Source organism: Pseudomonas sp. ADAK7 (assembly GCF_012935675.1).
Lineage (GTDB): Bacteria > Pseudomonadota > Gammaproteobacteria > Pseudomonadales > Pseudomonadaceae > Aquipseudomonas.
In genome coordinates this window covers 2,845,140-2,900,520 of record NZ_CP052861.1, presented here as the reverse complement: position 1 = coordinate 2,900,520, position 55,381 = coordinate 2,845,140, and the positions used below count along the sequence as shown (strand labels likewise).

Sequence of the window (55,381 nt, the reverse complement as noted above, 5' to 3'; positions counted from 1 at the left end):
TTCGCCCCACGACTGCGCCAAAGGCATCGCCCTGTGCGCGACTAACGGCGGGCAGATCCGCGACTACGAAGGCGTCGATCAATCCGAGAAGCCACAACTGCCGCTGATCGCCATCAACACCACCGCCGGCACCGCCAGTGAAATGACCCGCTTCTGCATCATTACCGATGAATCACGCCACGTGAAAATGGCCATCGTCGATCGCAACGTCACGCCGCTGCTGTCGGTCAACGACCCGGCGCTGATGGTCGCCATGCCCAAGAGCCTGACCGCCGCCACCGGCATGGACGCACTGACCCACGCCATCGAAGCCTATGTCTCCACTGCCGCCAACCCGATCACCGACGCCTGTGCGCTGAAGGCCATCACCCTGATCAGCAACAACCTGCGCCTGGCCGTGCGTGATGGCAGCGACATGGCCGCCCGGGAAAACATGGCGTATGCGCAGTTCCTCGCCGGCATGGCGTTCAACAACGCGTCCCTCGGTTATGTGCACGCGATGGCCCACCAGTTGGGCGGTTTCTACGACTTGCCCCACGGCGTGTGCAACGCGGTGTTGTTGCCCCACGTGCAAAGTTTCAACGCACTGGTGTGCGCCGATCGCCTGACCGACGTGGCCCTCGCCATGGGCGCCGACATTCGCGGCTTCAGCCCGGAAGAGGGCGCGCAAGCCGCCATCGCCGCGATTCGCAGCCTGGCCAAAGACGTGGAGATCCCCGGCGGTCTGCGCGACCTCGGCGCCAAGCTCAACGACATCCCGATCCTCGCCGTCAATGCGTTGAAAGATGCCTGTGGCTTGACCAACCCGCGCGCGGCGGATCAGCGGCAGATCGAGGAGATTTTCCGCAGCGCGTTCTAAGCCGTCTTGCGGCCCGGCGCGAACCTCACGCAGAGCATCGCGCTAAGGGCCAGCAACACGCACAACAAGGACAACGGCCAGGCCTGCTGACTGGCGATCAGGCTGGCAATGCCGCCAATCACGGCGGCCATCATCTGGTGAATAAAACCGCTCAACGCCATCGCATAAGCACCGCTGACCGGCGAACCCTCATTGGCCAGCGACAGGCTGATCGGATAATTCAACGACTGGCCGAATACCGCAAAGCAGTAGGGCAGCCAGAACAGCAACGCCACCGAAGTCCCCGCCACACTCCCCAGCAACATCACCCCACTGCCGGCCAGCACCAGGCCGACACCCAGCGTCATCAGCCAATGCTGGCCGGTGCGCAGCACAAAGCGATTGACCCCCAGCGCCCCAAGAAAATACGCCGCACTGATCGGCCATCCCAACAGCCCATATTCCACGGCCGACCAGTTGAACGGTCCCTGCAGAATCAAGGGCGCCGCCGTATTGAACGCGATGATCACCCCGTAACCCAGACCTCCTGCGAGGGCCGGCAGCAGAAACGCTCGATGACGCAGGATGCGCCAGTAGCTTGGCCAACTGGAGGACGGGCGGAGTTCGTCAGTCAGTACCGGGAACGCGACCCGCGCCACGATCACGGCCATCAGCAGACTTACACCACCCAGCAGGTAAAAGATCGCCGGCCAGCCCAGCGCCACCTGAATGATCGACCCCAGGTATTGGCCGATGCCCAACGCCACTACAAAGGAAATCGAAATCCACGACAGCGCCTTGGCCAGCAGGTCACCGCGAAAGCTGTCGCGGATCAGCACCCGCGCCATCACCGAAATCCCGCTGGCACCAATGCCCTGGAGCAAGCGGAAGAACAGAAACGATTCCAGCGTCTGGCCCAGGGGCAGGGCGAGATTGCCCAACCCATAGATGCCAAGCGCCGCGAGCAACACCGGTTTACGTCCGATGCGCTGGCCCAGGCTGCCCCAGAACAGCATCGGCAGCGCCATGCCAATCAGGTACACCGCCAACCCCCACGACACCTGCGACGCATCGGCCGAGAGATACCGGGCAATCTCCGGCAATGCCGGCAGGTAAATGCTCATGCCCAATTGCGCGAGGAAAACCGTGCTGCAGGTGACGAGGAGGGTGGTGCTGTTCTTCATGGAGTCTTCCCTGGGTTTTAACTGCCGACATCCCGGCCGTGAGTACGCAACAGTTCGCTGATGAGTTCACAAAAGTGGCGGATCAACCCGGGCTCCATGTCGGCCCGCAAGGTAATCCGGATGGCCGCCTGACCTTGCGCGACCACCGGAAAAAACACCGCCGAGGTGAAGAAACCGAGGTTGGCCAACTCCGTCGCCAAGCTGTTGGCCAGCGCCGCTTCGCCGCAACGGATCAGGCGAATCGCCATGTTACTGCCGTGTTGTTCGGTGCTGATCAAGCTGTCAAAGAGCTGGATATTAACCTGAAGTTTTTCCTGCAATGCGGCGAATTCCGCGGTGCGGTGCAGCTTGATCGAGGCACGGCCTGCACCGATGGCCGCACTGTTCAGGCTTTGCGACCAGTTGCTCGGCCCGCCGTAACGCTGGACAAGCTTCTGCTGCCGTTCACTGCCGAGCATCACCAGGCCACCGCTGGCGCCAAACGATTTGGCCAGGGAGGCGACGATCAGGCAGTCATCTTCCAGGGCCTGCAATCTGGGGCGTACCAGGCCGGCGCCGCCTGTGCCGACGGCGGAGAGGGCATGGGAATCGTCCAGGTACAGAAACAGCCCATAGCGCTCTTTCAGGTACAACAGACTCGCCATGTCCGCGACCCCGCCCATGCTGTAGGCGCCGTCGGCGATATACGCGACCGTGCCGTTCTGCTGACACTGCTGTTCGAGGAAATCCATGTCGTTATGCGGACAGGTCACCACTTTGGTTTCGTCCGCGCACGCGGCTTTGAGGTGGTTCATCGAGTAATGCGCCAAGCGGTCGAACACCATCACCGGCGGGCGGTTTTCGGTGAACACGCCGCTGGCCAGTAACGGCAGGATCCCGGCACTCGCCGCGCTGCACGACAAGGTGCTGAGGCATCGGGCGCCGAACAAGTCGGACAATTCGCTTTCGTACTGCTCCAGGATCGCCAGTTTGCAGCGGTTTTTCGAATTGGCGACGCGCAGGGTGCCGGTTTCCCACAAGGTGCTCATGGCGCCTTTGAGCAGGTCGGGGTGGTGATCCAGGCCCAGGTAAGAGGTGGTGCAGAAGTGATGAAAGGCCCGTCCGTATTGATCGACCATGCGGTTGGCGCTGCGGATATCGACGTTGAGCCCCGCGACTTTCCCGGCTTCGGCGGTTTCCCAGTCGTGATCGGCCAGGGCGATCAGTTTTCGATAGTTGGTGAAGGTGTTTGCGGTCTGGTCCATACAGGTGTGTCTCTCCTTGAGTGGGTGTCGCTGTCCTTGTGTATCGAGATTTTACGGAGTGTGGCGCAGGCGTTGAATCGGCCGATTCCTGCATGTTTGAGTGTTACAAGAGATTTATGTGTAGGACGGTGTCTTGTGATGCTGTGGGCCAAAACCGGGCTATCCTGCCGACTCAGCCGAACTTGCCATCGAGCCCACCATGCTGCAAAAAAGCCTGATCCGCCGCCTCGACTTGATCACCCTCCAGCTGTTCGTCGCTGTCCACGAAGAGGGCACGCTGACCCGTGCTGCCACGCGAGAAGCGATCGCGGTGTCGGCGGCCAGCAAGCGCTTGATGGAGCTGGAGGAAGCGTTCGGGATTAGTCTGTTTGTGCGCCAGGCCAAGGGCATGACCCTGACGCCGGCCGGGGAAACCCTGTTGCACCATGCCCGGCAGATGCTGTTCAACGTCGAGAAAATGGGGCTGGAACTGGGGGAGCACAGCCATGGGATTCGCGGCTACGTGCGGATGCTGGCCAATCTGTCGGCGATCATTCAGTTCCTGCCCGAAGACCTGCGCGACTTTTCCGAGCGTCATCCCCAGGTCAAGACTGACCTCGAAGAACGGCCCAGCAGTGGGGTGATTCAAGGCGTGCTGGATGGCGTGGCGGACCTTGGAATCTGTTCCAGCGACAGCGACGTCAAAGGCCTGCACAGCGTGCTCTATCGCCAGGACAAACTGGTGGTGTTGATGCCGCCGGATCATCCCTTGGCCAGCCGCGAAACCCTGGCGTTCGCCGATACCCTGGGCAGCGATTACGTCGGCCTGCATGCCGCCAGTTCGATCAACATGCGCACCCACGCCGCCGCGCGCAAGGCCGGCAAAGTGTTGCGGCTGCGGATTCATGTGCCGGGGTTCGATGCGATGTGCCGGATGGTCCAGGCCAACATGGGCATCGGCATCCTGCCGCAAAAAGCCTATGAACTGTTTGGCCGGGCGCTGGGGTTGCATGCGGTGCCGTTGACCGATGACTGGTCGGATCGGGCGCTGATTCTGGTGGTGCGCGATGAAGCGGGGTTGTCGCCGGTGAGCCGGATGTTGTTTGAGCAGTTGCGCGGGCATGCCTGATAGATCTTTGTTGGATGGGCCGGCCTCTTCGCGGGCAAGCCTCGCTCCTACAAGGACAGCGACAATCTCCCTGACCGTTCGCGTTTCACGAACGCCCGTTGCCAACTGAAGGTTGGATTCCTGTCCCCTCGGTCCTCTAGCCTTGGCTCATATTCCAAGAACAACAGAGGTACCCCGCGATGACTGCCCCCCTGAGTGCAATCAAGGTAATCGAGATCGGCACGCTGATCGCCGCGCCGTTTGCCGCGCGCATGCTCGCCGAGTTCGGCGCCGAGGTGATCAAGATCGAAGCCATGGGCCAGGGCGATCCCCTGCGCAAATGGCGAAAACTGCACGAGGGCACCTCGCTGTGGTGGTACCTGCAATCGCGCAACAAGAAGTCCCTGGCGCTCAATCTCAAATCCCCTGAAGGCATTGAACTGGTCAAGCAACTGGCGACCAGCGCCGACGTGCTGATCGAAAACCTGCGCCCCGGTGCCCTGGAAAAACTCGGCCTGGGCTGGGACGTGCTGCACGCCCTCAACCCGAACCTGACCCTGGTGCGCATCTCCGGTTATGGCCAGACCGGCCCGTACCGTGACCGTCCGGGTTTCGGCGCCATCGGCGAGGCCATGGGCGGGATTCGCTACACCACCGGCACCCCCGGTTCACCACCGGCACGGGTCGGGGTCAGCCTCGGCGATTCCCTGGCGTCGTTGCACGCGGTGATCGGCGCGCTGATGTCGTTGCTGCGGGTCAAGACCGGGCAGGGCGGCGGGCAAGTGGTCGATGTATCCCTGGCCGAAAGCGTGTTCAACGTGATGGAAAGCCTGGTGCCGGAATACGACATGCAGGGCCATATCCGCGAACGCAGCGGCGGCGCTCTACCGGGCATTGCACCGTCCAACACCTACCTGACCGCCGATGGCGCTTATGTCGTGATCGCCGGCAACAGCGACCCGATCTACAAGCGCTTGATGAGCGTGATTGGTCGCAGTGATCTCGCCGAGGCACCGGAATTCGCTCACAACGACGGTCGCGCCTTGAAAAGCAATGTGCTCGACGCCGCGATTACTCACTGGACCAGCAGCCTGCCCATCGATGACGTGCTGGCCGCACTGGAAGCCGCCGAAGTCCCGGCCGGGCGCATCTATTCGGTGGCCGACATCGTCGCCGATCCGCACTATCAGGCGCGGGACATGCTGCTCAACGCCGAACTGCCCGGCGGCGCCACGGTGAAGATGCCGGGCATCGTGCCGAAACTCTCCGAAACCCCCGGTGGCGTGAACTGGTCCGGGCCGCAACTGGGCCAGCACACCGACGGCATTCTTGCCGGGCTGGGCCTGACCGGTTCCGACATTGAACGGCTGAAAGCCGAAGGGGTGGTGCAATGATCACTGACTTTTCCCAGACGCTGATCGTGCAGGAAGTCTCGCCTCGGGACGGTTTGCAGATCGAGCCGACCTGGGTCGAAACCGTCGACAAGATTGCGCTGATCGATCAGCTTTCGATGGCCGGATTCAGCCGCATCGAGGCCGGCTCGTTTGTCTCGCCGAAAGCCATTCCAGCGTTGCGCGACGGTGAGTTGGTGTTCAAGGGCATCACCCGGCAGCCTTATGTGATTTACGTCGCGTTGATCCCTAACCTCAAAGGCGCGCAACGTGCATTGGCGACGAGGGCTGATGAGCTGAACCTGGTGATGTCCGCCAGCCAGACCCACAACCTGGCGAACATGCGCATGCGGTGTGAAGACTCATTGGCCGCATTCGGCGAGATCGTGCACTACGTCGGCGGCACCCAGGTGCGGCTCAACGGCAGCATCGCCACCACGTTTGGCTGCCCGTTCGAAGGCAAGATCGATGAGGACCGGGTGCTGCAAATCGTCGAGGCCTATCAGGAACTCGGCATTCAGGGCATCACCCTGGCCGACACCACCGGCATGGCCAATCCACGACAGGTGGATCGACTGGTTCGCCGGGTGTTGCAGCGAGTTTCGCCCGCGGACCTGACCCTGCATTTCCACAACACCCGTGGCCTCGGTTTGTGCAACGTGCTGGCCGCCTACGAGGCCGGTGCCCGACGCTTCGACGCCGCACTCGGCGGGCTCGGTGGTTGCCCGTTTGCCCCGGGCGCCTCGGGCAATATCTGCACCGAAGACCTGGTCAATCTGTGCGATGAAATCGGCATCCACACCGGCATCGATCTGCCGCTGCTGCTGAAACTGTCCCGAAGCTTGCCGGCACTGCTGGGCCACGAAGTGCCCGGCCAACTGGCCAAGGCCGGACGCAATTGCGATCTGCACCCGAGCCCGTCCTGACACACCCCGCTCCCACAGTAAAAAAAGCATTTCAAGCACCTCACCCAGACAACAAAAACAATCGGACACCCACGGGCAGTCCGCCTGGAGAAACCCCATGAGCCTCAACGTACTGGAGGCGGGCGCGAGCCCGTCCGTTAGCCACGATGTCGAAAAAGCCCTGGTCAGCAAGGTCGCCTGGCGTCTGATGCCGCTGATCATGGTTTGCTACCTGTTCGCGTTTTTCGACCGCATCAACATCAGCTTCGCCAAGTTCCAGCTGCAGACCGACCTGAGCCTGAGCGACACCGCCTATGGCCTCGGTGCCGGGTTGTTCGTGGTCGGTTACGTGCTGTTCGAAGTGCCGAGCAACATGATGCTGTACAAGGTCGGCGCACGGCGCTGGATCGCCCGGATCATGATGTCCTGGGGCGTCGCCACCGCCGCCATGGTCTTCGTCAACAGCGAATGGCAGTTCTACGCATTGCGCTTTGTCATCGGCGCGATGGAGGCCGGTTTCGCCCCGGGCGTCCTGTATTACCTGACGCTGTGGTTCCCGCAGCACTATCGCGGGCGCATCACTTCGATGCTGTTTCTGTCGTCGGCGTTTGCCGGTCTGGTTGGCGCACCGTTCTCCGGTCTGGTGCTGCAACACCTCGACGGCGTGATGGACATGCGCGGCTGGCACTGGCTGTTCCTGCTCGGCGGCGTGCCCTGCATCGTTCTCGGCTTTCTGGTGCTGAAGTTGCTCAAGGACCGCATCGAAGACGCCCATTGGCTGACCGCTTCGGAGAAGACGTTGTTGGCCAGTCGCATCGCTCATCACGAACCGCACAAGGGTGGCGGCTCGCTGCTCGCGGCGTTGAAGATTCCGGGGTTTCTGACCTTGGGCCTGATCTACTTCCTGATCCAGGTCGCGTCCTACGGCTTGAATTTCTGGGCGCCGCAATTGATCCGCAGCGCGGGGACTGAAAGCCCGGTGATGATCGGCCTGCTAACCGCCATTCCCTACATCTGCGGAGCGATCAGCATGGTGGTGATCGGGCGCTTGTCTGACTCCACCGGTGAACGCCGCAAGTTTGTCGCCGGCCTGGTGACGCTGGGCGCGGTCGGGTTCTTCTGCGCCGGGATCTTCGCCAACCACACGACCTTCCTGATCGTCGCGCTGGGCTTGCTCGGTGCCGGGATCATCGCCTGCATCCCGAGCTTCTGGACCCTGCCACCGAAACTGCTGGCCGGTGCTGGCGCTGGTGCAGCGGGCGGGATTGCCGTGATCAACACCCTCGGCCAGTTTGGCGGCATCGTCAGCCCGGTGATGGTGGGGCGAATCAAGGACCTGACCGGCAGCACCACCCCGGCGCTGTACGTCATCGGTGTCGCGGCGTTGATCGCTGCAGCGCTGCTGATGTGGGGCCTGCCGCAGAAACTGCGCACCCTCGACAAGTTTTAAAAGAACGCAGGCTGCCCCAACGCCGACAGGGACCACGCATCCCCGTAGGCGCTGGCGCAGCCTGCGATCTTTTGATTTTCAAGAAGTCGCAATCAACGCTTTACCCGATGCACCACTGAACTGAATCAACACCACCCCCGCCACCAACAACACCGCGCCAAACACCCGGGGCAAGGTCAACTGCCGCTCCACCAGTCCGAACAACCCGAAATGGTCGAGCACCATCGAGGCAATCACTTGCCCGGTCAGCGCCAGCACCACAAATCCCGACGCACCGAGTTTCGGCAGCAACATCACCGCCAGCGCCACAAAGCACACGCCGAACACGCCACCGGCCCACATCCACAACGGCGCTTTGCTGATAAACGCCAAAGACGGCAGCGGCAAACGCAGGGCGAGGATGATCGGCAGCAGCACCAGCAAACTCACCAGCAACGAGGCCAGCGTCGCCCATAACGGATGCCCGAGGCCCCGACTCAGGTTGGCATTGATCGCACTCTGAAACGGCACCACCGCCCCGGCAATCACTGCCAGCAGCAACAGACCGGCCCACTGCAACGTACTCATGTTCATGACTCCAACAGGTTTTGCTGGACTCTAGGGTATTCGCCGCGCAAATTTAAATTCCAATTCGCTATGCAGAACATGCAGCAGATGAATGATCTACGACGCATCGACCTCAACCTGCTGGTGATCCTCGACGCCTTGCTCAGCGAGCAACACGTGACCCGTGCCGCCGAGCGTCTGCACTTGAGTCAACCGGCGGTCAGCCATGCGTTGGGACGCTTGCGCGATCTGCTCGGCGACCCGTTATTGGTGCGCGCCGGCGCCACGCTCGTGCCGACGCCAAGAGCGCTGGAGTTGATCGCACCGTTGGCCGAAGCCCTGGCCCAGGTGCAATCGCTGCTGGCACCCAACACCTTCGACCCGGCCACCGCCAAACGCACCTTTCGCCTGGCGATGTCCGACTACGGCGCAGCCATCGTCCTGCCGGGGCTGATCCGCACCTTGCGCCGGGAAGCGCCGGGCATCGACCTGCAAATCAGCCACGCCAGCCGCGAAGGCATGCTCGATGGCGTGCTCAACGGCGATATCGACGTCGCGGCGGGGGTGTTTCCAGAATTACCCAATGAACTGCGCAGCACGCCATTGTTCGAGGAGCACTACGCCTGCCTGGTCGACCGCCACAGCCTGCCCGCCGACGGCACGCTCGATCTACCGACCTACCTGGCCCGTCCCCACGTCCTGCTGGAAATGCGCGGCAGCGGCACCCCGGAAATCGAGCGGGCACTGACGGCCCTGCGCGAACGCCGTCGCGTGGCGATCAGCCTGCCGCACTGGAGCGTTGCGCCGGAGTTCATCAGCGGCACGGATTTGATCCTGACCGTGGCCTCGCGTGGGTTGCGCGATGTTGATGAGCAATCGCTGATTGTTGTCCCGCCACCGTTTCATATTCCTTCGTTTACCTTTGTGCTGGTCTGGCATAAACGGCGCGGCGGGGATCAAGCGTTGAATTGGTTGAATGGGCGGATTGAGCAGGGGATAAAGCCAGTCATTAATTAACTTCCGGCAAACCCGCGCCTTGTAGCAGCTGGCGAAGCCTGCGTTCGGCTGCGCAGCAGTCGTGAAACCTGAGCACGCGGTCTACCTGCATCACCGCGTTGGCTGATTTCACGACTGCTGCGCAGCCGAACGCAGGCTTCGCCAGCTGCTACAGGTTGTGTTATGGCTTAATTGATGGGCGGCAACAATTTGTTGAGCGGACGCCGCGCACCGAGGATAGTGCGCGGCAGAATTTGACTGGTTTGAATCACACAAGGAACAGGGAATGACATTGAAGTCTGGCTGGATGGGGTTTACCGCGCTGTGCGGTTTGGTGATGACGTCGCAGGCGTTTGCCGCGTGTGAGAAGCCGCCGTTTTATGGCGATTTCGGCTATTCGGTCTGCAAAGACTGGCCGGCTTATCCGGGGTTGGCGATTACGGCGATTTCGCAGTTCGAGTCGGGTTTTTCGGCAAGCGGTTCCGGGCCTGAGGGCAAATACGATCTCGATCTGGCCGTTGTCTCTGCGGGTGATTCGAAGCCGTTGGCGACGTATCACAAGTCATCGGCTTTTGAGTCGGATGCCATTGCCTTCGAAGACCTGCAACTCGATACGGCGCGTTACAAGCTCACACCCGACCTGCGAGCGTTCGGCGTGCGCGCCACGTTCAAGGGCTCGTCACGCGTCAATCCAATGGATGAAACATTGCTCTCGCTCTACGTCAAAGAGGACAACACGCTGCGTCCGGTCATGGATCGACTCATCACCTATCAGTACGGCGGTGAATGGGATGGCAATTGTGCCGGCGAGCGTTATGAAATCACCCGAACCCTGGAAATCGGCAAGACCAGTTCCCACGGCTACGCGGACCTGATCGTCAAAACAGTGTCCATGAGCACGGTTGGCAAGGGTGAAGGAGAGGCGTGTGAATCCAACTCCGTGACCGCCAAGCCGGTGCAGACGACGCTTCGGTACGACGGTAAAAACTATGTTTTGCCAGGCGATTTCAAGGGCGTTTAAAGACTGCGCATCGATCAGGGAAGAACATGATGACCGTTAAGAAGCTACTGAACTCACTCATCGTCCTCGGCCTCATCGCGGCGGCCAGTCAGGCGCAAGCGGGTTGCGAAGAAGCCTCCTCAGACGCGCAGTCGGTCACCCTTTGCAAAGTCTGGCCGGCGTATGACGACCAGACCATTGTCGCCACGACGACGTTCAAGCCGGATTCTCCCGACGGCAACGGCGATGTCGGAAACGTCGATCTGGCGTTGGCGCTCATCCGTTCGTCCAGCGCGAAACCCCTGGCCAGCTACCGTAAAAAAGACGCCTACTCTTCGGACGCCGTGGCGTATCAAGGCCTGACCATTGATACGGCACGCTACAAGTTGACGCCGGACGCTCGCGCGTTCGGCATCCGCTCACGTTTTGAAACCAGATCAAGTATCAATTCTTACTACACGAATCAACTGGCGCTGTATCTGCGCGACGGCGCTACCTTGCGCCCGGTGTTGGAAGGGTTGGTGATGACGACGGGGCGGGGCGAGTGGGATGGCAACTGTGCGGGACAGGGCGAGCGAACCGAAAGAACCGTCGATATCGGCAACACCCATCACAACGGCTTTGCGGATCTTGTTGTCAGCTCTACCGTGACAGTGACCCAACGCTTTCTGGTGGGCAAAGAGTGCCAGGACAAGGCCAAAAAGTTGAAAACAACACGGGTCATCCTGAATTACGACGGTAAACAATACGTCGTGCCCGAAGCGCTCAAAGGTTAATCACCCATGCTCACCGGCCTCAACCACCTGACCTTCGCCGTCACCGACCTGAATCGCAGCGTCGCGTTCTATCAAGGCCTGTTGCAGCTGCGCCTCGACGCGACCTGGGACACCGGCGCCTATCTTTCGCTGCCGGGCCTGTGGTTGTGCCTTTCCTTCGATCCACTGCGAAAATCCGAACCTGCCGCCGACTACACCCATTACGCCTTCACTGTCAGCGCTGCGGACTTTCCCGTGTTCGTTGAAAACCTGCGATCTGCCGGTGTGCAGGAATGGCGCGACAACCGCAGCGAAGGCGCGTCGTTTTACTTCCTCGATCCGGACGGCCACAAGCTCGAAGCCCATGTCGGTGACCTGGCGTCGCGCCTGCAAGCCTGTCGGCAACGGCCGTACGCCGGCATGAAGTTCTTCGACGATCAGTCAGTTGATCGCCAGGACCTGAGATAAACTTGCGACCCATCGCCCCAAACAGGACTTCCCCATGACCCCATCGCTACTAATGGCCGTTCTCGCCTCCGGTTTTATCTACGGCATCACCCCCGGCCCGGGCGTGCTGGCGGTGTTCGGGATTGGCGCGGCCCGTGGTCGACGGGCGGGGGCGGGGTTCCTGTGCGGGCATTTGCTCGGGGACGTGGTCTGGTGCAGCACCGCGCTGATCGCGATTGTCGGCGCCCGGGAAATCGGCAGCACGGCGTTCGATGTGTTGGGCGTGCTCAGCGGGCTCTATCTGTTCTGGCTCGGTGTGCGGGCGATTCGCGCTCGCCGCAGCAGCGCTGAAACCCCGCAAGGGCCGGCGCGGCAGCCGTTCTGGCACGGCATCCTGTTCGGCCTGACCAATCCGAAAGCCTACCCGGTGGCCGTGGCGACGTTCACCGCGTTGCTGTCCAGCCGCGCCGAATTGCTCCATTGGTCGATGCTACCTTGGCTGATTGCCCTGAGCTTTGTGGGCGGATTGCTGGCGTACGCTATTCTCATTGGTATTGTCGGTGCGCGGCAGGTGCGCACCGTGTATCAACGCCATGAACTGTTGATCACTCGGCTGTGCGGGGTAATGTTTATCGGTTTCGCCATCAACGCCCTGGCCCATGCATTGCCGGGGTTGGTCACGAACAAGGCTTGAGGCTGATCGCGGGGATGCGTCAGCGGCACCGTTCAAGGATGGTTTTTTTATTGCTGCATTGTCCGGACACTCGCCTGCACCATGACCACCCGAAATTCCGCGCCTTTGGCGAGCTACATCGACCTGTTGCTGGACGCCGTTTGTGCGGTGGATAAACAGGGTCGCTTCGTATTTGTCAGCGCGGCTTGCGAGCGTGTTTTCGGCTACACCCCGGATGAGTTGGTCGGCCAAGCGATGATCGACCTGGTACACCCCGCCGACCGCCAGCGCACCCTCGATGCCGCGCGGGAAATCATGGACGGCGAGCCCAAGCTCAACTTCGAAAACCGCTATCTGCGCAAGGACGGCCGGGTGGTGCACATCCTTTGGTCGGCGCGTTGGTCGGAAGTCGATCAACTGCGCATCGCCGTGGCCCGGGACATCACCGAACGCAAACAGGCCGAGTCGCGACAAGCGGCGTTGTATGCGATCTCCGAAGCGGCCCATGCGGCGGAAGATTTGCTGGCGCTGTTCAAACGCATCCACACGATCATCGGTGAATGGCTGCCGGCGCTGAATTTTTCCGTGGCGCTGTACGACGAGCACTGCGCGCAGCTGAACTTTCCCTATCACATCGACGACCGTGAACATCAACCCGAACTGCCCGGCACGGTGACCGGACGCCTGTGCGCCGAGGTCGTTCGCAGTGGCCAGCCGATCTTGCTGACCCCGGACCAGGACGCGCTACCCGAAGGCTTCAAGGCGCTGGTGGCGGGGCAGGATTCCCCGTGCTGGCTCGGCGTGCCGCTGAACTCGCAGAACGGCACCATCGGTGCGCTGATCGTCAAAAGCGAGGCCGGCGGCGAGCGCTACACCGAGCAGGACAAAGAGCTGCTGCAATACGTCTGCGCCCAGGTCGCGACCGCCATCGAGCGCAAGCAGCTGCACGCGCGGCTGCAACACATGGCCCAATACGATCAACTCACCCAACTGCCCAATCGCGAATTGCTCCGCGAGCGGCTCAAATCGTCGCTGGCGAAAGCTCGCTCCGAGGGCGGGCGGATGGCGCTGTTGTACGTTGATCTCGACCGTTTCAAACAGGTCAACGACACCCACGGCCATGCGGTCGGCGACATGTTGCTGCAAGCGGTGGCCAATCGGCTCAAGGGCTGCGTGCGCGAGAGCGACACCGTGGCGCGCATCGGCGGCGATGAGTTCGTGGTGCTGCTGCACAGCATCCACGCCGCCGAAGACGCCGACAGCGTCGCCGGAAAAATCCGACAAGTGTTGGTACAACCCCTGCGCCTGGATGGCCACAGCCTGAACATCGAACCGAGCATCGGTGCGGCGCTCTATCCTGAGCACGGCACGGAAGAAAAGCAGTTGTTTCGCTACGCCGACGAGGCGATGTACGCGGTCAAACGCCTGCGTCACCGGCCGCTTGAAGCCTGAGTTTTCACCACCGTTCGTCGCAATTTCCCCGATTTTTTCTAAACCTTTGGCCTGATCGGAATTCTGATCCTATGCGGGCGTGTGCTCGCCGCGATCAACACCAAGAGGAAGAGAATCATGCCTAACTCAAGAAACTCGAACTCGGGAAACTTTGCCAACGATCGAACGAAGGCGTCTGAAGCCGGTCGCAAAGGTGGGAAAACTACCACCACGACTGTTGACAAAGACCCTGCGAAACCCGATATGGGCCGCAAAGGTGGTCAGAAATCCAAGTAGTGGATAAGGTAGTTTTGATTGAGAGGCGGGAGCGAAAGCTCCCGTTTGAATTTTTTCGAATGGAGGGCGCGACCATGAGCCGGATGGCCACCCGTATACGCAATGCCAGTTTTGCCACGTTGCTGGGCCTGTGCGCCAGCAGCGCCTTTGCCCAGTCGCCCGCCGACTTCATCAACGATGCCTCCGCCAAAGGCATGGCCGACATCGAAGCCAGTCGCCTGGCGCACCAGAAAACCGAATCCAAAGAGGTCAAGGACTACACGGTCGTCGTCATCAACGATCTGACCACCGCCAACCAGCATCTGGCGAAGATCGCCAAGAAGCTCGACCTGCCGGTGGCACCTCGTGAAGAAGTGATCGACAAGTCCAAAACCATGATCCCGGAAGTCAAGGACGGCCCGACCTTCGACCAGGCCTACGCCGCCAGCCAGGTGCAAACCACCCAGCAGGCCATCGCGCAGATCGAGCAAGAAGCGAAGACCACCGACGTCCCGGAAATCAAGGCGTTCGCCGAAGAAACCTTGCCAAAACTGCAAAACCACCTGCAGATGGCCAAGGCCCTGCAAGCCAGCCGCTAGCCCCTATGCAGCGCGGGTGACCGAGGTCACCCGCAGAGGTTTTCAGCATTGATCCAGGTTTGATTTTGGCTTGTCGCCGCTGGGGGCGACGTCCATGGAAATCGTCTCGCCTTCGCCGATCTTGCGGTACTGCTTCCTCAACTCTTCCAACTGCTTCAGATCCAGCGACTCCAGCCCCAGCATCGCGTTTTGAGCCTCCTTGGTCACCCGCAGCAACTCATCAATCTTCAAATGCAAAATATCCGTATCGCGGTTCTGGGTGTTCTGGATCAGGAACACCATCAGGAAGGTGATGATGGTGGTGGAAGTGTTGATGATCAGTTGCCAGGTGTCGTTGTAACCAAAAATCGGCCCGGTTAACCCCCACACAGCAATCAGAATGATAGCGACCATAAACGTCGTGGGACTGCCGGCCCACAGCGCGAGTTTCTGCGAGATTTTTGCGAATTTCATTGCCGTGTTCCTTATAGGGATGCGCCTGAAATTCAGACAGCGACGGCGTGTTGGAATTTCTTTTTTTACGAGTGATGTGGGGACGCGCTAAAACATCGCAGCCTTCGGCAGCTCCGATGGAATGCGCTAAACGCAGGAGCTGCCGAAGGCTGCGATCTTGGCGATCTGTAGCGAATTACTCTCTGGCTAAGGACCCTAGAAAACGGTTCAATTCCCCATTCCTGGTCGGTTTCTTTCTTTGTGCCGGTTTGTGTCTAGTATCAATGGCAGTCAAATCGCCAGCATGCAAACACTCGGATCGAAACCAAGTTAGAGGCCACTCATGGAATTCTTTGAAAAGTTAACAAGTCTAGCCGCCAAAGTTCGTTTACAAAGTGCTGCAATCAAGACGGAAGAGGCGACCAAGAACGCCTTTGTCATGCCCTTTATCAGTACCGTGCTCGGCTATGATGTTTTCGATCCGACCGAAGTGACCCCGGAATTCGTTTGCGATATCGGAACGAAAAAGGGAGAAAAAATTGACTACGCGATCATGAAAGGCGGTGAGGTCCAGATTCTGATCGAATGCAAAAAGATCGGCGAACCACTGCACATCAATCATGCCTCTCAACTCTTCCGCTATTTCCATGTCACCAGCGCTCGAATCTCCATCCTGACCAACGGCCAAGTCTACAAATTCTTCACCGACCTGGATGCGCCGAACAAGATGGACGAGAAGCCATTCCTTGAACTTGATTTACTGGAAATCGATGAATACTCCGTTCCCGAACTGATCAAGCTCACCAAGTCCGCGTTCGACGTCGATTCGATCATCAGCGCCGCAGGCGAATTAAAGTACGTCAGCCAAATCAAGAAGATCATTGCGTCGCAGGTCAGCAAACCGGATGACGACTTCGTCAAAGTTTTCGCGTCACGCGTGTACGACGGGGTCATTACGCAAAAAGTCCGTGAACAGTTCCACGAGCTGACGAGAAAGGCAGTGGTGCAGTTCCTTAATGACCAGATCAATGAACGGCTCAAGTCGGCTATGAGCGGAGCTATTCAACCAACCCTGGCTTCTCTACCTGTTCCCGCTGGTGTTGCTGAACAGCCAGATGTTCGAGATCAGTCAGAGGACAAGATTATTACGACTCTGGAGGAGCTGGAGGGTTATCACATCGTTCGCGCCGTGGTTCGTTCAGTTGTCGATGCCAAGCGGATTGTTCAGCGCGACACACAGAGTTACTTCGGCATTTTGCTTGACGACAACAACCGCAAGCCGATTTGTCGTCTGCATTTTAATCGCTCACAGAAATACATCGGGATCTTCGACCAAGAGAAAAATGAAACCCGACATCCCATCAGTTCGATAGACGATATCTACAACTATTCGGATGATTTGAAAAAGACAGTTGGCTATTACGAGTAACACGGAACCTAAAAAAACCGGTCCTTGAGGTCGGTTTTTTTATGGGATCCGCTCAAGCAGAAAGCTCCACCTCAACCGCCCAACTGAAATACCCCACCGCTTCACATCGCTGGTTAACCAACATGAAGCTCAACTCACAGGTGGCTACGCCGGCAGTGAGTTGCGAACACTCCCAATAGTGATCATCGGCCTGGTGACTGCCCGGTTGGGTCGGGTTGGTCGGGTTGGGCGCCGGGACAGTGAGGCCGGTGTGTACAACCAGTGTCGGCAGGGAGAGTACTTGGGTATCGCCCACGGTCATGTCGTAGAACACCACGTTGTTTTCAGCGAGCAAACTCACGGTGCGGCCGCGAATGTGAAAGGTTTTTCCATTGCTGACAGTTAATTTCAATAAGCTGTCATTTATAACAGGTTTCTTGGGGTCTTTGCCGACAACGGCGAAGATGAATCCGTCGCTGACAGACGTCGGATTTTCAGCCTCAAGACTCGGTGTCGGGTACTTTGCCAGCAGCGATTCGGCATCGACGATCAGCAATACATTGTTGGCGGTCGCGACGCTGGAAGAGGGCGATTTGATCGGTTCGGAAGTCATCATGGATTCCTTTCATGATGTTGGCACAACACGGAAGCCGCTTCGGTTCATGCAAGACATCCTGTTCCTGCCGAAACGGCAACGAACGGGGTAAGTCCCTTGCTGCCAAGGGACCAGCCTTCGTCAATTGGTGATGGTAATGAACGGATCCCACGAGCAGCAGCCGACGATTTTGCAGTCGCGATCGACGATCAGGAAATGGAAGTGATAGGTCACGCTACCGCACGACAGGGTTTCCGAAGACCAGTAATGGTTATCGACTTTCTGGCAGCTCGGCACCGATGGGTTGCTGGTGTTAGGGACGGCGACGCAGGCCGTAGCCTTGCGTGGCGAAGGCGGGGTGATCAACTCGTTGCCGTTGTTGCCAATGAACTTGTAGAAAATCACAGCCTTCTCGAAGCTCTGCGACAGGCTGGTTTCACGCCAGCGAATCATATCGCCCACGCTGGCTCTGACATTGAGTTCGCCACCGGCCTGGCCATTGATCACGTTGTCCCGGTTGGTCACCATGTACACATGATTAACGTCGATCATCGTTGGCCTGGCGGGGTCTTTACTGATGTTCGGGTAGTTTTTCAGAATGGTTTCGGTATCGATCGTGACCAGCACATCCGTGAATCGAGACATGGTAAAGCTCCTTGTTCATAGTGAGTGCCTGGCAATTTTCCAGACATGACAACGCTTGCTTGCCTTGCGGCCGTTGCTGAAACACTACGGGCGGAACCCACCATGCACGAGGCACGAGTTGGCCTTGCTCCTTGCGTGCAAATTAACAGGTCGGGTTCCTTCCGACTGGCCGCGATAAGGACTATAGGTGCGATATGCAGGCTGTCAAAATTGCTTTACTGTTCTCTCGACGAACGGTCGATTGGGTTATGTCTTGCAATGAATCAGCGATAAAAACCGCGTGGCATATCCTCTGCGATCGCCATAAGTCGGATTGGGCTGGCGCACCGGGCGGAGTATCGTAGCGAACCGGTTGCCGGCCCAGGCCAGGGCAACCCTTCGACAGGAGAACGCAATGAGTTGGTCCGCCAAGCAATACGTCGCTTTTGAAGATGAACGCACTCGCCCGGCTCGGGATCTGCTCGCGGCGATCCCGCCGGTGGATGCGCGCTCCGCCATCGACATCGGCTGTGGCCCCGGCAACTCCACGGAATTGTTGGTAGAGCGTTTCGACAATGCATGGGTGCGCGGCGTGGACAGTTCGCCCGACATGATCGAAGCCGCCCGCAAGCGTCTGCCGCAAGTGAAGTTCGACACCGTTGACATTGGTACCTGGAACGATAGCGGCCCGTTCGACGTGATATTCGCCAACGCGGTGTTGCAGTGGCTGCCTGATCACGCGACGTTGCTGCCGTCGCTCGCATCGCGGCTGACCAAGGGCGGCAGCCTGGCGATCCAGATGCCGGACAACCTCAACGAGCCGTCCCATCGCCTGATGCGTGAAATCGCCGCCAATGGTCCCTGGGCCAGCAAACTGGCGGACGCCGCCGGGCAACGGACAGAAATGGCGAGTGCCAGCGATTACTACTCGATGCTGCGGCCGCACTGTAAGCGGGTTGATGTGTGGCGCACGACTTACCATCATCCGCTGGCGGGTGGGGCGTCGGGTGTGGTGGAGTGGTTCAAAGGGAGTGGGTTGCGGCCGTTTCTGGATCCGCTGGATGAGGGTGAGCGGGCGGAATATTTGAAGCGGTATCTGGCGGCGGTCGAACAGGCTTATCCGGCGCTGGAGGATGGGACGGTGCTGTTGCCGTTTCCACGGTTGTTCATTGTCGCGACGCGGTAACGCTGAATGTGACACCGAACCTGTGGCGAGGGAGCGTGCTCTCCTGCCACAGAGTCATCAGTGTTCGTTCTATTTAAGTATCAACGTCCCACCGCCACCAACATCATCATCGGCCGCTCTCGCTCCTCCGCCAGAGCCGGCTGCGCTGCCACCTCGGCGTCACTCGGCCCCCATTCATTGACGTGCCGAATCGTGAATCCCGCTGCAATCAACGTATTCAGCAAAGTCCCCACCGTGCGGTGCTGCTTGATCACCCCATCAGCCAGCCAATTCGTCACACGCTCGCCTTCCAACTGATAGCTGTCCAGCGGCCAACGCTTGCGACCTTCGCCATCAATCAGCCAACCGGGATTACGCGGCGCCATGAAAATCGGGTGTTCGATGGAAAATACAAAGCGTGAACTAGGTTTCAGGGCTGCGTGGATATTGGCGAACAGGCCTGGCAGATCCTTGATGTAATGCAGCGCCAAAGAGCTGTAGGCAAGGTCGAAACTGCCGGTAGGCAAGTCGAGATGTTCAAGGTCGGCGCGGGCGTATTGGATGTTGATAGCGGAGGTCGTATTGCGCGCCTGTTCCAGCATCTTCTCCGACACATCGAGACCAAGCACGCTGTGGGCACCTTGCTCACTGGCCCAACGGCTGAACCAGCCATAGCCGCAGCCCAGGTCCACCACCTTCAAGCCTTTCATCGGCGGCAGCATTGATTGAAGCGCAGGCCATTCAGGCGCGGCGTCCAAACCTCCGATAGAACGGCCCATCTGGCTGTAACCCTGGAAAAACTCAGGATCGTCGTAAATGTTTTGCGTCATGTTCGCGTTGCTCTATTGAGTTCGTCACGGGCGGCACCGGCGGTGCGGCCGATTGGTTTCCCTCGAAGAGTGATGGCGCGTATTCGTTGATGGCCGCGCAGGGGGAGGGTGGTTGTAGATGGGGGAATGCTAGCGGGTTGGGCGCAGAGGGGGAACGAGATGTGCGTTATGGATGTGTAAGCAAGGGCAAGCCCACTCTTTGTAGCAGCTGGCGAAGCCTGCGTTCGGCTGCGCAGCAGTCGTAAAACCTGAATTCGCGGTCCTTCTGATACACCGCATCGCCTGATTTCACGACTGCTGCGCAGCCGAACGCAGGCTTCGCCAGCTGCTACAGGTACGAAAAGGGCGCCCCAAAAGGCGCCCGATCTAACCGTCAGAACTATTCCGCATCCATGCGTCGAGCGATCACGTCCAGCACATCGCAACCGTCGCGCAAGGGCACGCAGCAGAGCAATGCAAAGTCGCTGAGGACCACCGAATCAGACGTGATATCACCTCGCATCGCGAGGTTTTCCAGGAGCTGCGTCACGGCCCGGATTCTGTAACTGGCCGTGCTGAGCAATGAGTGCAGCGGTTGAGTGGTGTTGACGAACAGGGAAGGTAAATCGTCGGCGTTGCTGGTTAGAGCCATGTATTCGTTCATAAGTGATGACCATGTAGTAGTAAGACATCGCCACTCAAGTTGTCGCCAAACAAATGGGTGGCAGCTGTACGCGGGTTGGCGAACCGGACATGGTAAAACCGGCAGATCCTAGGATCTCCCACGCACAGCTACCAAAAACAGGCAGCTAAGTGCGTCCAGAAGCGCTCCGAAATTGCCCGGAAGCTTCTGCACCATGTCGCCGAGTCGCCAAACCCGACACGCCATTTTGGCGTTGGGTGACTATAGGCTTCATGGTGAAAACGCAGCAATCCGCAAGTCTACGGACAATTCCTAGACTAGTGTAGGACGTTGCTTTTTCGAAAATCGGCTTCATTCGAGGCCCGAAGAATGGGCTCCCGGCACTCAATTTGGCTGGCGTTGATTCGCTGCTTCAAAAGACGCAATCAGCTCCTCTCTAAATCCCGATCAAAAAAAACCGGTCACTAGGGACCGGTTGAACTATCAAAAATAAATTCATCAACCTTGCTGCAAAACCTTCAGCGCTGCCGAAGCCAGAAAACCCGAGCGGCTTTTCTCTTCCGGATGATGCAATACGTACTCATCAATGCGGTTGAGCAGGTAGCCAGGCAGTGTGATGTTCAGCTTCTGTGCTTTGCCCAGATATTTGGTGACATCAATATCCACCAGCGCCCAGGTGCAGCCTGCATATTTCGGATTGGCAGCATGTAAGGTGACTTTGTTGGCAGGCGGAATCGGCGAACCGTCCTCAGCCAGAATTTCGAAATGGCCCTCAATGGCTTCGCGAGCCATGGCCATCGCATCATCCAGATCCTCACCAGCAGAGAAGCAGCCAGGAATATCCGGTACTTCCACACCCCAGGCGTGTTCGTCATCGCCCATTGAAATCGAAATTGGGTAAAGCATGTTCTTTGTCCTCCTGAGACGCCGAGCATTGAGTTCGTCAGAGCAGCGCCTGTTGCAAAATACTCATGGCCGTTTTCTTGAGCAGGTCCTTTTTCGGGTGAGGAACTGTCACCAGCCCCGGCTTGGTCGGGTGCTTGAAGTGATGATGGCTGCCTCTGATTCGAACCAGATACCAGCCGTCAGCAACGATTTGGCTTATCAAAAATCGACTATTCACATCACCTCCGTGTGGTGTGCTTAGGTGGTTACTATACCTACTGGATTTGTCTGATCAACACCATAACCACCGATCCTTTTTTTCGCATCAATGGGCAAGTGCCTGCAACCGAGTCTAGGAAGGGCTTGCCGAGGAGGGCGCGGAATATCTACAAATAAGGCGTTTGCTGTATTGCAGTGTTTTGCAGAGGTGATGCGAAGCGCACACCTGGCTCAAATCCCAGACATAAAAAAACCGGCCACATCGGACCGGTTTTTTTCTATCTCTACATCCCCCGTCAAAAACCTCAACGTGAGACCAAAATTCGATTGGAGCGGGTGAAGGGAATCGAACCCTCGTTATCAGCTTGGGAAGCTGGAGTAATGCCATTATACGACACCCGCTCAGAGCGGCTGACTTTGTACCAGATGTACGCATGGATTTGAAGTTTTTCTTTATGTGCGCTGCATTTAGCACAGGTGAAACGACAATACGGCCATTCGCGGGCAAGCCTCGCTCCTACAGGTTTGCGTTAGCAGTGCAGGAGTGGGCTTGCTCGCGATGACTCTATTTCAGATTGCCAGTGCATGGTGTTCCTGGACGTAGTGGTAACGCGGTCGGCTGGTGTGTTGCGTCGGTTTCAGGAAGCCCAGCAGTGCGTTCTGGCTGTCTCGGCAGGCGGCTTTGTGTTCCATGTCGAGGAAGTGCCCGGTGGCTTGCAGGGTGCTGAAAGTGGCGTGTTGCACGTGGTTGGCGAATAGCCGGGCGCCGTCGGCGGCGGTGTATTCGTCCCATTCGCCGTTCATGAACAGCACTGGCACGTTGATTTTCTCGGCAGCCTTGAGGAAGCACTGGCGATCGCTGTGCAACAGGTCGCTGATGTGGAAGTGCATCTGCCCGTATTCGTGCTCGGCCAGGTTGCTCACATGGCGATAGTTGAAGCGCTTGAACAGCGATGGCAGGTGTTTGCCGATGGTGCTGTTGACCAGGTTGCCGACCCGGTCGCCGTCACGGCTGCCGAGGTAGTCGACGCCGCGTTCGAGGTAGTCGCGCATGTGCTCGTTGATCTCCGGGGAGAACGAGCTGATCACGGCTTTTTCGATGCGCCGTGGCCGGTGGGCGAGGGCGACCAGGGTGGCGGCGCCGCCCCAGGAAAACGACAGCACGTGTTCGGCGGCGAAGTGGTCGATCAGCTCCAGCAGGATCTGGCCTTCGACTTCCTTTGTCAGCAATTTCTCATGCTTATTGTGGGCTTTTGACTTGCCCGCGTAGGGCTGGTCGTAGCACACCACGTTGAACTGCGGATGAAGGTTTTTCACGGTCTGAGCAAACGACGCAGTCGTGGCCATCGAGCCGTTGACCAGAATAATGGTCTTCTCTGCGGCGTCTGCGCGATAGAACTCCGTGTAAACCCGATACTGACCCTGTATATCCAGCACAGCGATTTCTGGCCTCATGTCATAAGACTCCTGGGCAAGCGGGTATGCGCGCAAATGAGATTGCACGAGCTTTGTGACAGGTAGGCATTCGCCTGGAATTTGGAGCCCATGTCGATCCATTGAAGGCCGGTCGACGGGTTTTATTATTGGCGGGCAGTCTGCCGGTGGAAGGCGGAACCTGAGGGTTCTCTGCCGGCAAAAAGTTTCTTAGAAGTATGTTGTGACTCATCGGTCACAATCTGGCCGACGTCCTGATTCAAGCAGGGGCAACGGCATCGCGCAAGTGTCATTGGTAAATTGTTCGACAACTTCTGCTGAGCGGTCGCCTGCTTAGATCAATTGAATCTCTTCGGTGCGCAAGGCGCGGTACTCGCCCGGTTTTAGCGCGTTATCGAGTCGCAGCGGGCCCATGCTTTCGCGGTGCAGGCGCAGCACCTTGTTGTCGAAATGGCCGAACATGCGCTTCACCTGGTGATACCGGCCTTCGACAATGCTCAGCCGCGCCGACTTCGCCCCGAGCAGCAGCAGCTCGGCGGGCTGAGTCGTCAGGTCTTCGAAAGCGAAGTACAGCCCTTCGTTGAAGGTGACTGCATACTCCGGGCCGATCTCCTGTTCGGTCTCGACGTAATACACCTTGGGCAGTTTGGTCTGCGGTTGGGTCAGGCGTCGCGACCAGCTGCCGTCGTTGGTGATGATCATCAGGCCGGTGGTGTTGAAGTCCAGGCGTCCGGCGATGTGCAGGTCGTCCTTGTCCGGCTCGTGGATCAGGTCGAGCACGGTCGGATGTTGCGGATCGCGAGTGGCGCTGACGCAGCCGGGCGGTTTGTTCAGCATGAAGTAGCGCGCAGGTTTGCCGACTTGCAGCACCTCGTCATCGACTTCGACACGGCTGAATTCCAGCACTTCGCTGTGCGGATCGCTGACGACTTTTCCGTCGATGCGCACGCGTTTTTCCACCAGCAACAGACGCACCTGCTTACGGTTGAAGCGCGGCAGGTTGCTCAGGAAACGGTCTACACGCATGAGTTAAACGTCGGACGGAAAAGGGCCGCGCATCTTACGTGATCGGCCGAGCGGCTGCTTGCAGCTGCGCCTCGACTTGCGCGCAACGCGGGCACAGGCAGGAGAGGTCGCGCAGTTCGGCCGGCAGTGCTTCGAGGACCGCCGGGTCGATGCTGACGCCGTAGCACCAGCAGGCGCGGTCGGCGGTTCGCGGGTCGGCCAGGCTGCAGTCGTTGGGGGCGCCGCAGGCTGGACATAGTTGGGGCTTATTCATAAACGGAGTGAGGCATTTCCACGCAGGTGCGGTTGCGACCGGCTTGTTTAGCCCGGTACATCGCATGATCGGCCCGGGACAGCAATGTATGCAAGGTTTCATCTGGTTGCAGGGTGGTCAGGCCAATGCTGACGGTCAGTTGCAGGTCCTTGCCGTTGTAGGCATAACGCTGTTTTTCCACATGCTGGCGAATTTTCTCGGCGATTTTCTGACCGGTCTCACCGTCGGTGTCCTTGAGCAGCACGATAAATTCCTCACCGCCCCAACGGCAGACGATGTCGGAATGGCGCAGACAACTTTCCAAATCCCGGGCGAAGCCGATCAGCACCTGATCGCCGGCGAGGTGGCCGTAGGTGTCGTTCAAGACCTTGAAGTGGTCCAGGTCCAGCAACAATGCGGTCAGCGGTTTCGGTTCGCGCTGGGCTTCGTGCATCGCTTGTGCCGCCAGCAGGTCGAAGCCGCGGCGGTTGGGCAGTTCGGTCAGGCTGTCGAGGGTGGCCTGGGCCTGGATCTTACTCTGATAGCGCTTGATCACGCGGTTGAGCAGGGCCAGCACAATCAACGTGACCAGCAGACAGATCAGTAGGTTGAGGTACAGCGACTCACGGATTTCACTGAGGGCGCCGTCTTCGCGCTTGTCGACGAACAGGTACCAGTTCAGCTCGGGAATGAACCGCACGTTGAGGAAATGGCCCTGACCGTGGACGGAATATTCGTAGCTGCCGCTGTGGGGTTTGGGCAACTGGCTGACCAGGCCTTTCATGCTGTCGAGTTCGCCGAGGCTTTGACCGACCCGCGCGCCGTCGGGGCCGCCCTCGGCGCCAGTGAGCACCAGTCGGCCGAAGGTGTCGACGAAGTACACGCTGCGTTGATAACGCTGTTGATACTTGTCGATCAGCTTGATCACCGCATCCACCGTCAGGCCGACGCCCGCCGCGCCGATGAAGCGTTTGTTGTAGTCGTAGACTTTGTAATTGATGAAGAACGTCAGGTTGTCCTTGTTGGCCAGGTCCGGGTCGACGTTGATTTCGTAGGGCTCTTTCATGTCGCGAACGCGGAAGTACCAGGCGTCCCGCGGTTCGTCGACCTTGATCTGCTTGAGCACGCCTTTGGCGTGGTAGTAGGTCAGGCTGCTGTTGGAGACGAAGAACGCGGTGTAGGCGCCGTAGTGGGTCATGACCTCGTTGAGGTAGCGGGTCATCTGGTCGGGATCGTGCTCGCCGTTGACCACCCAATCGCGCATGAAGGTGTCGCGGGACATCATCGAGGAAATCAGGATCGGTCGGACCAGGTCTTTCTGGATTTCCGAATAAACCGTGTCGGACGTCAGCGGCAGCTCGGTGTTGACGATGTTGTCGCGGATCGACGCTCGCGAGGCGTAGTAACTGAGAAAGGAGGTGGCGAGGAACCCGGCACCGAGCAACGCGATCAGCGTGAGCACCAACGAACGTTGGGAATACAGCGGCGAGCGAAGCGGCATGGTGGTTCCGTTGGCAGTGACCCGATGGCATGCATTCTAGTGGCCTCGGGCGGAAATAACCGCTGCATTTACGCGGGGTGATCGTTCCCACGCTCCGCGTGGGAATGCATCCAGTGGCGCTCTGCGTCACGCTTGCGAAGGGACGCGGAGCGTCCCGGGCGGCATTCCCACGCGGAGCGTGGGAACGATCATTTAGCGAGGTAAGCACGCCAGCCGCCTAGATGGCTGATATTAACCGCCCCCTCCAGCCCATAGCCCTCACAAATAAACCCACTCTCCCAGCGCCCATCCGCCAGCTGTACCTTGCCCAACCCCAACGGCGCCGGAATCCCGGTCAGAAACGACCCCAACTCACTGCTCGGCAATTCCCAAACTTCCACCGCAATCGCCACGCCCCCGTCCTTCACCCGCACCATCCCCGGACGAAACGGCGGACCACCGGCCAACGCATACAGTTGATAATCCGGCGAACTGAGCGTCGTCTCCACCAACCGAGCCCCGCGCTGCTTCAATTGCCAGTTCAATGCCAGCCCCTCCAGATGTGCGCCACACACCACCAATCGTGCGCGATCATTGCGGGCAACCGTCGCTGGCGCAGGCGAACCTTGTTGACGTTGAAAAGCATCCGCCACGCTCAACAGATACTGATCAGTAAACGCCCGGCCAAACAGCGTCACGCCCCATGGCAAACCGTTGCCCATAAAACCGCTGGGCACGGCGACGGCGGCGTAGTCGAGCAGGTTCATGAAGTTGGTGTAATAGCCCAATTCGGAATTGCGCAGCACCGGTTCCGCTGCCAACTCTGCCAAGGTCACGGGACGGCCGATGGTCGGTGTGAGCACGCAATCGAGACCTTCCAGCGCCTGGTCGCACAGGGCCTTCAAGGTTTGCAGTCGATACTGCGCGCGGAAGGTCTGCACGCCCGTCACCGCCGGGGCCTTGGCCAGTACCGCGCGGATCACCGGCAACACCGCTTCAGGATTTTGTTCCATCAACTCGCCGGCCACGCTGTAGCGCTCGGCGACCCACGGTCCTTCATAAAGTAGCTGTGCCGCTTCGAGGAAAGGCGATAGGTCCAGCTCCACTGCTTCACCGCCCATGGTTTTGAGCTGGTCGATGGCATCGCCAAACAGCAACGGGCCTTCAGGGCATCCAAAAAACGCCAGGTCTTGCGCACGGGGAACGCCAAAGCGAAACGGGCGCGGCGCACCGAACGCCGAGCCGTCATTCCACGACGGATTGCTGCGACTGTAGGCATCCCGTGGATCGAGGCGCGCCGTCAGCGCCAGCAACTGACTGGCCTCGCGAGCCGTGGCGGTGAAGGTCGTGACGCAATCGAGCGTACGACACGCCGGCACCACGCCGCCCGTAGAAATCAATCCTTTGGTAGCTTTCAATCCCACCAGATTATTCAGCGCCGCTGGCACCCGACCGGAACCTGCCGTGTCCGTCCCCAGGGCAAAACTCGCCACCCCCAACGCCACCGCCAACGAAGATCCCGCGCTGGAACCACCCGACGGATACTCCGGCAACACGCTGTTCGGGCACGCGCCATAAGGCGAGCGACTGCCATTGAGCCCGGTGGCGAACTGGTCGAGATTGGTCTTGCCCAACGGAATCGCCCCCAGCGCCAGCAACTGCTCGACGATGGTTGCCGAGTGTTCCGGCACATAGGCAAAGGCCGGGCACGCCGCCGTGGTCGGAATGCCTGCCAGGTCGATGTTGTCCTTGATTGCGAACGGCACACCGTACAGCGGCAGGCTGTCGAGATCGCTCTCGTCGAGGGCGGCGAGGTACGGCTCCAGTTCTTCGACACTGAGCAAATGGATGAACAGGTGATAATCCGGATTCAGCGCCGCCGCTTTGTCCCGCAGGCCGAGCAGCAGTTGCCGAGGCGTGGTCTGACCGTCGCGATAAGCGCTGCGCAGGGCATCGAGTTGCAGATTGAAATTCATGATTCGATCCTTTTCAAAATGAGTTCAGTCGAGGTCCAGCACCACGACCCGCTGCCCGGCACGCACCGCCGAGCCCGGTTGCACGAGTATCTGGCGCACCACTCCGGCCATCGGCGCCAGCAGCGGGATTTCCATCTTCATCGACTCCAGAATCACCAGCGTATCCCCGGCGGCCACACGGCTGCCGACCTCCACCTGAACCTGCCAAAGGTTGCCGGCGATGTGGCTGTCGACGCTCTGCTGACCGGCGGCCAGCGGCGCGTCTTCGGTCGCTTGCGGGATCAATTCTTCACTGTCGAAATGCGCCTGGCCACTGGCGATCCAGCGTTCGCGTTCGGCGTTGAACGCGCCTTTTTGCTGATCGCGAAACGCGGCGATGCTCTCGGCTTCTTGCGCCAGAAACCCCTGGTAATCCGCCAGGTTCAACTGGCTGTGCTCGATGTTCAGCTCGAAGCGCCCGAGGGGGAAATCCCGGCGAATCCGCAGCAGCTCATCGGCGCTCACCGGGTAAAAACGAATCTGATCAAAGAACCTTAGCAGCCACGGTTTGCCGTCGAACGCCGCCACTTCGCGATAGCGATTCCACATCTGCAACGTCCGCCCGACAAACTGATAGCCGCCGGGGCCTTCCATGCCGTACACGCACATGTACGCGCCGCCGATGCCCACCGAATTCTCGGCAGTCCAGGTACGCGCCGGGTTGTACTTGGTGGTCACCAGCCGATGGCGCGGGTCGAGCGGGGTGGCCACGGGGGCGCCGAGGTAGACGTCGCCGAGGCCCATCACCAGATAGCTCGCATCGAACACCGTGCGCTGCACTTCGTCGAGGTTCGGCAGGTCGTTGATGCGTCTGATGAACTCCAGATTGCTCGGGCACCACGGTGCGTCTTTGCGCACGGTGGTCATGTATTTCTCGATGGCCAATTGGCACGCCGGGTCGTCCCAGGACAGCGGCAGATGGACGATGCGTGACGGCACTTGCAAGTCCCTGGCGGCGCACACGGCGTCCCATTCGCCGGCGACGATGCCGAGCAGATCGGCGAGTGGTAACTGCTCGGGTTGATAGTGCACTTGCAGGGAGCGAATGCCCGGCGTCAGATCGATCACGCCGTGCAGGTGTTTGCTTTCCAGCGCCTGCATGAGGGCGTGGGCGCGGAAGCGCAGGACCAGGTCCAGCTCGGGTGCGCCGATCTCCAGAAGCAGATGCGTGTCGCCCGATAATCTGGCCACCAGTCTTGTGTCGTCCTGACCAAGATCCAATACGACTGGCGACACCATTTCCGTTGGTAACGCGCCACAATGGTTTTGTGTGGCCAGTGCTCGAGCAGTTTGCAGGTCCACCGGCAAAAACTGCACCTTATCCCCGGCCTTGAGCTGCCCCAATTGCCAAAGATCCGCCTCGATCACCGTCACCGGGCACACAAATCCGCCGAGGCTCGGGCCGTCCGGCCCCAGAATAACCGGCATATCCCCGGTGAAATCCACCGCGCCAATGGCATACGGGTTGTCGTGAATATTCGACGGATGCAGCCCCGCCTCACCACCATCGGCCCGCACCCATTTCGGCTTCGGCCCGATCAGCCGCACACCGGTGCGGCTGGAGTTGAAATGTACTTCCCATTGGGTCGCGAAGAAGGTGTCGATGTAGTTTTCGGTGAAGTATTCCGGTGCGCCGTGAGGGCCGTAGATCACCCGAATCTGGCGCACAGCAGGCAGCTCGGCGATTTCTGACAATTGCGCACCGACGCTCCGATCCATCAGGGCCGGCACATGCAACACATCCCCGGCCCGCAGCGCCCGCCCACCATGACCACCGAACTGACCAAGAGTGAACGTGCTTTTGCTGCCCAGATAATCCGGCACTTGCAGGCCACCGCGCAGGCACAGGTAGCTGCGGGCGCCCGCCCCGGCGATAGTGCCGAGGCTCAATGTGGCACCTGCCGGAATCAAAAATGCGGTGTTCATCGGCACCGCTTCACCATTCAACGTCAGCGCAATTACCGCCCCGGTCACCGCCACCACCGCATCGCAATTGAAGCGCAGCAACGGCCCGCTCATGGTGATTTCCAGTGCCGCAAAACCCTCGTCATTGCCCAGCAATCGGTTGCCCAGACGCAACGCCCGACTGTCCATCGGCCCCGACGGCGGCACACCCACCGCCCAGTAACCGAGACGACCGGGATAGTCCTGAACACTGGTTTGCGTCCCGGCGCTCAACACTTCAAAGGTGTTGGCCTGATACACCAGGCCTTCCAGACACCGCGTCCACGGCTGACCGCTGGCGAAAGGTGTATCGAGCAAAATCTGCCGCAGGTAATCGCGGTTGGTTTCGACGCCGTACAGCAGGCTGTCGCCCAAGGCCTGATGCAGGTCCTTAAGCGCTTGTTCGCGAGTCGGCGCCCAACTGATGACCTTGGCGAGCATCGGATCGAAGTACGGCGGGATCTCGCATCCGGCCTCGACCCACGTGTCGATACGCAGGTGTTTGCCGTCAGCGACGGGGAAGTTCACGGCCGTCAGCAGCCCAGGGCTCGGTTGGAAATCCCGTCCCGGATCCTCGGCATACAACCGCGCCTGAATCGCATGGCCTTCTGGACTCAAGCCCCGGCTCAACTCGCTCAGTGGAGGCAAATCCCCGGCCGCCAGTTCGACCATCCAGCGCACCAGGTCCACGCCCCACACCTGTTCGGTGACACCGTGCTCGACCTGCAACCGCGTATTCACTTCCAGAAAGTAGAAGCGCTGGTCTTCACTGTCGAAGACAAATTCCACCGTCCCGGCGCTGCGGTAATTCACCGCTTTCGCCAGTTTGATCGCCGCAGCGCACAGCTCGTCAGCCATGCCCTCGGGCAGGTTCGGCGGCGGGGTTTCTTCGAGGACTTTCTGGTTGCGCCGCTGCACCGAGCAGTCGCGCACGCCGAGAGCGATCACTTCACCACGACCATCGCCAAACACCTGCACTTCCAGGTGTCGGGCGCGCTGGATGTACTTCTCGATGAATACTCCAGCGTCGCTGAAGTTGTTCTGACCGAGGCGTTTGACTGCTTCAAAGGATTCGTTCAACTCGGCAGCGCTACGGCATACACGCATGCCGATGCCGCCACCGCCGGCGGTGCTTTTGAGCATCACCGGGTAGCCGACCTGTTCCCCGGCGATCAACGCTGCATCGAGGCTGTCGAGCAACTCGGTGCCTTCGAGCATCGGCACGCCGTGTTGCTTGGCCAACGCGCGGGCGGTGTGCTTGAGGCCGAACACTCGCAGCTGTTCCGGCGTCGGGCCGATAAAGGCAATGCCGACCGCTTCGCAGGCTTCAGCGAACGCAGCGTTTTCCGAGAGAAAACCGTAGCCGGGATGGATCGCCGTGGCGCCAGTGGCCTGGGCGATGGCGAGGATCTTGTCCACCGCCAGATAGGTGCCGGCCGCCGCGCCTTCACCGAGGCTATGGGCCTCATCGGCTTGCAGGATATGCAAACTGGCGGCATCGGCTTCGGAGTACACGGCAACGCCTTTGACCTGCAACTCACCCAAGGTGCGCAGGATGCGGCAGGCGATGGCGCCACGGTTGGCAATCAGGACTTTTTCGAACATGGCAAAACCCCCGGAGGCGATAGCGCATCAGCCTCGACCTGGGATGCGGGCCGTCCCGCAGTTTTTCGAAAGACACCCGGGCCGTCCCGGGCTGCTGAAGTTGATGCACATTTTTGTAGCAGCTGCCACCAGGCTGCGTTCGGCCGCGAAGCGGTCGCCCATTCAGACAGCTCGATCGTGCTGACAGAATGAGGTAACCGGATTTGCGAGGGCTTCGCCCTCGAACGCAGGCTTCGCCAGCTGCTACAAGGGACCTCGTTGCCTGGCCAGGCACTGGCCTGAGCGGGCCTGGCACAGGGCAAACAGCCATTTACGCAACCGCTTCAATGTCAGTTCCATACCAATAACTCCGCAGGTGTCGGGTTATAGGCATTGCATGGGTTGTTCAACTGCGGGCAGTTGGAGATCAACACGATCACGTCCATCTCCGCCCGCAAATCCACGTACTTGCCCGGCGCCGAAATCCCGTCTTCGAACGTCAGTCCGCCATCCGCCGTGACCGGCACGTTCATGAAGAAATTGATGTTCGGTCCGATGTCGCCCTTGCCCAGTCGCCCGTCGTGGACGCAGGCCCGCAGGTAGTTGTCGCGGCAGCTGTGCATGTAGCGTTTCTCCAGCGCATAACGCACGGTGTTGCTCTCCTGGGCGCAGGCGCCGCCGAGGGTGTCGTGGCGCCCGCAGGTGTCGGCGACGATGGTCAGCATCGGTTGGCCGAGGTTGGAATAGAGCACGCTGCCGGTGCTCAGGTAGACGCTGTTCTGCCGGCGCAAGGTGCGTTGCACGTCGTAGCGTTCCTTCGGGTTGGCGACGCTGTAGAACAAGGTATCGACCGCCTGGTTGCCTTCGAGGTCGAGGATGCGCAGGGTCTGGCCGGCCTTGACCTCCATCAGCCAGGGTTCGCCGGCGGGGATGGTGGCGCGATAGATCGCGGTTTCTGGCTGCTTTTGAGTGGTGGCGATAGCGAGTGACATGGCAGCGATCCTCAGGCGAACAAACGGTCGGTGTTGATAAAGCCGCGCTCGTTTTCCGGGCGCGAAGTGCGGCAGTGTTCGGCGACGCTGGCGTCGGCGTTCATCCAGCTCAGCTTCAAGGGTTTTGGTGCGTAGTCCGGCGACGGATCCATCGGATGTTGCAGGGCGGTGAGTACCACTAACGTGTCCATCGGCGCGTACAACTCGATGTAGTCGCCGGCCTTGGAGTTGCCTTCGACGAAGTGGAAATGCCCGGCCTCATCGACATTCACCCGGCTGAATAAATTGAGCGTCATCAGCAAATCCGACAGGCCCAGCCCCCACTTGCCCAGTTCCACCAACAGGTTGTCGGTGCCATTGCGGAAGAAGCCGTTGCGCAGTTCCTGATAGCGCCCGGCGCCGTATTTTTCCGCGACTTCTTCAGCGCACAGCACGCCGCCGAGGCTGTCGCTCCAGCCGCAGGTGTCGGCAGTGATCGCCGCCAGCACCCGGCCCATGTCCGAGTACAAACAATGGCCGGCGGTGAGCTTGGCGGTGTGTTGGCATTTGAGGCTGTCGGGCAGGTTCAGGCGTTCGGTTTTTTCGTTGGCGTTGAGCAGCGTCAGGCTGACGTTGGCACCGCCGCGCAGGTCGGTCAGGCGCAGCAGTTGCCCGCGTTTCAATACGAAGGAACGATGGCCGCCGCCGGGGAGCATTTCTTCGGCGAAGGGCGGGAACAGTTGGGTCGAATCAGTCATGTGCAAATCCTCTTAAGCGGTGCGAAGCGTGCCTGCCCATTCAATCGGCAAGGCATCGACGGCGGCGCGTTGGGCGCGGCGGTCGCTGTTCAAAGGGATGTCGTAGGTAATGCGCGCGCCATAGGCGCCGGGGGCGTGCGGGTCGATGCGAACCTTGTCGAACACCAGCAAACGGGTGCCGAGGCTGAACCCTTCCGACAGGTCATGGGTGACCATGAACACCGTCAGTTGCGTCTCGCGCCACAGCTCCAGCAGCAGAACGTGCATGTCTTTGCGGATGCCCGGATCGAGGGCGCCGAACGGTTCGTCGAGCAGCAATACGCGGGGTTTCATGATCAACGCCTGGGCGATGGCCAACCGTTGTTGCATGCCACCGGAGAGCTGCGCCGGGTACTTGTCCCGCGAGTGACCGAGGCCGACTTTGTGCAGCAACACCGAGGCCTGCTCGCGGGCATCCTTTTTCGCGCTGCCGAACAGACGCCCGAGCAGCGGCGAGCGCGGCAGTTCGAGGCCGAGGGCGACGTTGTCCAGCACCGTCAGATGCGGGAACACCGAGTAGCGCTGGAACACCACGCCACGGCTTGAATCCGGTTCGCCGGCCAATGCCTGGCCGTCGAGCTGGATCTCGCCGCGACTGGCTTTTTCCTGACCCAGCAGCAGGCGCAGGAAGGTCGATTTGCCGCAACCGGAAGCGCCGACCAAGGTGCAGAACTCACCTTCGTTGACGCTCAGGTTCAGCCCTTCCAGTACGACTTGATCGGCGTACTGCTGCCAGACGTTTTTCACGGTGATGAAGCTCATGCGCGGGCTCCTTCATACCAAGGGAAGGCCCGTTGGGTCAGGCGTTTCAGGCCCCAATCCATCAGCCATGCGAGCAGGGTGATCCAGACCACGTAGGGCAAGATCACGTCCATCGCCAGGTAGCGGCGCACCAGGAAAATCCGATAGCCGAGGCCGTCCGTGGAGGCGATGGCTTCAGCGGCGATCAAAAACAACCACGCCGAACCGAGCATCAGCCGCAGCGAGATCAGCAGGCGCGGCAGCAATTGCGGCAGCACCACACGCAGCATCAAGGTCCAGGTTGAAGCGCCCAACGTCTGGGCCTTGATCAGCAACTCGACGGGTATTTCCCGGGCGCGTTGTTCCAGATCACGGGCCAGCGCCGGGGTGATGCCGATCACGATCAGCATCACTTTCGACAATTCCCCCAGGCCGAATACGATGAACAGAATCGGCAGGATCGCCAGTGGCGGTACCATCGACAGCACCGTCAGCAGCGGCGACAACGGCGCGCCGAACAACGGCAACGTGCCGGCCGCCATGCCCAGGCACAAACCGGCCAACGCACTGATGCCGAGGCCGATGGCCAGCCGTCGCAGGCTGGATACGCTGTCTTGCCAAAGTACGTATTCGCCGGTGCGGCTGTCGGCGGTAAAGGCCAGGCGTTTCACCGCATCGGTCATTTGCACGGCGCTGGGCAGCAGCTTGTCGTTGGGGTTGTCCGTCAGCCGCTCGGCCGAGCCCATGAAGTAGGCGAACAGCACCAGGGCGAACGGCAGGATCACCAACAACAGGCGACTCGGGCGATCCGGGTGGCGATTGATCAGGCGCATGGCCAGGTCCTCCAGTCTTACAACTTGGCGTCGGCAGCCATCTGCACGTAGCTCGGGTCGAAGCGCAGCTTGAGGTTGCCTTTGTCGCCGCTGGTCACGCCATTGGCGAAGGCCATGCCGACGGCGCTGGTGTCCTTGGCGCCTTCACCGAGCAAGCCGTGCTGGAACGAGAACTCGGCGACCTTGCGCATGGTTTCCGGCAATTGCTTGCTGGTGGAAAACGCCAGCGCTTCCTGCGGAGTGGCAAATAGCTTGGTGGTGTCGAGTTGCGACTGGAAACCGGCCAGGTCAGTGCCCGAGGCTTTGGCCATGTGTTCGAGGGCGGCTTTGCTTGCGGCGTTTTTCGCGTTCATCAGCTCGACCACTTCGAACCAGGCGCCGGTCAGTGCTTTGCCGAGCGCCGGGTTGTCTTTGAGGGTGGCGCTGTTGACCACCATCATGTCCATGATTTCGCCGGGGATCTGGCTGGAGTTGAAGACCTCGGTCACACCGGGTTTGGCCTTGATGTCCGAGAGCATCGGGTTCCAGGTGGTGACGGCGTTGACCTGATCGGTGTTGAAAGCGGCCGAGATATCGGCGTCGGAGGTGTTGACCACTTTCAGATCTTTCTCGGTGAGATCGACCGAATCCAGGGCCCGAGCCAGCAAATAGTGCGAGACCGACAGCTCTACCAGATTGACGTCCATGCCCTTGAGATCGGTGACTTTCTTGCCTTCACCCTTGAGCACAATGCCGTCGTTACCGTTGGAGAAATCGCTGACGATCAGCGCGGTGCTGTCGACGCCACCGGCCGCCGGAATGGTCAGCGCGTCCATGTTGGTCATGGTGCAGCCGTCGAACTGGCCGGCGGTGTATTGATTGATCGATTCCACGTAATCGTTGAGCTGCACCACATCGATCTTGATGCCGTACTTCTTCGCCCATTTGTCGACGATGCCCTGGCTGCCGGCATATTCCCAAGGCATCCAGCCGGCGTAGATGGTCCAGCAGACGCTGAAATGGTCTTTCTGCGCGGCTTGGGACGAGACGCTGACGAGGGCGGCGAAAGCGGCGGCGAGCAGGGCGGGTAAATGAAGTCGGGTCATGGGATGGTTCTCCAGTTGATCAAGGGCGGGCAGGAGTCAACGCGGCACCGCGAACGGTGGCTTGTCTCCCGGGCTTTTGTCCCGCCGTGTAACCTCAACTGGAGGTCGCCAACTCTCGGACCAGCCACTCGCCTAAGCGAGCCGGAACCCTAGTCAGCCATTGCAAATTGTGGTGCCGCGAACCTGTGATGACTCCTGCACGCTTTTACTAAAGCGAGAGCCGTGCCAAGTCGGTGCGAAGCCTCTGGGCCGTGGGGTGAGGCCGATTGACTGACGGAGGAGGGCGCGTGATTGCCTTGTCATGGTGCATTGGCGCACCGCAATGGGCCGCTTATCCGAAGGTTTCAGCCTGCGCGCACGGGTTGCCGGTTTTACAGTCAAAACAGGTACGGGTCGGGCCTGTGCCGACTGCTGTCGCGGGTCTTTCAGGAGGCCGCCATGGTTTATCAAAAACTGCTTCGTCGACTACTGCTGGGCGCGGTGTTGGGCTTGGGGCTGTCCGGTTGCTATTACTACGCTGGCACCGCTGACATTTACGCAACGCCGTATTACTACCCCGGTTATTACTACTCGCCTTATTACTACGGCTATTCCTACCCCCGGTATTACGGGCGCTATCGCTACTACTATTACGGCAACCACGGGTATTACGGCGGTCGCGGGCCGGGTTATTACCACGGTGGCGGCCGTTACGGACGCCATTAATCACTACGGCGCTTCCTTTGAAGGAAGCGCCGTTTTTTATGGCGAAGATGAAAAACCTTTCATCGGGGACTTGTTTCAATGTGTTTCATGAACGCACCAGATTCTGAAATCGATGTCTGATCTTTCGACAGTCGCCAACAATTGACTGTCGCCTGCCAGCGTCGCTGGTGTGGCTACTCGCGGTCCAGGAGGCCGCCATGTATCGCCGAATTCTTCTGCTGGTCGTGTTGAGTTTTTCCCTTGGTGCATGTGTTCCCTATTCCTACGGAGATGGAGGCAGCTACTACAGTTCTGAGGTCTACTCGTCCCCCGCACCGGCTTATTACTCGGGCGGTGGCAGCTACTACTCGGCGCCACGCTATTACCAACCAGCACCGCGCTACTATCAGCCGGCTCCCCGTTATTACTCGGCGCCGCGTTATTACCAGGCGCAGCCGCGCTACTACCAGTCCCATAACCGTGGCTGGCAAGGCCATGACCGAGGCGGTTGGGATGGCCGCAATCGGGGCAACTGGAACAATGACCGCGGTGGTCATAGTCGAGGCGACCACCGAGGCGGGCGTGGCGATCATGACGGTCGCGGTGGTCGGGGCAACCACCGCTGATTTTTCACAACAGCCAGCTACAAAAAAGCGGCGCATCAAGCGCCGCTTTTTTTGTGCCCGGATTTCAGTAATCCGACAAATCCGCCAGCGGATGCCGACCTTCCCAGACCTTATGAAAATGCGCTTCCACCACCGCATCCGGCACATTATTGATGTCCGGCCAGTGCCAGTGCGGCTTCTGGTCCTTGTCGATCAACCGCGCCCGTACCCCTTCGCTGAATTCCGGGTGACGGCAGCAGTTGAGGCTCAGGGTGTATTCCATCTGAAAGACTTCTGCCAGCGACAGATGCCGGGCCCGGATGATTTGCTCCCAGACCAGATGAGCGGTCACGGGAGAGCCCTCAGTCATGGTTTTCGCGGCACGGCTGAGCAGCGGATCGGTGGAATCGCGCAGATGGCTGATGGCCTTCCAGGCGCAGCGCACATCGCTGACATCCAGCAGTTCGTCGATCTGCTGACGGCGCGGCAGCCATTGTGCCTCGGGCATCTGTGCGACAGCTTCCTGCTGCAACGCCTTGAGCAGGCTGTTGAGCTGCATCGAGGTTTGTTCCTGCCAGTTCAATTGCAACAAGCCCTCGACCAGTTCTTCCTGTTGTTCGTCGAGCAGGAAGCGGTCCGCTAGATCCAGATCAATCGCATCACGGGCATTCATGTGCGCGCCGGTCAAGCCGAGAAACAACCCGAGCTTGCCGGGCATCCGCGACAGGAACCAACTGGCGCCGACATCGGGGTACAAGCCGATGCTTATTTCCGGCATCGCCAATCGACTGCTCGGCGTGACAATGCGGATACTTGCGCCTTGCAGCAAACCCATGCCGCCACCGAGTACGTAGCCGTGGCCCCAGCAGATCAGCGGTTTGGGATAAGTGTGCAGCTTGAAGTCCAGGCGATATTCCGCGGCGAAGAATTGCGCGGCCAGGGGCGGCACTTCGCCGGGATGGTTGCGACAAGCTTCGACCAGGCTGCGCACTTCGCCGCCGGCGCAGAAGGCCTTGGCGCCGTTACCGCGCAGCAATACGCAGACGATTTGCGGATCCTTGGCCCAGGCGTCCAGTTGATCGCGCAGGGCATTGATCATCGGCAAGGAGAGGGCGTTCAGTGACTTTTCGGCATCCAGGCTGGCGATGCCGATGCGCGCGCCATCGGTGCCGGTGAGTTCTTCGAAGTGCAGATTCATCGTGACCTCGATCGGGAATTTGAGCGTTCAGTATGATCGCATTGCAGGAAAGTGCCGGATCTGCGTCAGATCAATTGACAAGCCTGCCCAGCTTTCCTAGGGTTCGCCCCATTGTTTTTGCCGGGTATGACCATGACTGCTGACGACCGTATCAAACTCGAACCGAGCTGGAAGGAGGCACTGCGTGCTGAGTTCGACCAGCCCTACATGACAGAGTTGCGCTCATTCCTGCAACAGGAGCGCGCGGCGGGCAAGGAGATCTATCCGCCAGGCCCGATGATCTTCAACGCGCTCAACTCGACGCCGCTGGACAAGGTCAAAGTCGTCATCCTCGGCCAGGACCCGTATCACGGCCCGGGTCAGGCCCACGGCCTGTGCTTCTCGGTGCAACCGGGCGTGCCGGCGCCGCCGTCGCTGGTGAACATCTATAAAGAGTTGAAGCGTGACCTGAACATCGACATCCCGAGCCACGGCTGCCTGCAAAGCTGGGCCGACCAGGGCGTGCTGATGATCAACACCACCATGACCGTCGAGCGCGCCAATGCCAATGCGCACAAGGACAAGGGCTGGCAGTATTTCACCGATCGGATCATTGAAGTGGTCAGCGCACATCAGCCGCACCTGGTGTTCATGCTGTGGGGCGCCCATGCGCAGAGCAAGCAGAAGCTGATCGACGCCACCAAGCACCTGGTGCTGACCTCGGTGCATCCGTCGCCGTTGTCCGCTTATCGTGGCTTTCTCGGGTGTGGGCACTTCAGCCGGACCAACAAGTTTCTGGAACAGAATGGCGAGACGCCGATTGAGTGGCGGTTGCCGCCACTCGCGTAATGATCGTTCCCACGCTCTGCGTGGGAATGCCTCAATGGACGCTCCGCGTCCGCTTTGGGACGCGGAGCGTCCCGGGCTGCATTCCCACGCAGAGCGTGGGAACGATCAGGGTAGGGGGGAATCCGGCACTCGATTCCAATACTTGAACAACGGTTCCGCCAAAAACAACACGAACAACAAGCGCATCACCTGCATCGCCGTTACCAGCGGCACCGACAATTGCAGGGTCTCCGCCGTCAAGCTCATCTCGGCAATTCCGCCGGGCATCATGCCCAGCGTCAGTGAACGCAAATCCAGATGGGTTAACGCGCTCAACCCCAAGGCCGCCGCCGTGGCGATCAACATGGTCAGCACCGTGCCGATCAGCGTCCGCCCCATAAAGGACGGCGCCCGCCGGAAAAACTGCCGATTGAAGTGACACCCCAATCCGCTGCCGATCAGCCACTGCCCGATCTGGCTGCCACCGTTGGGCAAACCGATGTGCAGATCCCAGCCAATACTCACCGCAGCACTGACCAGCAACGGCCCGAACAGCCATGGATTGGGTTGACGCAACCGCTGCCAGCCCCAGGCGAGCAAGGCGCCCGCCGGAAACAGAATTGCCAGCCAGCGCCAATCGACAACGGTGGCATGACCGATCGGCGTACCGTCCCCCAGCAAATACTTGAACGCCGCCGGCACACACAGCACCACCACCAACACCCGCAAACTCTGCCCCGCCGCGACGCGGCTGAGTACCGCGCCATTGCGCGCGCCAAGGTTGACCATCTCCCCTGAACCACCCGGCATGCTGGAAAAGAATGCCGTCGCGCGATCCTCCCCGGTACGCCGCATCAACCAGACCCCGACCACACTGGACAGGCTGGTGACCAATGCGCCGAAGAAGATCAAACCGAAGTGGCTCAACACCTGCTCCATCACCACCGGGGTGAAGTGCAGGCCGATACCGATGCCGACGATCCACTGGCCGCACTTGCGCCCGCCAGGGATTTCCGCCAATTGCCACGGCGTGAGGCAGCGCACCAGGATGATCGCCAGCAACGAGCCGACCATCCACGGCAACGGCCAGCCGACCTGGCTGGCGAGGTATCCGCCCAGCAGGCCGACCAGCGGCGTTCCCCACCACGCTTTGAAAGGTGTTCGATCAGACATCGGCGATAGCGCGACGAGCAACCGAACGTTTACGCCAGATCCGCAGGATCGGCATCAGCAGCATGATTGCCGTCAGCACCCAGACACCAAAGGTGATCGGGCTCGACCAGAGGATTTCCAACGCACCGTTGGAAATCGACAGGGCGCGACGCAGGTTCTGCTCCATCAAGCCGCCAAGGATGAAGCCCAGCAACACCGGCGACAATGGGAAATCCAGTTTGCGCAGGATGTAACCGAAGATACCGATGCCAACCATCAGGAACAGGTCGAAGGTGGTCGCGTGCACCGCGTAGACGCCGATCCCGGTAATGATCGCAATCACCGGCACCAGCGCCCAGTTCGGCACGGCGAGGATGCGGGTGAAGATGCGGATCATCGGGATGTTGAGGATCACCAACATGATGTTGGCGACGAATAACGAAGCGATCAGGCCCCAGACGATATCCGGTTGCTGTTGGAACAACAGCGGGCCGGGGGTGATGTTGTACAGCGACAGCGCGCCGATCATCACCGCCGTGGTGCCCGAACCCGGAACGCCGAGGGTCAGCATCGGTACCAGTGCGCCACAGGCCGAAGCGCCGATGGCGGTTTCCGGTGCGGCGAGGCCGCGCATGTCGCCCTGGCCGAACGTGCCCTTGGCCCCGGCGATGCGCTTCTCGGTCATGTAAGCCACGGCGCTGGCCAGCGTCGCGCCGGCACCCGGCAACACGCCCATGATGAAACCGAGCAGGCCGCAACGGATGTTCACCACGAACACCGACGACGCTTCCTTGAAGTTGAACATCATCCGCCCGGTGGCTTTCACCGCTTCCTGGCCGCGATGGGTTTTTTCCAGCAGCAGGAGAATTTCGCTGATGGAAAACAGGCCCAGCACCAACACGACGAACTGAATGCCGTCGGTCAAATGGATGTTGTCCCCGGTGAAACGGTACACGCCGCTGTTGGCATCAATGCCGACGCTGGACAGAAACAGGCCGATCAGCGCCGCAATAAAGGTCTTCAGCGGACGATCACCGGCCATGCCGCCAAGGCAGACAATCGCAAACACCATCAACACGAAGTATTCCGCCGGGCCGAAGGCAATCGCCCATTTCGCCAGCAGCGGGGCGAACAGCACCATGCCGCAGGTAGCGATAAACGCGCCGATGAACGAACTCCACGCCGACAGCGACAATGCCACACCGGCCAGGCCTTTGCGGGCCATCGGGTAACCGTCGAGGGTGGTCATCACAGTGGAAGCTTCGCCGGGAATGTTCAGCAGGATCGAGCTGATCCGGCCGCCGTATTCGCAACCCAGGTACACCGCCGCCAACAAGATCAGCGCCGATTCCGGCGGCAAGCCCAGGGCGAACGCAATCGGGATCAGCAGCGCCACGCCGTTGATCGGGCCCAGGCCTGGCAACAGCCCGACCACGGTGCCGATCAAGGTGCCGCAGAGCGCGGTCACCAGGTTGTACGGGCTCAGCGCGACGCCGAAACCCTGGCCCAAATAGCCAAAAGTATCCATATCAGTTCTCCAGAACGTCGAGCAGGCCCAGGGGCAGTGGCACGTCCATCAACTTGTCGAACAGCAGGTAGAGGCCGACGCTCATCAGCGTGGTGACGACAATGCTGGGCAGCCAGCGCCCGCCGTACAGGCGCGCCATCGGGATGCCGATCAGGATGCTGCTGAGAATGAAGCCCAGCGGTTCGAACAGCCCGGCGAAGATCAGCAGCAAAACGATGCAGATGCCGATCTTGTTCAGGGTTTCGCGGTCGAGTTTCGGGTCGTCTTCGCTGTGCACGATGGGCGTCGGGCGAAACAGCATGTACAGCAAACCGAGGCCCATCAGGCCTAGCATCAACAGCGGAAAGGCCCGAGGTCCTACGGGTTCATAGGAAAAAGCCGCTTGATACGGCCATGCCATCAGCGCCAGACCGACGCAGAGCGCCAGCAGCACCGAAGCAAAAATGCGTTGTAAGAGCATGGGAAACTCCTGTGCCGCGGCCCGCAGGAGTGGGGGCCGCAGCCGCTAGACAGAGACGATCACTGGATCAGGCCGAACTCTTTGGCCAGCACTTTGTAGTCCGCGACTTGCTTCTTCACGTAGGTGTCCAGTTCCTGGCCGGTCATGGCGAACGGGAACAGTTCACGTTGATCGCGCAGCTTGGCGAAATCCTCGGAAGCCAGCAGTTTGTCGAAGGCGTCTTTCCACCAGGCGTAGTCTTCGTCGCTGACCTTCGGCCCGAGGTAGAAACCGCGAACCACTGGCCAGACGATGTCGTAGCCTTGCTCCTTGGCCGTCGGGATGTCCTTCATTTCCGGCTCGTCCAGGCGTTTGTCGGAGAACACCGCCAATAGGCGCATGTCACCGCTCTGGATATGCGGCATGGAGTCGGAGATGTCGGTGCTGCCGACCTGGATGTGGCCGCCGAGCAGGGCGGTAGCGATTTCACCGCCGCCTTCGAGGGCGACGTAACGCAGATCACGCGGGTTGATCCCGGCGGCCTTGGCGATCAGCGCGGTCTGCATCCAGTCCTGGCTGCCGACGGTCCCTCCGGAACCGATTACCACTTTGCTTGGATCTTTCTTCAGCGCCTGAACGAGATCGTCGAGGGTCTTGTAGGGCGAATCGTTTTTCACCGCGATGGCGCCGTAGCTGGTGCCGACCGCCGCCAGCCAACGCACGTTGGTTTCATCGAAACGGCCGAACTTGCCCTGGGCCAGGTTCAGCAACGAGCCGCTGGACCACGCCACCAGCGTGCCGGCATCGGCCGGGCGCTGGGCGACCACCGCGTTGTAGGCCACCGCGCCGACACCGCCGGGCATGTAGGTGACGCGCATCGGTTTGGTCAGCAGTTTTTCGTTCACCAGCGCGCTTTGCGCCAGTTTGCAGGTCAGGTCGAAACCGCCGCCGGGGGAGGCCGGGGCGATGCATTCCGGGCGCTTGGGCTCGGCCATCAATTGGCCGGCGAACAGCAGGGCGCTGGCGGTGAGAGCAAACTTACGCAGTGACAATTTCATTGGGTTCTCCACGGATTTCTTATTGTATGGATATGTGTAGGAGTTGCCGAAGGCTGCGATCTTTAAAGCCTTCGGCGTATCAATCAATTACCAAAGTGCAACGCTATAGCTCACCAGCAGACGCACTTCATCGGCATCGCGAGCGGAGTAGTTGGAACGATAAGTGGCGTTACGCAGGCGTACGGCGACGTCCTTGAGCGCGCCGCTTTGTACAACATATTTGATCTCGGTGTTGCGCTCCCACTCCTTGCCTTCGTCACCGTTCTTGAGCTTGATGTTGTCACCGCTCAGGTAACGGCTCATGAAACTCAGGCCGGGGATGCCGAGTTTGGCGAAGTCATAGTCGTAGCGCGCTTGCCAGGAATGTTCTTCGGCGCCGGCAAAGTCGTTGATCTGCACGAAGTTGACCAGGTATGGGTCGGCGCCATCGACATACGGGAACGCACTGTCGCCGGACATGTGCTGGTAACCGGCGCTGAATTTATGCCCGCTCAAGGCATAACTCACCAGGCCGTTGAGGGATTTGTTGTCGATCTTGCCGCCCCGGGCCGCGCCCTGGTCGTCACTGATGGCCAGTCGCAGGTCGGTGCCGAACGTGCCCGGGCCGAATGGCTGCGAGGCAACGACGCCGAGGAAGTGCTGGTTATAGACTTCGTCGAGTTGCGCGAAGTGGTAGCTGCCGGTGATTTTGTCGGTGAACTTGTAGTCCACGCCGCCAAAGTCGAAGTGCTTGCCGGCGGCCGTGCCGGCAAAGCGGCTGTTCTTGTTGTTGAGGGCAATGTCCTCGAAATCGGTGCTGTCGCGGTCCTTGGCTTTCTCCAGGCGGCCACCGGTGAACGTCAGATTCTTGATCTCTTTGGAGGTCAGCAATCCGCCTTCAAAGGTCTGCGGCAGGATGCGTCCGTCGTTGGGCTTGAGGATCGGCAGTTCCGGAATCAGGCTGCCGATTTTCAGTTCGGTAGCGGAGATTTTCACTTTGCCGGTCAGGCCCAGTTTGGAGTACTCGTCGGCGGCGCGACCGTCATCATGAGTCGGCAACAGGCCGGTGCCGGTGCGGTCGGGGCTCGAATCGAGCTTGACCCCCAGCATGCCCAGCGCATCGACACCGAACCCCACGGTGCCGTCGGTGTAACCCGATTGCAGATTGAGCAGAAAGCCCTGGGCCCATTCGTCACGCTTGGATTGCTGGGCGCTGGTGCCGTCGCGAAAGTCGCGGTTGAAATACATGTTGCGGGTTTCGAGGGTTGCCGTACTGTCTTCGAAGAAAGCAGCCTGGCTCAACGGCGAAAAGCCGGCGAAGGCGGCGGCACTGGCAAGGGCGGTCTGGCTGAGGCGGGAAAAACGAACAGGCGGGCGAGCCTGAGGCTGCATGGACAGCATCGTGAAGTACTCCGTTATTGTTCTTATTGGCGAAAACGCTTCGAGGCGTTTTTCGTATTCGCTAGAGGCATTAGCGACGGCAGTTAAAACTGTCCGTGGCTGGACTCTAACCGGCCAACCTTTCGCTAACCTTTCAGCTGACTTTCACGGTTTTCGGGCTTCACAGCGGCGGATGCGGCTGTAAACTCCGCGGCAAAGAATGGCGTCGACCATCCCTGAATGAGGTAAAAAGCCATGCGTGTCCTGCTCGTCGAAGACCACCTGCAGCTCGCCGACAGTGTCGCCCAGGCGCTCAAGAGCACGGGTCTGACCGTGGATGTTTTGCACGACGGCGTGGCAGCCGACCTGGCCTTGAGCAGCGAGGAATACGCCATGGCGATCCTCGATGTCGGCCTGCCACGGATGGATGGTTTCGAAGTGCTGGCGCGTCTGCGGGCCCGGGGCAAGAACCTGCCGGTGTTGATGCTGACCGCCCGCAGCGACGTCAAGGACCGGGTCCACGGCCTGAACCTGGGCGCTGATGATTACCTGGCCAAGCCTTTCGAACTGACCGAACTTGAAGCCCGGGTCAAAGCCTTGCTGCGCCGCAGCGTGCTCGGCGGCGAACGGCAGCAGCGCTGCGGCGTGCTGGCCTATGACCTCGACACCCGACGCTTCACCCTCGGCGAAGAATTGCTCACCCTGACCTCACGCGAGCAGGCGGTGCTCGAAGCGCTGATCGCGCGTCCCGGTCGGGTGATGAGCAAGGAGCAACTGGCGTCCCAAGTGTTCGGCCTCGACGAAGAAGCCAGCCCCGACGCCATCGAAATCTACGTCCACCGTTTGCGCAAGAAACTCGACGGGCAACCGGTGGCGATCGTGACCTTCCGTGGCCTCGGCTATTTGCTGGAAAGCCGCGATGCATAAGCCGAGCAGCCTGCGCTGGCGGTTGTTGTGGAACCTGGCGTTGTTGCTGGTGGTGTTGATGTTGGCCAGTGGTTTAAGTGCGTACTGGAACGGTCGTGAAGCCGCCGACACGGCGTATGACCGGACCTTGCTGGCCTCGGCGCGGACCATCGCCGCCGGGGTTTCCCAGCGCGATGGCACCCTCAGCGCCGACGTGCCTTATGTGGCGCTTGATACCTTTGCCTACGACAGCGCCGGGCGAATCTTTTATCTGGTCAACGACATCCACCAGAACCTGATCTCCGGCTACGAAAACCTGCCGCCACCGCCGCCGGGTACGCCGCGCACCGATGACTATCCGGCGCTGGCGCGTTTCTACAACGCGGTCTATCGCGGGCAGAACGTACGCGTGGTGAGCCTGCTCAAGCCGGTGAGCGAGCCGAACATGAACGGCATGGCGGAAATCCGTGTCGCAGAAACCGACGAGGCGCGGGTCAGCATGGCGCGCAGTCTGGCGGCGGATACGCTGCTGCGCCTGGGGATGTTGGCGATTGGCGCGTTGTTGCTGGTGTGGTTTGCGGTGAGTGCGGCGCTGCGTCCGCTGGAACGTTTGCGCACGGCGGTGGAAGAGCGCCAGTCCGACGACCTGCGTCCCTTGCCGTTGGTAGAAGTGCAGCATGAACTGTGGCCATTGGTGCGGGCGCTCAATCACTTTACCGAGCGTCTGCGCGGGCAGTTCGAGCGTCAGGCGCAATTTATCGCCGATGCCGCCCATGAATTACGCACGCCGTTGGCGGCGCTCAAGGCGCGTCTTGAACTGGGCTTGCGCGCCAGCGAACCGGAAACCTGGCGCAGTACGTTGGAGACTGCCGCCCAGGGCACGGATCGCCTGACCCATCTGGCTAACCAGTTGCTGTCCCTGGCGCGGGTCGAAAATGGCGCGCGGGCGATTGCCGAGGGCGGCGCACAGTTGCTGGACTTGAGCCAGTTGGCTCGGGAACTGGGCATGGCCATGGCGCCATTGGCCCACGCTCGCGGCGTGGCACTGGCGCTGGAAGCCGACGAGCCGGTATGGCTGCGGGGCGAACCGACGTTGTTGAATGAATTGCTGAGCAATTTGGTGGATAACGCCCTGGCCCACACACCGCCGGGCGGCAATGTGATTCTGCGGGTGACGGCGCCGGCGGTGCTGGAGGTCGAGGACGATGGGCCGGGCATTCCCCTGGAAGAGCGCGATCGGGTGTTCGAACGCTTTTATCGGCGTAACCAGCAGGTCGCAGGTTCAGGGTTGGGCTTGGCGATTGTGGGGGAGATTTGTCGTGCGCATCTGGCACAGATCAGCCTTCACGATGGCGAGAAGGCGGGGTTGAAGGTTCGGGTGAGTTTTATTGCGGGGGAGTGAGGGTGTTTGTGCTGTCCTCTTCGCGGGCAAGCCTCGCTCCTACAGGGGGCACGTTGCATCTGTAGGAGCGAGGCTTGCCCGCGAAGGGCGCGACTCGGTCTCGGCTAATAAAACATCGACCGCGACTCTTCCAGCTCCCGGCACATCGCCTCGTTCTCTGGATCGATCCCCAGCTTCTTGAACGCCGGCACATTGAATGCATCGATGCGCGCCAGCGGGTGGTCGGTGCCCTTGTGGCAATACAGACTGGCGACTTGCACCAGATCGACATAATCAACCTTTACGGACTCACGCTTGAAGTCCAGATACTGCCCCGGCAACTTCACCAGCATCTCCGGAAACTCCCAGACGCTGAGCAATTTGTCGCCCAGCAGCGGATGAATGCGGTCGATCACATGATTGAGGCTGACCGGGTCCGAGAGCAGCTCATAGTGATCTTCGGCATACGTCAGGATCGGCAGTACACCAATCTGATGCACCAAACCGCCCAGTGCTGCCTGATCGGGTTTGAGTTGGGTGTAGCTGCGGCACAGGGCATAACTGACCCCGGCGATTTCCAGGCTTTTGCGCCAGACATCACGCATTTTCTGCTCTACCACCTCGGAGCTGGCATGGAAAATCTGCTCCATCACCAGCCCGATGGCCAGGTTGCTGCTGTAATTCACGCCCAGCCGGGTAATGGCGGTGTGCAGGTCGGTGACTTCCTGGGTCGCCCGCAGCAACGGACTGTTGACCACTTTGATCAGGCGCGCCGATAACGCGGTATCGCGGCCGATCACTTTACTCAGGGTGCTAACGCTGATTTCCGGATCTTCAGCAGCCTTGCGAATCTGCAGGGCCACTTCCGGTAATGTTGGCAGAACCAGGTCATCGTTATCGATGGCCTCAACCAAATCCTGTTGGACCTTATCCGCCAGCTCACTCATTTCTGTTCTCTAGGGTCTTGCATGAAAATACTGCGCTTAACGCTGGATTTCTTTATCGCGATCCAGCGCGTAGGGCAGGTCGAGCAGGTGCAGGGCAGGGCCTTCGAGCGCTGCCAGATGGATATCCCCCGACTCTGCAGCTTCGGCTTGCAGCACCGCCAGGAGTTCAATGTTTAGTTCGCCGCGTGCAGCCATCACCACTTCGCCGATGGCGCTACTGTGGCTCGGGGCAAACAGTTGCGTGCCGGGCTCAGGCAATTCATTGCCATCCAGTGTCAGGCGATACAAGCGACGCTTGAGTTTGCCCAGGTACTGCATGCGCGCGACGATTTCCTGGCCGGTGTAGCAGCCTTTCTTGAAACTCACGCCACCCACGGCTTGCAGGTTGAGCATCTGCGGGATGAACAGCTCGCGGGTGCTCGGCATGACCTGGCCGATCCCTGCGCGGATCTGGCCCAGCAGCCATTGATTCAACTCGCCTTCGGCCAGCAGGGCGGACAGCTTGCCCTTGATGGCATCGGCTTGATCGGCGGCGACCCACAGTTCGGCGCGCTCAGGCGATACACGAATGGCGATCAGCCCGTCGTTGCGCACAACGCTGTCGGTGTCGGCCGGCAACTCAAGACCGAGGCTGCGCAGTGCCGCATCGCCATGATCGAGGCCGAAGCGTACCCAGGCGGCGCTTTCGTCAGTTAGTTTGGATTTGGAGAACACTGCGTATTTTTTCAGGTCCGCCAGTTGCGGTTCCAGCAGCTCGGTGGCCATGGCCAGGAGCACGCCATCGCCTTGCAGCAGAATGCGGAAGCTCGACTGCATCCGGCCTTTCTGGGTGCAGCGGGCGCCGAGGCTGGCCTGGGTATCGCTCAGGTAATTGAGGTTGCAGGTCAGTTGGCCCTGCAGGAATTTACCGGCATCCGCGCCGCGGACCGCGAGAACGCCTTCGTGTGACAGGGTGCAGAAAAAAGCAGAATCGGCCATGGGTCATCGCAGGGTAAAGAGTCTGAGAGACATCATAAGGGGGCGCCCATGAAATGGGTAGTTCACAAAAGCTCGGGAGGTCCGACCAAAGCCGACTGTTCGCTCCGGCGTTGGGCTGTATACTTGCCGCCTATTTGAGGAGCGCTCCATGGTCGAAGATGTTGAACTGAATCGCCTCTACTGGCACAGCCGTCGCGGCATGCTTGAACTTGACGTGTTGCTGGTGCCGTTCGTGAAGGAGGTCTACCCGCACCTCAACGATGTCGACCGCGATTGCTACCGCAAGCTGCTCGAATGCGAAGATCAGGACATGTTCGGCTGGTTCATGGAACGCGCCGAATCAGAAGATCCGGAGCTTCAGCGCATGGTTCGCATGATCCTGGATCGTGTCCAGCCCAAGTAATGCGTTCGACTGCCGCTGGCATGCCTCTGGGCAGTTGCTGGCGGCGTATGTTCTGGCCCAGCTGTTCGCGCTGGGTTCGTTGTTTCTTCTTTCTATACCTGCCTGGGTTTGCGTGCTCGGCGTTGTGCTGTGCGCGGTTCATGGCTTTTGGGCGTTGCCGCGACAGATTCTGTTGACCCATCCGCAGGCGTTTCGCGGCTTGCGTCACGATGCCGATGGCTGGCAGGTATGGAGTCAGGCGCGAGGTTGGCAATCGGTGCAGCTGCGGCCGGACAGCCTGGCGCTACCGTTGGTCGTGGTGCTGCGGTTTCGCCTGCGGGGCGAGCGGCGGGTCAGGGCGATCTGCGTGCCCCGGGATTCGCAGGCGGCGGATGTGCACCGACGCCTGCGGGTCCGGCTGAGGTTCAGTCGACGTAGGTGGGCGGCACCAGAATAGTGTCCAGCGCCACCGGCAGCAGGTTCGGATAGTCGAGGGTGTAATGCAGGCCGCGACTTTCCTTGCGCTCCATCGCTGACCGAATCATCAACTCGGCCACCTGGGCCAGGTTGCGAAGTTCGATCAAATCCCGGCTGACCTTATAGTTGCTGTAGAACTCGTCGATTTCGTCCAGCAACAGGCGCACCCGGTGCTGGGCCCGTTGCAGGCGCTTGTTGGTGCGCACGATCCCGACGTAGTCCCACATGAATCGCCGCAGTTCATCCCAGTTATGCGCAATGATCACGTCTTCATCGGAGTCGGTCACCTGGCTGGCATCCCAGACGGGCAAGGCGATGGGGATCGACACCTGCGGCAACTGCTCAAGGATGTCCGCCGCAGCCGAACGCGCATAGACGAAACATTCCAGCAACGAGTTGCTGGCCATGCGGTTGGCGCCATGCAGGCCGGTGAAGCTGGTTTCGCCGATGGCGTACAGGCCCGGCACATCGGTGCGGCCCTGCTGATCGACCATCACGCCGCCACAGGTGTAGTGAGCCGCCGGCACCACCGGGATCGGTTGCTTGGTGATGTCGATGGAGAATTCGAGGCAACGTTCGTAGACCGTCGGGAAGTGCGTCTTGATGAACGCTTCGGGCTTGTGGCTGATGTCCAGATAGACGCAGTCGACGCCCAGGCGCTTCATTTCATGGTCGATGGCCCGGGCGACGATGTCCCGTGGCGCGAGTTCGGCCCGTGGGTCGAAGCGCTGCATGAAGCGGTCGCCATTAGGCAGCTTCAGGTGTGCACCTTCGCCGCGCAGGGCTTCGGTGATAAGGAAGCTCTTGGCTTGCGGGTGATACAGGCAAGTGGGGTGAAACTGGTTGAACTCCAGATTCGCCACCCGGCAGCCGGAACGCCAGGCCATGGCGATGCCGTCACCGCAGGCGCCGTCAGGGTTGCTGGTATAGAGGTAGACCTTGGCCGCGCCGCCGGACGCAAGGATCACGAAGCGGGCGCCGTAGGTGTCGACTTCGCCGCTGGCGCGATTGAGCACGTAGGCGCCGAGGCAGCGGTCGCCCTCCAGGCCCAGGCGCTTTTCGGTAATCAGGTCGACCGCGACCCGCTGTTCCAGCAATTCGATGTTAGGGCGTTTTTTCGCCTGATCGAGCAGCGTCCTGAAGATCGCCGCACCGGTGGCATCGGCGGCGTGGATGATGCGCCGATGACTGTGGCCGCCTTCACGGGTCAGGTGGAATTCGAAACCGCCGTCTTCGGTGCCGGACTGTTCATCGCGAGTAAAGGGAACGCCCTGGTCGATCAGCCATTGGATGGCTTCCTTGCTGTGCTCGACGGTAAAACGCACGGCATCTTCATGGCACAGGCCACCGCCGGCATTGAGCGTGTCATCGACGTGGGATTCAACGGTGTCGGTGTCATCCAGGACGGCAGCGACACCGCCCTGGGCCCAGAATGTCGAGCCGTTGGCGAGGTCGCCTTTGCTCAATACGGCGATGCGCAGGTGACCGGGCAAGGTCAGCGCAAGGCTCAAACCGGCAGCGCCGCTGCCAATGACCAGAACATCGTGTTGAAACTGTTGGCTCATTTCAGGATTCCGCTCAAAGCGACCCGGGTCGGGGTTGGCGCAAGACACCTGGGATCGGCGAGTCAGGCAGCCACACAGCCCACTAGTATATAGAGGGGGGGATCGGCACAATAGCCGGGCCACCATGGCATTGTGAAACTACAGTGACAGAAAAGACTGGACGCTTCGTCGGATGTTTTTTTCGCGGGTTCGGCGACAAGACGACTGTATCGAGGATTTAACACTCTTTTTCGCTTCACGGTTGCACAATGTCGGTTGCACCCGGCTATAAATATTTGGAACTTTTGCCAAGGGCCCAAGATCAATAGCGGGTTGCCTGAATCAAGGGACAGTGTCGGCTTCAGTGCGGGACCTGCGGTTTGGTCCTCGCCGGCGAACCGATGACAAGATTATTCGCGCAGCCGGGTTGTCCCGAGCTGCGCTTTTCGTGCGTGCCAAATCAGAGAGCCCGCAGGAAACTTGCTTGGAGGGGGAGAACTTTTGCGAAAAGCCCGAGTCTATGTTTGCAAGTCTGGTCGTTTAGTTATGCAAGCCTCCTTCGAGCTTATCGAGGAGTGTTCATGCTAACCCAGGAAGAGGATCAGCAGCTGGTTGAGCGCGTTCAACGCGGCGACAAGCGAGCTTTCGATCTGCTAGTGCTGAAATACCAGCACAAAATTCTCGGGTTGATCGTGCGTTTCGTGCACGACACCCATGAAGCCCAGGATGTCGCACAGGAAGCCTTTATCAAGGCGTACCGTGCACTTGGTAATTTCCGCGGAGACAGCGCGTTTTACACGTGGCTTTACCGCATCGCCATCAACACGGCGAAAAACTATCTGGTTTCACGCGGCCGTCGGCCGCCGGATAGTGATGTCAGTTCCGAAGACGCAGAGTTCTACGACGGCGATCATGGCCTCAAGGATCTCGAGTCGCCAGAACGCGCATTGCTGCGGGATGAGATCGAAGGCACCGTCCATCGAACCATCCAGCAACTTCCAGAAGATTTGCGTACGGCCTTAACTTTACGTGAATTCGATGGTCTGAGTTACGAGGACATTGCGGCAGTCATGCAATGCCCGGTGGGTACCGTGCGCTCCCGGATTTTCCGGGCTCGGGAAGCCATTGATAAAGCCCTGCAGCCGTTGTTGCAGGAAAACTGAGACAGCGGCGACAGCCAAGAGAGGAACGCCATGAGTCGTGAAGCCCTGCAGGAATCGCTGTCCGCAGTGATGGATAACGAAGCGGATGAGCTGGAATTGCGTCGGGTGCTTAATGCCTTTGACGATGTTGAAACCCGCGAAACCTGGGCTCGTTACCAGATCGCTCGGGCAGTCATGCATAAGGATCTGCTGCTTCCACGTCTGGACATCGCTGCGGCAGTCTCTGCTGCGCTGGAAGACGAAGCCGTCCCGGCCAAGGCATCTCGCGGTCCATGGCGCAGCCTGGGTCGTCTGGCCGTCGCTGCTTCGGTGACCGTTGCCGTATTGGCGGGTGTTCGTCTGTACAACCAGGACGAAATTGCCGGGGTCGAACTGGCTCAGCAATCCACGCAGTCCACTCTGGCCACTCCACAGGTCAAGGGTCCGGCTGTATTGGCAGGCTATAGTGAGAGTTCGGAAGCCACTGGCCCTATGGCCAACGGCGTATTGCAAGGTCAGCCGGGCTGGCACGATCAGCGTCTGCCAAGCTACTTGCGCCAACATGCTCAACAGGCTGCACTGAAAGGAACTGAGAGCGCTCTGCCTTACGCTCGTGCAGCAAGCCTGGAAAACCGCTAAGGAGGATCATGCGCGCCATACCTCTACTTTCGCTTCTGCTCAGTGGCTGGTTTGTTGTTCCAGCCCACGCCGATGAAGCCCAGAACTGGTTGACACGTCTGGGTCAGGCCGAGCAAACGCAAAGCTTTCACGGTACTTTTGTTTACGAGCGTAACGGTAGTTTTTCTACCCATAACATCTGGCACCGCGTCCAGGATGGCAAGGTCCGCGAGCGTTTACTCCAGCTCGACGGCTCGGCACAGGAAGTCGTGCGCATTGATGGGCATACTCAATGCGTCAGCGGCACCCTGATAGCAGGGCTGGGGGACACTCCCAACTCTGCCGCTCGTGCACTCGATCCACAAAAGCTCAAGAATTGGTACGACCTTGCCGTCATCGGCAAGTCGCGTGTGGCTGGGCGCGCGGCGGTGATTGTTTCACTGAGGCCGCGCGATCAGCATCGTTACGGTTTCGAGTTACACCTGGACAAGGAAACCGGCCTGCCCCTCAAGTCGTTGCTGCTCAATGACAAGGGTCAGTTGCTTGAGCGCTTCCAGTTCACGCAACTGGATACTGCCGATGTTCCGTCAGACAGCGATCTGCAGGCAGGTTCAGATTGCAAACCGCTAACCATCGAGCCTGACAAGGCTACGGCGCTTAAAACTGCCGAGGTCTGGCATTCTGACTGGTTGCCGCCAGGTTTTGAACTCAGCAGTAGTTCCTCGCGCAAAGACCCCGAGACCAAAACTCAAGTCAGCAGCCTGATGTACGACGATGGCCTGGCCCGTTTTTCAGTGTTCCTGGAACCGCTTAACGGCGCTACGGTGACCGATACGCGTACCCAGCTCGGTCCAACCGTTGCGGTTTCCCGACGCTTGACCACACCTCAAGGCGAGATGATGGTGACCGTGGTCGGTGAAATTCCCATCGGCACCGCCGAACGGATTGCGCTGTCCATGCGCTCCGACGCCACAACGGCCAAACAGTGAGCTGAACCGAAATGCTCATGGATCGACGATTTGATAGTGCGAGAGGTCAGCAATGCCCATCACGCCATTGAGATGTCGAAATGTTTGGTGAGCATTTCAAGTTGCAAATACCCCTGAATTTTTCTATAGGTCAGAGCCTCTCGGCTCTGGCCTTGTTTGTTGTTCCCGGAACAAAAATACCGGCGTATGGTTCCCGGTGTTCCTTGCTCCATATCGCTTAACCATGCTCGTCGTAACGGGAGCCGTATGTCGATACCACGCTTGAAGTCTTATCTTTCCATTTTTGCCACCGTGCTCGTGCTCGGCCAGGCGGTCTCTGCCCAAGCGGCCGAATTGCCTGACTTTACGCAACTGGTCGAACAAGCTTCGCCCGCGGTGGTGAACATCAGTACCACGCAAAAACTGCCGGATCGCAAAGTATCCGGCCAGATGCCGGACCTTGAAGGCTTGCCGCCAGCGCTGCGCGAGTTCTTCGAACGGGGCATGCCGCAACAGCGTTCGCCGCGTGGTGATCGTCAGCGCGAAGCCACGTCCCTGGGTTCGGGCTTCCTTATCTCGCCTGACGGCTACATCCTGACCAACAACCACGTTATCGCCGACGCCGACGAAATTCTCGTCCGCCTGGCCGACCGCAGTGAGCTGAAAGCCAAGCTGATCGGCACCGACCCGCGTTCCGACGTGGCACTGCTGAAAATCGAAGGCAAGGATCTGCCGGTGCTGAAACTCGGCAAATCCCAGGACCTGAAGGCCGGCCAGTGGGTTGTCGCCATCGGTTCGCCGTTCGGCTTTGACCACACCGTGACCCAAGGCATCGTCAGTGCTATCGGTCGCAGTCTGCCGAACGAAAACTATGTGCCGTTCATCCAGACCGACGTGCCGATCAATCCGGGCAACTCCGGTGGTCCGCTGTTCAACCTGAACGGTGAAGTGGTCGGGATCAACTCACAGATCTACACCCGCTCCGGCGGCTTCATGGGCGTGTCGTTCGCCATCCCGATCGACGTCGCGATGGACGTTTCCAATCAGCTGAAAAGCGGCGGCAAAGTCAGCCGTGGCTGGCTGGGTGTGGTGATCCAGGAAGTGAACAAGGATCTGGCCGAGTCGTTTGGCCTGGAGAAACCGGCCGGTGCGCTGGTCGCACAGATCCAGGATGACGGCCCGGCTGCCAAGGGTGGCCTGCAAGTAGGCGACGTGATCCTGAGCATGAACGGTCAACCGATCATCATGTCTGCTGACCTGCCGCATCTGGTCGGCGCGCTGAAGGCGGGTGCCAAGGCCAATCTTGAAGTTGTCCGCGAGGGCAAGCGCAAGAATGTCGAGCTGACCGTCGGCACCATCCCGGACGAAGGTAAAGAGCTGGATGGTCTGGCGAAATCCGGTGTCGAGAGCAGCAGCAACCGCTTGGGCGTTTCTGTGACCGAGCTGACCGATGAGCAGAAGAAA

Annotated in this window: 56 protein-coding genes, 1 tRNA gene and 1 riboswitch (2 of these 58 only partly in view); of the genes, 26 read left to right on the top strand and 31 right to left on the bottom strand. The window is 59.9% G+C overall.

Going from position 1 to position 55,381, the window contains the following annotated elements:
* Positions 1 to 859, top strand: partial view of an L-threonine dehydrogenase gene (gene yiaY / locus HKK53_RS13520; protein ID WP_169371233.1) — the 3' portion only. Its footprint begins 290 nt before the window's first position; only the last 859 of its 1,149 coding nucleotides appear in the window; its start codon lies off the left edge, out of view; it ends in the stop codon at positions 857 to 859.
* Here yiaY and HKK53_RS13515 read toward each other — a convergent pair.
* Positions 856 to 2,022 carry an MFS transporter gene (locus tag HKK53_RS13515; protein WP_169371232.1) on the bottom strand — a complete coding sequence of 389 codons (1,167 nt, stop codon included), beginning with the start codon at positions 2,020 to 2,022 and terminating at the stop codon, positions 856 to 858. The genes yiaY and HKK53_RS13515 overlap by 4 nt on opposite strands.
* 17 nt (positions 2,023 to 2,039) lie before the next feature.
* A complete protein-coding gene (locus tag HKK53_RS13510) occupies positions 2,040 to 3,266 on the bottom strand; it encodes an aminotransferase class I/II-fold pyridoxal phosphate-dependent enzyme (protein WP_169371231.1) in 1,227 nt (408 codons plus the stop codon).
* A gap of 199 nt (positions 3,267 to 3,465) precedes the next feature.
* Here HKK53_RS13510 and HKK53_RS13505 point away from each other — a divergent pair, with 199 nt between their 5' ends.
* From HKK53_RS13505 to HKK53_RS13490, 4 genes are all read left to right on the top strand, one after another.
* Entirely contained in the window at positions 3,466 to 4,374 is a 909-nt protein-coding gene (locus HKK53_RS13505) for a LysR family transcriptional regulator (protein WP_169371230.1), read from the top strand.
* A 179-nt stretch (positions 4,375 to 4,553) separates the two neighbouring features.
* Entirely contained in the window at positions 4,554 to 5,747 is a 1,194-nt protein-coding gene (locus HKK53_RS13500; RefSeq protein WP_169371229.1) for a CaiB/BaiF CoA transferase family protein, read from the top strand.
* Positions 5,744 to 6,670: a hydroxymethylglutaryl-CoA lyase gene (locus HKK53_RS13495; protein WP_169371228.1), complete on the top strand. Its 927-nt coding sequence runs from the start codon at positions 5,744 to 5,746 to the stop codon at positions 6,668 to 6,670. The genes HKK53_RS13500 and HKK53_RS13495 overlap by 4 nt, the downstream gene beginning before the upstream one ends.
* A 97-nt stretch (positions 6,671 to 6,767) precedes the next feature.
* On the top strand, positions 6,768 to 8,099 hold the full coding sequence (locus HKK53_RS13490; protein WP_169371227.1) for an MFS transporter: 1,332 nt from the start codon (positions 6,768 to 6,770) through the stop codon (positions 8,097 to 8,099).
* A 78-nt stretch (positions 8,100 to 8,177) separates the two neighbouring features.
* On the opposite strand, the gene HKK53_RS13485 is transcribed toward HKK53_RS13490, so the two are convergent.
* The gene (locus tag HKK53_RS13485; RefSeq protein WP_169371226.1) at positions 8,178 to 8,666 is read right to left on the bottom strand and encodes a DMT family transporter; all 489 of its coding nucleotides are present in this window, start codon (positions 8,664 to 8,666) and stop codon (positions 8,178 to 8,180) included.
* A 78-nt stretch (positions 8,667 to 8,744) separates the two neighbouring features.
* On the opposite strand from HKK53_RS13485, the gene HKK53_RS13480 reads away from it, so the two are divergent.
* The 8 genes from HKK53_RS13480 (at position 8,745) to HKK53_RS13445 (ending at position 14,822) form a co-directional block, all read left to right on the top strand.
* Entirely contained in the window at positions 8,745 to 9,662 is a 918-nt protein-coding gene (locus HKK53_RS13480) for a LysR family transcriptional regulator (RefSeq protein WP_169371225.1), read from the top strand.
* A 265-nt stretch (positions 9,663 to 9,927) separates the two neighbouring features.
* Positions 9,928 to 10,662, top strand: coding sequence for a hypothetical protein (locus HKK53_RS13475; RefSeq protein ID WP_169371224.1), 735 nt, complete (start codon positions 9,928 to 9,930; stop codon positions 10,660 to 10,662).
* Between the two features lie 29 nt (positions 10,663 to 10,691).
* Positions 10,692 to 11,417 (top strand): hypothetical protein, encoded by a 726-nt coding sequence (locus HKK53_RS13470; protein WP_237150782.1) that lies wholly within the window; start codon positions 10,692 to 10,694, stop codon positions 11,415 to 11,417.
* Between the two features lie 6 nt (positions 11,418 to 11,423).
* Positions 11,424 to 11,864: a fosfomycin resistance glutathione transferase gene (gene fos / locus HKK53_RS13465; protein ID WP_169371222.1), complete on the top strand. Its 441-nt coding sequence runs from the start codon at positions 11,424 to 11,426 to the stop codon at positions 11,862 to 11,864.
* Positions 11,865 to 11,898: 34 nt separating this feature from the next.
* On the top strand, positions 11,899 to 12,537 hold the full coding sequence (locus tag HKK53_RS13460) for a LysE family translocator (RefSeq protein WP_169371221.1): 639 nt from the start codon (positions 11,899 to 11,901) through the stop codon (positions 12,535 to 12,537).
* Positions 12,538 to 12,618: 81 nt separating this feature from the next.
* A complete protein-coding gene (locus HKK53_RS13455) occupies positions 12,619 to 13,968 on the top strand; it encodes a sensor domain-containing protein (protein ID WP_169371220.1) in 1,350 nt (449 codons plus the stop codon).
* 117 nt (positions 13,969 to 14,085) lie between these two features.
* A complete protein-coding gene (locus tag HKK53_RS13450; RefSeq protein WP_010462447.1) occupies positions 14,086 to 14,244 on the top strand; it encodes a KGG domain-containing protein in 159 nt (52 codons plus the stop codon).
* Between the two features lie 74 nt (positions 14,245 to 14,318).
* Positions 14,319 to 14,822 carry a DUF4142 domain-containing protein gene (locus HKK53_RS13445; RefSeq protein ID WP_133837416.1) on the top strand — a complete coding sequence of 168 codons (504 nt, stop codon included), beginning with the start codon at positions 14,319 to 14,321 and terminating at the stop codon, positions 14,820 to 14,822.
* 42 nt (positions 14,823 to 14,864) lie between these two features.
* Here the strand turns inward: HKK53_RS13445 and HKK53_RS13440 are convergent, their stop codons facing one another.
* Entirely contained in the window at positions 14,865 to 15,275 is a 411-nt protein-coding gene (locus HKK53_RS13440) for a low affinity iron permease family protein (protein WP_169371219.1), read from the bottom strand.
* Positions 15,276 to 15,597: 322 nt separating this feature from the next.
* Here HKK53_RS13440 and HKK53_RS13435 point away from each other — a divergent pair, with 322 nt between their 5' ends.
* The gene (locus HKK53_RS13435) at positions 15,598 to 16,683 is read left to right on the top strand and encodes a type I restriction endonuclease (protein ID WP_169371218.1); all 1,086 of its coding nucleotides are present in this window, start codon (positions 15,598 to 15,600) and stop codon (positions 16,681 to 16,683) included.
* 52 nt (positions 16,684 to 16,735) lie between these two features.
* Here HKK53_RS13435 and HKK53_RS13430 read toward each other — a convergent pair whose 3' ends face one another.
* Both HKK53_RS13430 and HKK53_RS13425 read right to left on the bottom strand, forming a co-directional pair.
* Complete coding sequence (locus HKK53_RS13430) at positions 16,736 to 17,275, bottom strand: AidA/PixA family protein (protein ID WP_169371217.1); 540 nt, start codon at positions 17,273 to 17,275, stop codon at positions 16,736 to 16,738.
* 123 nt (positions 17,276 to 17,398) lie between these two features.
* The gene (locus HKK53_RS13425) at positions 17,399 to 17,902 is read right to left on the bottom strand and encodes an inclusion body family protein (RefSeq protein WP_169371216.1); all 504 of its coding nucleotides are present in this window, start codon (positions 17,900 to 17,902) and stop codon (positions 17,399 to 17,401) included.
* A 394-nt stretch (positions 17,903 to 18,296) separates the two neighbouring features.
* Here HKK53_RS13425 and tam point away from each other — a divergent pair, with 394 nt between their 5' ends.
* Positions 18,297 to 19,067 carry a trans-aconitate 2-methyltransferase gene (tam, locus tag HKK53_RS13420; protein WP_169371215.1) on the top strand — a complete coding sequence of 257 codons (771 nt, stop codon included), beginning with the start codon at positions 18,297 to 18,299 and terminating at the stop codon, positions 19,065 to 19,067.
* 80 nt (positions 19,068 to 19,147) lie between these two features.
* Here tam and HKK53_RS13415 read toward each other — a convergent pair whose 3' ends face one another.
* The 16 genes from HKK53_RS13415 to HKK53_RS13340 all read right to left on the bottom strand — a co-directional run bounded on the left by HKK53_RS13415 (position 19,148) and on the right by HKK53_RS13340 (position 35,744).
* Positions 19,148 to 19,876, bottom strand: a complete 729-nt coding sequence (locus HKK53_RS13415) for a class I SAM-dependent methyltransferase (protein WP_169371214.1) — start codon at positions 19,874 to 19,876, stop codon at positions 19,148 to 19,150.
* A 379-nt stretch (positions 19,877 to 20,255) separates the two neighbouring features.
* Positions 20,256 to 20,519, bottom strand: a complete 264-nt coding sequence (locus HKK53_RS13410; protein ID WP_123507545.1) for a short-chain dehydrogenase — start codon at positions 20,517 to 20,519, stop codon at positions 20,256 to 20,258.
* A gap of 477 nt (positions 20,520 to 20,996) precedes the next feature.
* The gene (locus HKK53_RS13405; RefSeq protein ID WP_169371213.1) at positions 20,997 to 21,404 is read right to left on the bottom strand and encodes a type II toxin-antitoxin system HicB family antitoxin; all 408 of its coding nucleotides are present in this window, start codon (positions 21,402 to 21,404) and stop codon (positions 20,997 to 20,999) included.
* Positions 21,405 to 21,441: 37 nt separating this feature from the next.
* Positions 21,442 to 21,621, bottom strand: a complete 180-nt coding sequence (locus HKK53_RS13400) for a type II toxin-antitoxin system HicA family toxin (RefSeq protein ID WP_169371212.1) — start codon at positions 21,619 to 21,621, stop codon at positions 21,442 to 21,444.
* Between the two features lie 309 nt (positions 21,622 to 21,930).
* Positions 21,931 to 22,004 (bottom strand) — tRNA-Gly (locus HKK53_RS13395).
* A 168-nt stretch (positions 22,005 to 22,172) separates the two neighbouring features.
* On the bottom strand, positions 22,173 to 23,057 hold the full coding sequence (locus HKK53_RS13390) for an alpha/beta fold hydrolase (RefSeq protein WP_169371211.1): 885 nt from the start codon (positions 23,055 to 23,057) through the stop codon (positions 22,173 to 22,175).
* Between the two features lie 312 nt (positions 23,058 to 23,369).
* Positions 23,370 to 24,062 (bottom strand): pseudouridine synthase, encoded by a 693-nt coding sequence (locus tag HKK53_RS13385; RefSeq protein ID WP_169371210.1) that lies wholly within the window; start codon positions 24,060 to 24,062, stop codon positions 23,370 to 23,372.
* A gap of 34 nt (positions 24,063 to 24,096) precedes the next feature.
* Positions 24,097 to 24,315 carry a cysteine-rich CWC family protein gene (locus HKK53_RS13380; RefSeq protein WP_169371209.1) on the bottom strand — a complete coding sequence of 73 codons (219 nt, stop codon included), beginning with the start codon at positions 24,313 to 24,315 and terminating at the stop codon, positions 24,097 to 24,099.
* On the bottom strand, positions 24,308 to 25,795 hold the full coding sequence (locus HKK53_RS13375) for a sensor domain-containing diguanylate cyclase (RefSeq protein ID WP_169371208.1): 1,488 nt from the start codon (positions 25,793 to 25,795) through the stop codon (positions 24,308 to 24,310). Before HKK53_RS13375 ends, HKK53_RS13380 begins: the two co-directional genes overlap by 8 nt.
* Before the next feature lie 188 nt (positions 25,796 to 25,983).
* The gene (gene atzF / locus HKK53_RS13370; RefSeq protein ID WP_169371207.1) at positions 25,984 to 27,750 is read right to left on the bottom strand and encodes an allophanate hydrolase; all 1,767 of its coding nucleotides are present in this window, start codon (positions 27,748 to 27,750) and stop codon (positions 25,984 to 25,986) included.
* A gap of 24 nt (positions 27,751 to 27,774) precedes the next feature.
* Positions 27,775 to 31,338 (bottom strand): urea carboxylase, encoded by a 3,564-nt coding sequence (gene uca, locus HKK53_RS13365; protein WP_169371206.1) that lies wholly within the window; start codon positions 31,336 to 31,338, stop codon positions 27,775 to 27,777.
* 329 nt (positions 31,339 to 31,667) lie between these two features.
* On the bottom strand, positions 31,668 to 32,309 hold the full coding sequence (locus HKK53_RS13360; protein WP_169371205.1) for an urea amidolyase associated protein UAAP2: 642 nt from the start codon (positions 32,307 to 32,309) through the stop codon (positions 31,668 to 31,670).
* Between the two features lie 11 nt (positions 32,310 to 32,320).
* Positions 32,321 to 33,046: an urea amidolyase associated protein UAAP1 gene (locus HKK53_RS13355; RefSeq protein ID WP_169371204.1), complete on the bottom strand. Its 726-nt coding sequence runs from the start codon at positions 33,044 to 33,046 to the stop codon at positions 32,321 to 32,323.
* Positions 33,047 to 33,058: 12 nt separating this feature from the next.
* Entirely contained in the window at positions 33,059 to 33,847 is a 789-nt protein-coding gene (locus tag HKK53_RS13350) for an ABC transporter ATP-binding protein (RefSeq protein WP_169371203.1), read from the bottom strand.
* Complete coding sequence (locus HKK53_RS13345; RefSeq protein WP_169371202.1) at positions 33,844 to 34,659, bottom strand: ABC transporter permease; 816 nt, start codon at positions 34,657 to 34,659, stop codon at positions 33,844 to 33,846. Before HKK53_RS13345 ends, HKK53_RS13350 begins: the two co-directional genes overlap by 4 nt.
* A gap of 17 nt (positions 34,660 to 34,676) precedes the next feature.
* Positions 34,677 to 35,744, bottom strand: a complete 1,068-nt coding sequence (locus tag HKK53_RS13340) for a putative urea ABC transporter substrate-binding protein (RefSeq protein WP_169371201.1) — start codon at positions 35,742 to 35,744, stop codon at positions 34,677 to 34,679.
* 63 nt (positions 35,745 to 35,807) lie between these two features.
* A riboswitch (guanidine-I (ykkC/yxkD leader) is annotated at positions 35,808 to 35,908 on the bottom strand.
* Positions 35,909 to 36,182: 274 nt separating this feature from the next.
* Between HKK53_RS13340 and HKK53_RS13335 the strand changes: the two genes are divergently transcribed.
* Positions 36,183 to 36,449, top strand: coding sequence for a hypothetical protein (locus HKK53_RS13335; protein WP_169371200.1), 267 nt, complete (start codon positions 36,183 to 36,185; stop codon positions 36,447 to 36,449).
* A 197-nt stretch (positions 36,450 to 36,646) separates the two neighbouring features.
* A complete protein-coding gene (locus HKK53_RS13330; RefSeq protein ID WP_169371199.1) occupies positions 36,647 to 37,054 on the top strand; it encodes a hypothetical protein in 408 nt (135 codons plus the stop codon).
* 64 nt (positions 37,055 to 37,118) lie between these two features.
* Here the strand turns inward: HKK53_RS13330 and HKK53_RS13325 are convergent, their stop codons facing one another.
* Positions 37,119 to 38,231: an enoyl-CoA hydratase/isomerase family protein gene (locus tag HKK53_RS13325; protein ID WP_169371198.1), complete on the bottom strand. Its 1,113-nt coding sequence runs from the start codon at positions 38,229 to 38,231 to the stop codon at positions 37,119 to 37,121.
* 132 nt (positions 38,232 to 38,363) lie between these two features.
* On the opposite strand from HKK53_RS13325, the gene ung reads away from it, so the two are divergent.
* A complete protein-coding gene (gene ung / locus HKK53_RS13320; RefSeq protein ID WP_169371197.1) occupies positions 38,364 to 39,059 on the top strand; it encodes a uracil-DNA glycosylase in 696 nt (231 codons plus the stop codon).
* Between the two features lie 105 nt (positions 39,060 to 39,164).
* On the opposite strand, the gene HKK53_RS13315 is transcribed toward ung, so the two are convergent.
* The 5 genes from HKK53_RS13315 to HKK53_RS13295 form a co-directional block, all read right to left on the bottom strand.
* Positions 39,165 to 40,211: an AbrB family transcriptional regulator gene (locus HKK53_RS13315; protein ID WP_169371196.1), complete on the bottom strand. Its 1,047-nt coding sequence runs from the start codon at positions 40,209 to 40,211 to the stop codon at positions 39,165 to 39,167.
* A complete protein-coding gene (locus tag HKK53_RS13310) occupies positions 40,204 to 41,718 on the bottom strand; it encodes a tripartite tricarboxylate transporter permease (RefSeq protein ID WP_169371195.1) in 1,515 nt (504 codons plus the stop codon). Before HKK53_RS13310 ends, HKK53_RS13315 begins: the two co-directional genes overlap by 8 nt.
* Position 41,719: 1 nt before the next feature.
* On the bottom strand, positions 41,720 to 42,178 hold the full coding sequence (locus HKK53_RS13305; RefSeq protein ID WP_169371194.1) for a tripartite tricarboxylate transporter TctB family protein: 459 nt from the start codon (positions 42,176 to 42,178) through the stop codon (positions 41,720 to 41,722).
* A gap of 59 nt (positions 42,179 to 42,237) precedes the next feature.
* Complete coding sequence (locus tag HKK53_RS13300) at positions 42,238 to 43,215, bottom strand: Bug family tripartite tricarboxylate transporter substrate binding protein (protein WP_169371193.1); 978 nt, start codon at positions 43,213 to 43,215, stop codon at positions 42,238 to 42,240.
* Positions 43,216 to 43,302: 87 nt separating this feature from the next.
* Positions 43,303 to 44,595 (bottom strand): OprD family porin, encoded by a 1,293-nt coding sequence (locus HKK53_RS13295; RefSeq protein WP_169371192.1) that lies wholly within the window; start codon positions 44,593 to 44,595, stop codon positions 43,303 to 43,305.
* Positions 44,596 to 44,829: 234 nt separating this feature from the next.
* On the opposite strand from HKK53_RS13295, the gene HKK53_RS13290 reads away from it, so the two are divergent.
* A complete protein-coding gene (locus HKK53_RS13290; protein ID WP_133837442.1) occupies positions 44,830 to 45,501 on the top strand; it encodes a response regulator in 672 nt (223 codons plus the stop codon).
* Positions 45,494 to 46,882 (top strand): sensor histidine kinase, encoded by a 1,389-nt coding sequence (locus HKK53_RS13285; RefSeq protein ID WP_169371191.1) that lies wholly within the window; start codon positions 45,494 to 45,496, stop codon positions 46,880 to 46,882. Before HKK53_RS13290 ends, HKK53_RS13285 begins: the two co-directional genes overlap by 8 nt.
* A gap of 104 nt (positions 46,883 to 46,986) precedes the next feature.
* Here the strand turns inward: HKK53_RS13285 and HKK53_RS13280 are convergent, their stop codons facing one another.
* A complete protein-coding gene (locus HKK53_RS13280; RefSeq protein ID WP_169371190.1) occupies positions 46,987 to 47,808 on the bottom strand; it encodes an HDOD domain-containing protein in 822 nt (273 codons plus the stop codon).
* Positions 47,809 to 47,844: 36 nt separating this feature from the next.
* Positions 47,845 to 48,786, bottom strand: coding sequence for a CAF17-like 4Fe-4S cluster assembly/insertion protein YgfZ (ygfZ, locus tag HKK53_RS13275; protein WP_169371189.1), 942 nt, complete (start codon positions 48,784 to 48,786; stop codon positions 47,845 to 47,847).
* Positions 48,787 to 48,934: 148 nt separating this feature from the next.
* Between ygfZ and HKK53_RS13270 the strand changes: the two genes are divergently transcribed.
* The gene (locus HKK53_RS13270; protein WP_007944081.1) at positions 48,935 to 49,189 is read left to right on the top strand and encodes an FAD assembly factor SdhE; all 255 of its coding nucleotides are present in this window, start codon (positions 48,935 to 48,937) and stop codon (positions 49,187 to 49,189) included.
* Positions 49,173 to 49,625: a protein YgfX gene (locus HKK53_RS13265; RefSeq protein WP_169371188.1), complete on the top strand. Its 453-nt coding sequence runs from the start codon at positions 49,173 to 49,175 to the stop codon at positions 49,623 to 49,625. The genes HKK53_RS13270 and HKK53_RS13265 overlap by 17 nt, the downstream gene beginning before the upstream one ends.
* On the opposite strand, the gene nadB is transcribed toward HKK53_RS13265, so the two are convergent.
* The gene (nadB, locus tag HKK53_RS13260) at positions 49,594 to 51,210 is read right to left on the bottom strand and encodes an L-aspartate oxidase (protein ID WP_169371187.1); all 1,617 of its coding nucleotides are present in this window, start codon (positions 51,208 to 51,210) and stop codon (positions 49,594 to 49,596) included. The genes HKK53_RS13265 and nadB overlap by 32 nt on opposite strands.
* Positions 51,211 to 51,770: 560 nt before the next feature.
* On the opposite strand from nadB, the gene rpoE reads away from it, so the two are divergent.
* The 4 genes from rpoE to HKK53_RS13240 all read left to right on the top strand — a co-directional run.
* A complete protein-coding gene (gene rpoE, locus HKK53_RS13255; RefSeq protein ID WP_007944079.1) occupies positions 51,771 to 52,352 on the top strand; it encodes an RNA polymerase sigma factor RpoE in 582 nt (193 codons plus the stop codon).
* Between the two features lie 30 nt (positions 52,353 to 52,382).
* Positions 52,383 to 52,970: a sigma-E factor negative regulatory protein gene (locus HKK53_RS13250; RefSeq protein ID WP_169371186.1), complete on the top strand. Its 588-nt coding sequence runs from the start codon at positions 52,383 to 52,385 to the stop codon at positions 52,968 to 52,970.
* A gap of 8 nt (positions 52,971 to 52,978) precedes the next feature.
* Positions 52,979 to 53,938, top strand: coding sequence for a MucB/RseB C-terminal domain-containing protein (locus HKK53_RS13245; RefSeq protein ID WP_169371185.1), 960 nt, complete (start codon positions 52,979 to 52,981; stop codon positions 53,936 to 53,938).
* Between the two features lie 246 nt (positions 53,939 to 54,184).
* Positions 54,185 to 55,381, top strand: partial view of a DegQ family serine endoprotease gene (locus HKK53_RS13240; RefSeq protein WP_169371184.1) — the 5' portion only. The gene runs 228 nt beyond the window's last position; the window shows 1,197 of its 1,425 coding nt (coding positions 1-1,197); its start codon is at positions 54,185 to 54,187; the stop codon falls past the right edge of the window.

Excerpts from the sequence above, each read along its gene's own strand:
- HKK53_RS13515 (WP_169371232.1), bottom strand. The coding sequence starts at position 2,022 with ATGAAGAACAGCACCACCCTCCTCGTCACCTGCAGCACGGTTTTCCTC.
- HKK53_RS13510 (WP_169371231.1), bottom strand. The coding sequence starts at position 3,266 with ATGGACCAGACCGCAAACACCTTCACCAACTATCGAAAACTGATCGCC.
- HKK53_RS13505 (WP_169371230.1), top strand. The coding sequence starts at position 3,466 with ATGCTGCAAAAAAGCCTGATCCGCCGCCTCGACTTGATCACCCTCCAG.
- HKK53_RS13500 (WP_169371229.1), top strand. The coding sequence starts at position 4,554 with ATGACTGCCCCCCTGAGTGCAATCAAGGTAATCGAGATCGGCACGCTG.
- HKK53_RS13495 (WP_169371228.1), top strand. The coding sequence starts at position 5,744 with ATGATCACTGACTTTTCCCAGACGCTGATCGTGCAGGAAGTCTCGCCT.
- HKK53_RS13490 (WP_169371227.1), top strand. The coding sequence starts at position 6,768 with ATGAGCCTCAACGTACTGGAGGCGGGCGCGAGCCCGTCCGTTAGCCAC.
- HKK53_RS13485 (WP_169371226.1), bottom strand. The coding sequence starts at position 8,666 with ATGAGTACGTTGCAGTGGGCCGGTCTGTTGCTGCTGGCAGTGATTGCC.
- HKK53_RS13480 (WP_169371225.1), top strand. The coding sequence starts at position 8,745 with ATGCAGCAGATGAATGATCTACGACGCATCGACCTCAACCTGCTGGTG.
- HKK53_RS13475 (WP_169371224.1), top strand. The coding sequence starts at position 9,928 with ATGACATTGAAGTCTGGCTGGATGGGGTTTACCGCGCTGTGCGGTTTG.
- HKK53_RS13470 (WP_237150782.1), top strand. The coding sequence starts at position 10,692 with ATGACCGTTAAGAAGCTACTGAACTCACTCATCGTCCTCGGCCTCATC.
- fos (WP_169371222.1), top strand. The coding sequence starts at position 11,424 with ATGCTCACCGGCCTCAACCACCTGACCTTCGCCGTCACCGACCTGAAT.
- HKK53_RS13460 (WP_169371221.1), top strand. The coding sequence starts at position 11,899 with ATGACCCCATCGCTACTAATGGCCGTTCTCGCCTCCGGTTTTATCTAC.
- HKK53_RS13455 (WP_169371220.1), top strand. The coding sequence starts at position 12,619 with ATGACCACCCGAAATTCCGCGCCTTTGGCGAGCTACATCGACCTGTTG.
- HKK53_RS13450 (WP_010462447.1), top strand. The coding sequence starts at position 14,086 with ATGCCTAACTCAAGAAACTCGAACTCGGGAAACTTTGCCAACGATCGA.
- HKK53_RS13445 (WP_133837416.1), top strand. The coding sequence starts at position 14,319 with ATGAGCCGGATGGCCACCCGTATACGCAATGCCAGTTTTGCCACGTTG.
- HKK53_RS13440 (WP_169371219.1), bottom strand. The coding sequence starts at position 15,275 with ATGAAATTCGCAAAAATCTCGCAGAAACTCGCGCTGTGGGCCGGCAGT.
- HKK53_RS13435 (WP_169371218.1), top strand. The coding sequence starts at position 15,598 with ATGGAATTCTTTGAAAAGTTAACAAGTCTAGCCGCCAAAGTTCGTTTA.
- HKK53_RS13430 (WP_169371217.1), bottom strand. The coding sequence starts at position 17,275 with ATGACTTCCGAACCGATCAAATCGCCCTCTTCCAGCGTCGCGACCGCC.
- HKK53_RS13425 (WP_169371216.1), bottom strand. The coding sequence starts at position 17,902 with ATGTCTCGATTCACGGATGTGCTGGTCACGATCGATACCGAAACCATT.
- tam (WP_169371215.1), top strand. The coding sequence starts at position 18,297 with ATGAGTTGGTCCGCCAAGCAATACGTCGCTTTTGAAGATGAACGCACT.
- HKK53_RS13415 (WP_169371214.1), bottom strand. The coding sequence starts at position 19,876 with ATGACGCAAAACATTTACGACGATCCTGAGTTTTTCCAGGGTTACAGC.
- HKK53_RS13410 (WP_123507545.1), bottom strand. The coding sequence starts at position 20,519 with ATGAACGAATACATGGCTCTAACCAGCAACGCCGACGATTTACCTTCC.
- HKK53_RS13405 (WP_169371213.1), bottom strand. The coding sequence starts at position 21,404 with ATGCTTTACCCAATTTCGATTTCAATGGGCGATGACGAACACGCCTGG.
- HKK53_RS13390 (WP_169371211.1), bottom strand. The coding sequence starts at position 23,057 with ATGAGGCCAGAAATCGCTGTGCTGGATATACAGGGTCAGTATCGGGTT.
- HKK53_RS13385 (WP_169371210.1), bottom strand. The coding sequence starts at position 24,062 with ATGCGTGTAGACCGTTTCCTGAGCAACCTGCCGCGCTTCAACCGTAAG.
- HKK53_RS13380 (WP_169371209.1), bottom strand. The coding sequence starts at position 24,315 with ATGAATAAGCCCCAACTATGTCCAGCCTGCGGCGCCCCCAACGACTGC.
- HKK53_RS13375 (WP_169371208.1), bottom strand. The coding sequence starts at position 25,795 with ATGCCGCTTCGCTCGCCGCTGTATTCCCAACGTTCGTTGGTGCTCACG.
- atzF (WP_169371207.1), bottom strand. The coding sequence starts at position 27,750 with ATGAATTTCAATCTGCAACTCGATGCCCTGCGCAGCGCTTATCGCGAC.
- uca (WP_169371206.1), bottom strand. The coding sequence starts at position 31,338 with ATGTTCGAAAAAGTCCTGATTGCCAACCGTGGCGCCATCGCCTGCCGC.
- HKK53_RS13360 (WP_169371205.1), bottom strand. The coding sequence starts at position 32,309 with ATGTCACTCGCTATCGCCACCACTCAAAAGCAGCCAGAAACCGCGATC.
- HKK53_RS13355 (WP_169371204.1), bottom strand. The coding sequence starts at position 33,046 with ATGACTGATTCGACCCAACTGTTCCCGCCCTTCGCCGAAGAAATGCTC.
- HKK53_RS13350 (WP_169371203.1), bottom strand. The coding sequence starts at position 33,847 with ATGAGCTTCATCACCGTGAAAAACGTCTGGCAGCAGTACGCCGATCAA.
- HKK53_RS13345 (WP_169371202.1), bottom strand. The coding sequence starts at position 34,659 with ATGCGCCTGATCAATCGCCACCCGGATCGCCCGAGTCGCCTGTTGTTG.
- HKK53_RS13340 (WP_169371201.1), bottom strand. The coding sequence starts at position 35,744 with ATGACCCGACTTCATTTACCCGCCCTGCTCGCCGCCGCTTTCGCCGCC.
- HKK53_RS13335 (WP_169371200.1), top strand. The coding sequence starts at position 36,183 with ATGGTTTATCAAAAACTGCTTCGTCGACTACTGCTGGGCGCGGTGTTG.
- HKK53_RS13330 (WP_169371199.1), top strand. The coding sequence starts at position 36,647 with ATGTATCGCCGAATTCTTCTGCTGGTCGTGTTGAGTTTTTCCCTTGGT.
- HKK53_RS13325 (WP_169371198.1), bottom strand. The coding sequence starts at position 38,231 with ATGAATCTGCACTTCGAAGAACTCACCGGCACCGATGGCGCGCGCATC.
- ung (WP_169371197.1), top strand. The coding sequence starts at position 38,364 with ATGACTGCTGACGACCGTATCAAACTCGAACCGAGCTGGAAGGAGGCA.
- HKK53_RS13315 (WP_169371196.1), bottom strand. The coding sequence starts at position 40,211 with ATGTCTGATCGAACACCTTTCAAAGCGTGGTGGGGAACGCCGCTGGTC.
- HKK53_RS13310 (WP_169371195.1), bottom strand. The coding sequence starts at position 41,718 with ATGGATACTTTTGGCTATTTGGGCCAGGGTTTCGGCGTCGCGCTGAGC.
- HKK53_RS13305 (WP_169371194.1), bottom strand. The coding sequence starts at position 42,178 with ATGCTCTTACAACGCATTTTTGCTTCGGTGCTGCTGGCGCTCTGCGTC.
- HKK53_RS13300 (WP_169371193.1), bottom strand. The coding sequence starts at position 43,215 with ATGAAATTGTCACTGCGTAAGTTTGCTCTCACCGCCAGCGCCCTGCTG.
- HKK53_RS13295 (WP_169371192.1), bottom strand. The coding sequence starts at position 44,595 with ATGCTGTCCATGCAGCCTCAGGCTCGCCCGCCTGTTCGTTTTTCCCGC.
- HKK53_RS13290 (WP_133837442.1), top strand. The coding sequence starts at position 44,830 with ATGCGTGTCCTGCTCGTCGAAGACCACCTGCAGCTCGCCGACAGTGTC.
- HKK53_RS13285 (WP_169371191.1), top strand. The coding sequence starts at position 45,494 with ATGCATAAGCCGAGCAGCCTGCGCTGGCGGTTGTTGTGGAACCTGGCG.
- HKK53_RS13280 (WP_169371190.1), bottom strand. The coding sequence starts at position 47,808 with ATGAGTGAGCTGGCGGATAAGGTCCAACAGGATTTGGTTGAGGCCATC.
- ygfZ (WP_169371189.1), bottom strand. The coding sequence starts at position 48,786 with ATGGCCGATTCTGCTTTTTTCTGCACCCTGTCACACGAAGGCGTTCTC.
- HKK53_RS13270 (WP_007944081.1), top strand. The coding sequence starts at position 48,935 with ATGGTCGAAGATGTTGAACTGAATCGCCTCTACTGGCACAGCCGTCGC.
- nadB (WP_169371187.1), bottom strand. The coding sequence starts at position 51,210 with ATGAGCCAACAGTTTCAACACGATGTTCTGGTCATTGGCAGCGGCGCT.
- rpoE (WP_007944079.1), top strand. The coding sequence starts at position 51,771 with ATGCTAACCCAGGAAGAGGATCAGCAGCTGGTTGAGCGCGTTCAACGC.
- HKK53_RS13250 (WP_169371186.1), top strand. The coding sequence starts at position 52,383 with ATGAGTCGTGAAGCCCTGCAGGAATCGCTGTCCGCAGTGATGGATAAC.
- HKK53_RS13245 (WP_169371185.1), top strand. The coding sequence starts at position 52,979 with ATGCGCGCCATACCTCTACTTTCGCTTCTGCTCAGTGGCTGGTTTGTT.